43 protein-coding genes (2 of these 43 only partly in view) are annotated in these 57,671 nt (G+C 68.9%); 10 read left to right on the forward strand and 33 right to left on the reverse strand.

The features are described 5' to 3' along the window. From E5CHR_RS06065 to E5CHR_RS06080, 4 genes are all read right to left on the reverse strand, one after another. Positions 1-71, reverse strand: the 5' end (the start) of a protein-coding gene (locus tag E5CHR_RS06065; RefSeq protein ID WP_197893841.1) for a hypothetical protein. 553 nt of this gene lie to the left of the window's left edge; the window shows 71 of its 624 coding nt (coding positions 1-71); the start codon lies at positions 69-71; the stop codon falls past the left edge of the window. Between the two features lie 88 nt (positions 72-159). Further along, positions 160-603: an ATP-binding protein gene (locus tag E5CHR_RS06070; protein ID WP_162578854.1), complete on the reverse strand. Its 444-nt coding sequence runs from the start codon at positions 601-603 to the stop codon at positions 160-162. 7 nt (positions 604-610) lie between these two features. Beyond that, complete coding sequence (locus E5CHR_RS06075) at positions 611-961, reverse strand: STAS domain-containing protein (RefSeq protein WP_162578855.1); 351 nt, start codon at positions 959-961, stop codon at positions 611-613. 216 nt (positions 962-1,177) lie between these two features. Next, positions 1,178-2,197, reverse strand: a complete 1,020-nt coding sequence (locus tag E5CHR_RS06080) for a GlxA family transcriptional regulator (protein ID WP_162578856.1) — start codon at positions 2,195-2,197, stop codon at positions 1,178-1,180. Between the two features lie 44 nt (positions 2,198-2,241). Between E5CHR_RS06080 and E5CHR_RS06085 the strand changes: the two genes are divergently transcribed. Beyond that, positions 2,242-3,393: a DJ-1/PfpI family protein gene (locus tag E5CHR_RS06085; RefSeq protein ID WP_162578857.1), complete on the forward strand. Its 1,152-nt coding sequence runs from the start codon at positions 2,242-2,244 to the stop codon at positions 3,391-3,393. 106 nt (positions 3,394-3,499) lie between these two features. Here E5CHR_RS06085 and E5CHR_RS06090 read toward each other — a convergent pair whose 3' ends face one another. The 5 genes from E5CHR_RS06090 to E5CHR_RS06110 are packed head-to-tail and all read right to left on the reverse strand — an operon-like array spanning position 3,500 to position 7,427. Then, on the reverse strand, positions 3,500-4,096 hold the full coding sequence (locus tag E5CHR_RS06090; RefSeq protein WP_162578858.1) for an SRPBCC family protein: 597 nt from the start codon (positions 4,094-4,096) through the stop codon (positions 3,500-3,502). After that, the gene (locus tag E5CHR_RS06095; protein WP_162578859.1) at positions 4,081-4,827 is read right to left on the reverse strand and encodes a YceI family protein; all 747 of its coding nucleotides are present in this window, start codon (positions 4,825-4,827) and stop codon (positions 4,081-4,083) included. Before E5CHR_RS06095 ends, E5CHR_RS06090 begins: the two co-directional genes overlap by 16 nt. 9 nt (positions 4,828-4,836) lie before the next feature. Continuing rightward, positions 4,837-5,526, reverse strand: coding sequence for a YceI family protein (locus tag E5CHR_RS06100; RefSeq protein WP_232061978.1), 690 nt, complete (start codon positions 5,524-5,526; stop codon positions 4,837-4,839). After that, entirely contained in the window at positions 5,523-6,116 is a 594-nt protein-coding gene (locus E5CHR_RS06105) for a cytochrome b (protein WP_162578860.1), read from the reverse strand. Before E5CHR_RS06105 ends, E5CHR_RS06100 begins: the two co-directional genes overlap by 4 nt. Before the next feature lie 54 nt (positions 6,117-6,170). After that, complete coding sequence (locus E5CHR_RS06110) at positions 6,171-7,427, reverse strand: MFS transporter (RefSeq protein ID WP_162578861.1); 1,257 nt, start codon at positions 7,425-7,427, stop codon at positions 6,171-6,173. 96 nt (positions 7,428-7,523) lie between these two features. On the opposite strand from E5CHR_RS06110, the gene E5CHR_RS06115 reads away from it, so the two are divergent. The 3 genes from E5CHR_RS06115 (at position 7,524) to E5CHR_RS06125 (ending at position 13,831) form a co-directional block, all read left to right on the forward strand. Further along, positions 7,524-8,513, forward strand: coding sequence for a LysR family transcriptional regulator (locus E5CHR_RS06115; protein ID WP_162578862.1), 990 nt, complete (start codon positions 7,524-7,526; stop codon positions 8,511-8,513). Between the two features lie 90 nt (positions 8,514-8,603). Continuing rightward, the gene (locus E5CHR_RS06120; protein WP_162578863.1) at positions 8,604-8,801 is read left to right on the forward strand and encodes a hypothetical protein; all 198 of its coding nucleotides are present in this window, start codon (positions 8,604-8,606) and stop codon (positions 8,799-8,801) included. A gap of 302 nt (positions 8,802-9,103) precedes the next feature. Further along, entirely contained in the window at positions 9,104-13,831 is a 4,728-nt protein-coding gene (locus E5CHR_RS06125) for an autotransporter-associated beta strand repeat-containing protein (RefSeq protein WP_162578864.1), read from the forward strand. Positions 13,832-13,880: 49 nt separating this feature from the next. On the opposite strand, the gene E5CHR_RS06130 is transcribed toward E5CHR_RS06125, so the two are convergent. From E5CHR_RS06130 to glgB, 7 genes are read right to left on the reverse strand one after another with little or no spacing between them, the layout of a single operon-like run. Further along, positions 13,881-19,010, reverse strand: coding sequence for a malto-oligosyltrehalose synthase (locus tag E5CHR_RS06130; RefSeq protein WP_174255695.1), 5,130 nt, complete (start codon positions 19,008-19,010; stop codon positions 13,881-13,883). Further along, positions 19,003-20,853 (reverse strand): malto-oligosyltrehalose trehalohydrolase, encoded by a 1,851-nt coding sequence (gene treZ / locus E5CHR_RS06135; RefSeq protein ID WP_162578865.1) that lies wholly within the window; start codon positions 20,851-20,853, stop codon positions 19,003-19,005. The genes E5CHR_RS06130 and treZ overlap by 8 nt, the downstream gene beginning before the upstream one ends. Next, entirely contained in the window at positions 20,850-23,033 is a 2,184-nt protein-coding gene (gene glgX / locus E5CHR_RS06140; protein WP_162578866.1) for a glycogen debranching protein GlgX, read from the reverse strand. Before glgX ends, treZ begins: the two co-directional genes overlap by 4 nt. Next, complete coding sequence (locus tag E5CHR_RS06145) at positions 23,030-23,752, reverse strand: mechanosensitive ion channel family protein (RefSeq protein ID WP_162578867.1); 723 nt, start codon at positions 23,750-23,752, stop codon at positions 23,030-23,032. The genes glgX and E5CHR_RS06145 overlap by 4 nt, the downstream gene beginning before the upstream one ends. 45 nt (positions 23,753-23,797) lie before the next feature. Further along, positions 23,798-27,133 carry a maltose alpha-D-glucosyltransferase gene (treS, locus tag E5CHR_RS06150; protein ID WP_162578868.1) on the reverse strand — a complete coding sequence of 1,112 codons (3,336 nt, stop codon included), beginning with the start codon at positions 27,131-27,133 and terminating at the stop codon, positions 23,798-23,800. Positions 27,134-27,145: 12 nt separating this feature from the next. Then, on the reverse strand, positions 27,146-29,200 hold the full coding sequence (locus tag E5CHR_RS06155; RefSeq protein ID WP_162578869.1) for an alpha-1,4-glucan--maltose-1-phosphate maltosyltransferase: 2,055 nt from the start codon (positions 29,198-29,200) through the stop codon (positions 27,146-27,148). After that, complete coding sequence (glgB, locus tag E5CHR_RS06160; protein ID WP_443083062.1) at positions 29,193-31,085, reverse strand: 1,4-alpha-glucan branching protein GlgB; 1,893 nt, start codon at positions 31,083-31,085, stop codon at positions 29,193-29,195. Before glgB ends, E5CHR_RS06155 begins: the two co-directional genes overlap by 8 nt. 239 nt (positions 31,086-31,324) lie before the next feature. On the opposite strand from glgB, the gene E5CHR_RS06165 reads away from it, so the two are divergent. Both E5CHR_RS06165 and E5CHR_RS06170 read left to right on the forward strand, forming a co-directional pair. Further along, complete coding sequence (locus E5CHR_RS06165; RefSeq protein WP_162583589.1) at positions 31,325-32,557, forward strand: FAD-dependent oxidoreductase; 1,233 nt, start codon at positions 31,325-31,327, stop codon at positions 32,555-32,557. Between the two features lie 23 nt (positions 32,558-32,580). Then, positions 32,581-33,105, forward strand: coding sequence for a DUF4166 domain-containing protein (locus tag E5CHR_RS06170; protein WP_162578871.1), 525 nt, complete (start codon positions 32,581-32,583; stop codon positions 33,103-33,105). 42 nt (positions 33,106-33,147) lie between these two features. Here E5CHR_RS06170 and E5CHR_RS06175 read toward each other — a convergent pair whose 3' ends face one another. The 5 genes from E5CHR_RS06175 to E5CHR_RS06195 all read right to left on the reverse strand — a co-directional run bounded on the left by E5CHR_RS06175 (position 33,148) and on the right by E5CHR_RS06195 (position 40,446). Further along, positions 33,148-34,659, reverse strand: coding sequence for a CYTH and CHAD domain-containing protein (locus E5CHR_RS06175; protein WP_232061980.1), 1,512 nt, complete (start codon positions 34,657-34,659; stop codon positions 33,148-33,150). Between the two features lie 32 nt (positions 34,660-34,691). Further along, complete coding sequence (locus tag E5CHR_RS06180) at positions 34,692-34,943, reverse strand: hypothetical protein (RefSeq protein WP_162578873.1); 252 nt, start codon at positions 34,941-34,943, stop codon at positions 34,692-34,694. A 102-nt stretch (positions 34,944-35,045) separates the two neighbouring features. After that, entirely contained in the window at positions 35,046-35,417 is a 372-nt protein-coding gene (locus tag E5CHR_RS06185) for a hypothetical protein (RefSeq protein ID WP_162578874.1), read from the reverse strand. Positions 35,418-35,594: 177 nt separating this feature from the next. Next, on the reverse strand, positions 35,595-38,162 hold the full coding sequence (gene cphA / locus E5CHR_RS06190) for a cyanophycin synthetase (RefSeq protein WP_162578875.1): 2,568 nt from the start codon (positions 38,160-38,162) through the stop codon (positions 35,595-35,597). A gap of 43 nt (positions 38,163-38,205) precedes the next feature. Continuing rightward, positions 38,206-40,446, reverse strand: a complete 2,241-nt coding sequence (locus E5CHR_RS06195) for a cyanophycin synthetase (RefSeq protein ID WP_443083063.1) — start codon at positions 40,444-40,446, stop codon at positions 38,206-38,208. A 127-nt stretch (positions 40,447-40,573) separates the two neighbouring features. On the opposite strand from E5CHR_RS06195, the gene E5CHR_RS06200 reads away from it, so the two are divergent. The 3 genes from E5CHR_RS06200 to queC all read left to right on the forward strand — a co-directional run bounded on the left by E5CHR_RS06200 (position 40,574) and on the right by queC (position 44,115). Then, a complete protein-coding gene (locus E5CHR_RS06200; protein ID WP_162578877.1) occupies positions 40,574-42,844 on the forward strand; it encodes a cyanophycin metabolism-associated ABC transporter in 2,271 nt (756 codons plus the stop codon). Continuing rightward, positions 42,844-43,311, forward strand: coding sequence for a cyanophycin metabolism-associated DUF1854 family protein (locus E5CHR_RS06205; protein WP_443083064.1), 468 nt, complete (start codon positions 42,844-42,846; stop codon positions 43,309-43,311). The genes E5CHR_RS06200 and E5CHR_RS06205 overlap by 1 nt, the downstream gene beginning before the upstream one ends. Before the next feature lie 102 nt (positions 43,312-43,413). After that, positions 43,414-44,115 carry a 7-cyano-7-deazaguanine synthase QueC gene (queC, locus tag E5CHR_RS06210; protein WP_162578879.1) on the forward strand — a complete coding sequence of 234 codons (702 nt, stop codon included), beginning with the start codon at positions 43,414-43,416 and terminating at the stop codon, positions 44,113-44,115. Here the strand turns inward: queC and E5CHR_RS06215 are convergent. The 3 genes from E5CHR_RS06215 to gspF form a co-directional block, all read right to left on the reverse strand. Then, entirely contained in the window at positions 44,094-45,854 is a 1,761-nt protein-coding gene (locus E5CHR_RS06215) for an ABC transporter ATP-binding protein/permease (protein ID WP_162578880.1), read from the reverse strand. The two genes, queC and E5CHR_RS06215, sit on opposite strands and share 22 nt — an antisense overlap. Positions 45,855-45,958: 104 nt before the next feature. Continuing rightward, complete coding sequence (locus E5CHR_RS06220; protein WP_162578881.1) at positions 45,959-46,858, reverse strand: 5'-nucleotidase; 900 nt, start codon at positions 46,856-46,858, stop codon at positions 45,959-45,961. Positions 46,859-46,864: 6 nt separating this feature from the next. Next, on the reverse strand, positions 46,865-48,097 hold the full coding sequence (gspF, locus tag E5CHR_RS06225) for a type II secretion system inner membrane protein GspF (protein ID WP_162578882.1): 1,233 nt from the start codon (positions 48,095-48,097) through the stop codon (positions 46,865-46,867). A 95-nt stretch (positions 48,098-48,192) separates the two neighbouring features. Between gspF and E5CHR_RS06230 the strand changes: the two genes are divergently transcribed. Next, entirely contained in the window at positions 48,193-48,771 is a 579-nt protein-coding gene (locus tag E5CHR_RS06230) for a hypothetical protein (RefSeq protein WP_162578883.1), read from the forward strand. 16 nt (positions 48,772-48,787) lie between these two features. On the opposite strand, the gene gspE is transcribed toward E5CHR_RS06230, so the two are convergent. The 9 genes from gspE to E5CHR_RS06275 form a co-directional block, all read right to left on the reverse strand. Further along, complete coding sequence (gspE, locus tag E5CHR_RS06235; RefSeq protein WP_162578884.1) at positions 48,788-50,209, reverse strand: type II secretion system ATPase GspE; 1,422 nt, start codon at positions 50,207-50,209, stop codon at positions 48,788-48,790. Between the two features lie 13 nt (positions 50,210-50,222). Next, positions 50,223-52,529 carry a type II secretion system secretin GspD gene (gspD, locus tag E5CHR_RS06240; protein ID WP_232061981.1) on the reverse strand — a complete coding sequence of 769 codons (2,307 nt, stop codon included), beginning with the start codon at positions 52,527-52,529 and terminating at the stop codon, positions 50,223-50,225. A gap of 2 nt (positions 52,530-52,531) precedes the next feature. Then, positions 52,532-53,332 (reverse strand): type II secretion system protein N, encoded by an 801-nt coding sequence (gene gspN / locus E5CHR_RS06245; RefSeq protein WP_162578885.1) that lies wholly within the window; start codon positions 53,330-53,332, stop codon positions 52,532-52,534. A gap of 5 nt (positions 53,333-53,337) precedes the next feature. Then, the gene (gspM, locus tag E5CHR_RS06250; RefSeq protein ID WP_162578886.1) at positions 53,338-53,901 is read right to left on the reverse strand and encodes a type II secretion system protein GspM; all 564 of its coding nucleotides are present in this window, start codon (positions 53,899-53,901) and stop codon (positions 53,338-53,340) included. Continuing rightward, the gene (gene gspL, locus E5CHR_RS06255; RefSeq protein ID WP_162583591.1) at positions 53,898-55,109 is read right to left on the reverse strand and encodes a type II secretion system protein GspL; all 1,212 of its coding nucleotides are present in this window, start codon (positions 55,107-55,109) and stop codon (positions 53,898-53,900) included. The genes gspM and gspL overlap by 4 nt, the downstream gene beginning before the upstream one ends. 125 nt (positions 55,110-55,234) lie before the next feature. After that, a complete protein-coding gene (gene gspK / locus E5CHR_RS06260; protein ID WP_162578887.1) occupies positions 55,235-56,353 on the reverse strand; it encodes a type II secretion system minor pseudopilin GspK in 1,119 nt (372 codons plus the stop codon). Continuing rightward, positions 56,350-57,015: a PulJ/GspJ family protein gene (locus tag E5CHR_RS06265; protein ID WP_162578888.1), complete on the reverse strand. Its 666-nt coding sequence runs from the start codon at positions 57,013-57,015 to the stop codon at positions 56,350-56,352. Before E5CHR_RS06265 ends, gspK begins: the two co-directional genes overlap by 4 nt. Then, positions 57,015-57,410 carry a type II secretion system minor pseudopilin GspI gene (gene gspI / locus E5CHR_RS06270; RefSeq protein ID WP_162583592.1) on the reverse strand — a complete coding sequence of 132 codons (396 nt, stop codon included), beginning with the start codon at positions 57,408-57,410 and terminating at the stop codon, positions 57,015-57,017. The genes E5CHR_RS06265 and gspI overlap by 1 nt, the downstream gene beginning before the upstream one ends. A 65-nt stretch (positions 57,411-57,475) precedes the next feature. After that, positions 57,476-57,671, reverse strand: partial view of a prepilin-type N-terminal cleavage/methylation domain-containing protein gene (locus tag E5CHR_RS06275; RefSeq protein WP_162578889.1) — the final stretch only. 311 nt of this gene lie beyond the right edge of the window; 196 of the gene's 507 nt are visible here — the last part of the coding sequence; the start codon falls outside the window, past its right edge — the gene reads right to left on this strand; the stop codon is at positions 57,476-57,478.

Below are 57,671 nucleotides of genomic sequence, written 5' to 3' on the forward strand. Positions count from 1 at the left end.
GCCAGGGCCGCCTGCGCGGCCAGGGCGGTCTGCGCATCGATGGTGGGGAGGGATTTCGTTGCGGTTGCCATGGTGGTGTTTCCTCGTGGTGGTTGCTTTGAAGAAGAATGGCGCCGTGGGGACGGCGCGCGCGGGAGGGTGAATGTCGGGCCGCTTCGTTCAGGGCGGCGCCGTTGGCCGGAAGAGGAGCGTCAGGCGATTGCGGCCGTCTTCGCGGCGGTAGTGCATGCCATCGGAAAAATGGCGAACGATGGGAATGCCCCAGCCGCCGACCTGGGCGTCCTCGAGGCTGCCCGCGCGCGCCGGGTCCGGCGCCTGCAACGGATCGAAGGGGCGCCCTTCGTCCTCGACCTCCAGGGCCACGTCCTCGCCTCGCCACCCCAGTCGCAGGGAGATGCTGCAATGCGCAGCCTCGTCGCCGCTGCCGTGGGTCATGATGTTGGTCAGCGCTTCGGTCGAGCACAGGTCGAGTTGCTGCGCAACCCGGCTCGGAAGCCGCTGGCGCTGCGCCCAGTCCTGCACCCAGGCGCTCACGCGCGGGAGCTCGCGCAGCTCGGAACCGACGATCAGGGAGGCCAGGGGCTCCCTGTCGCTGCGGGACATCAGGGCCTCACTCGGCGCCCGCCTTCAGCGCGCTGAAGGCGGTGTCGACGTCGGGGTAGAGCGGGATGATCGTGTCGACCCCCGCAACCTTGAGCACATCCGCCACCAATGGCGGCGGGCCCGCCAGGGCCATCTCGCCGCCGCGCTGCTTCTGGGCTCTCGCATTGGTGATCAGGGCTCGAATGCCGATGGACGCGAGGAACGACACCTCGGACATGTCGACCACCGCGAAGAGCTTCCGGGTCGCGACCAGCGCGGAGAAGCGAATGTCGATTTCCTGCGTGCCGGCGCTGTCCAGGCGGCCGATGAGGCTGATCTTCTCGATGCCCTCAGCCAGTTGCTCCGTCCTTAGCTCCATGCCACCTCCGTAATGGATGTATCGATGAGCGCTGAACCGGCAGTTGTCCTCCCCCCTGGAGCGCTCCACTTGCGGAGTTCTCTGGACCGGAGAACGGAGTGGTAGGCGTCCCATGATCAACAAGCAGGAACTTTTGTAGGATACGCGCAAAGGTTGACAGCGTCGATAGTTATCGGTGGCAAGCACAAGCACAAGCCGATGCCTTGACTTGCTGCGTCAGGGACGCTGCACATCGGCCGGACGTCCCTCGCGATCGCGCCAGGCCTGCGGCGTCAAGCCATGTTGTCGCGCGAAGGCACGCTGCAGCGCGTCCACCGAGCGGAAGCCGCTGCGGCTCGCGATCCGCTCCTGCGGCCAGCGCGTGCGCCGCAGCAGCTGCGCGGCAGCTGCAACGCGGGTCTGCTCGACGAAGCGCGCCGGCGTGCAGCCGGTCTCGGCCACGAAAGCACGCGCGAAATGCCGCGGACTCATCTGCACGCGAGCGGCCAATGCCTCGACCGACAGCGCCTCCTGCGGATGCGTGCCGATCCACGCCAGCAGCTCGCGCAGGCGATGGCTGGCGGCGGACTGGGCCTGCAGCGTCGGGCTGAGCTGCGACTCGCCGGCGCCGCGCAGCAGGGGCAGCGCCAGCGTGCGGGCGATTTCCATCGCCACCGCGTGACCCAGGTCGTCCTCGACCAGCGCGAGTGCGAGCTCGATGCCGGTGGTGACCCCGGCCGAGGTCCACACCGGCCCGTCGTGCACGTAGATGCGCTCGCGCCGCACGCGCACCTGCGGGCGCAGCGCCTGCAGCTGGTCGCAGGCGCGCCAGTGCGTGGTGGCCTCGCGGCCGTCGAGCAGGCCGGCCGTGGCGAGCGCGAAGGCGCCGCTGCACACGCTGGCAATGCGGCGGACCCGTGGCGCAATCTCCGCGAGCCAGTCAGAGATGCGCTGCTCGACGATCGCCGCGCGCACGCCCGGCTCGTCCCCGCCGGCCACGATCAACGTATCGATTGCGTCGGGCAGTTGCCGAAGGGACCGCGTACCGGCAAAGCTCAGGCCTCCGTTCGTCGCCACGGTGCCGCCGGGCGGCGAGGCGATGTGCAGCCGGTAGTTGCCGGGCCGCATCTGCTCGGCCTTGGTGAACACGCTGGCCGGGCCCGCGACGTCGATCGCTTCGACGCCATCGAACACGACCAGCACGATGTCGCTGGCAGAAAGCGCGGCTTCTTCGTCCTTGTGAGGCTGGGCAGGCATACGTAGGCTAGGACATCGCAGTTGCCAAAAGGAAAAGGGCGGCCATGTGGAAGCGGATACGTGCGTTGATCGGGACAAGTATTGCAGCCTTGGGCCTGGCGGGCTGCGGGGCCGGCGGGCCGCAGCTGCCTGCGCAGGATGACGCCGCCACGATCGGGCGCGACAAGCAAGTCTTCGTCGAGGCCTTGAAGCCGCGCGCCGAGGGCCGGCCGGTGGTCGCCGTGCTCGCCCTGAACGAAGGCACCGAGATGACCGACCTCCTGCTGCCCTACGCGGTGCTCCAGCGCGCCGGCGTGGCCGAGGTGCGGATCGTGGCGCCGCGTGCCGGCCGCGTGAGCCTGTACCCCGCCCTGATGGAGGTTGACGGCGCACAGGACATGGCGAGCTTCGACCGCATGCATCCCTCGGGCGCCGACTACGTCATCGTGCCCGCAATGCGCACCGACGACGATCCCGCGGTGACGGGCTGGCTGCAGCGGCAGGCGCGGCAGGGGGCGCGCATGGTCGGCGTGTGCTCCGGCGCGCGGGTGCTGGGGCGGGCGGGCCTGCTCGATGGCCGGCGCTTCGCGGGCCACTGGTATGACCGCAGCACGCTGCTGCGGCGCCACCCTGGCGCCACCTACGTGCCGAACCGGCGCTACGTGGTCGATCGCGGCATTGCCACTACCACCGGGATCACCGCGTCGGTGCCGACGATGCTCGCGCTGGTGGAGGCGATCGGCGGGCGGCAGCGGGCCCAGGCCCTCGCTTCCGAGCTCGGCGTCGCCGGCTGGGAGCCGGCGCACGACAGCGCGCCCTTCAAGCTCGACGCAGGCCGGGCCTGGACGTACGTGGTCGACAAGGCGGCGTTCTGGCGCGACGAGCGCTGGCGCGTCGAGGTGCAGGAGGGTAGTGACGACATCGCCCTGGCGCTGGCCGCGGACGCCTGGACGCGCACCGGCCGCGTGAGCGTGGCGGCGTCGGCATCGGGGCCGGTGCGGCTGAAAAGCGGCTTGCTGCTCGCCGCGCAGCCTGTGGACGGCGGCGCTCCGCGCGTGCCGCTTTCGCCGGCGCTCAGGCCGGTGCAGCAGCTGGACCTCACGCTGTGCGAGATTGCCGAGCGCTATGGCCCCGCGCGGCGCGACCGGGTCATGCAGGAGATGGAGTACCCGCGCCCCGGGAACGCCTGCGAACGCGCAGCGTCGGCGCGCTCGTGAAACCTGCTTCGGCGAAAAACAGCCAGCACCGCTCGCATCGCATTGGCGGTCTTTCCGGGCACGATCGCGCGTCGAAGCGCCGTTCCACGGAAGCTGCCACGCGTTCTCAGCGTGCCGGCCCGCGTATCGACAAGTCGCGTCGCACGATCTCCTGCACCAGCGCGCGGAACTGCCGGTCCATGGTGCTGCGCACCGCAATCCGGCTGACGAAGGGCGGCACCTGGAAGCCGGGCACCAGCCGGCCCGAGTAGCTCAAGCGCACCTCGTTGCCGGGCAGGCTTTCGATCGCGTAGCGTCCCTCCATCGACTGGAGATTGCCCCCGACGGCGTGCGCCACGATGCCCCCTGGCGGCGACTCGCTCACCGCCAGCCGCACTTCGACGGGCTGCCGGAAAAACAGGAAGCCGAACTCGCCGGTCTGCTCGACCAGCACCCGATCGCCGTCGCGGCGGATCACGCGCGAGCTGCGCATGTCCGGAATGAAGTCGGCCAGGCGGTCGTAGTCGGAGATCACGTCCCACACGGTGCGCGGGTCGACCTGCATGTCGGCCGAGGCGATCACGGTGATGAGCTCGCCGCGGCCGGCGGTCTCGACACTGATCCGGTTTACGCTCGCCGCCGGCGCGCCGTGCAGCGCGCTGGCGAGCAGCAGGAGCAGCAGGAGGAAGAGGGCGGCGCCTCGCCGTCTCACTGCATCGACCATGGGCTCGCCACATCCCGCGTACTGGTTCGGCGGGCCTGGAGGCTGAAGCGCAAGCTCAGGCGATCCTGCACCTGGATCGCCCCGCCCAGGACCGAGAAAGGCACGATGCCGAACTCGGACTGGTCGAATTCCAGGGTGCCGGCGACGTTCAGCTCGCCGTTGCCGATGGACACGCGCGCCGGCAGATCGAAGCGGCGGGTCGTCCCGTGCAGTGTGATCTCGATGCCGAGCCGCGCGTCGGGCGTTGTCGGTGCCGAGCCGCTCACCCGGATCAACGCGAAAGGGAAGCGCTGCACCTCGAGCACCTTGTCGAGCATGTTGGCGCGCGTCGCTGCGATGTCGGCGTCGCTCGGCTGCGTGTCCAGCCCCGCCTGTGCGCGCAGCGCCGGCGAGTCGACCGAGAGCTCGCTGAGCGGCAGGTACAAGTCGGCGCGGCCTTCGCCGGGTGCGATCAGGCCCTGCACGTGGCGGCTGGCGACCACATGGTCGTGCCCGAGCCGCGCCAGCGAACCGCCGCGGCGCACGGTGATGACGGCGACTGAACGCGCTGGGTCGATGCGATACACCGGCTCGCCCCGCGACAGCGCCTGCTCGTAGGAAGCGCGCGGAAATCCGGTCGGCGCCACGCCGGCCGCGGCCCCTTCCCCGGGCGTCGCCGCGCGCCGCAGCGGCGCACAGGCTGCGAGCGGCGCGGCCAGCAGCACCAGGAGCAGGAGAGGTCGCCTCGGCATGGCCCTGCTTCAGGACGCCTTGCGCAGGCGTACGCGGAACTTGATCGTCACGTCCGGGCCGATGACTTCGGTCGCTGCCCACTCGCCGGTGCCGATGCCGAAGGGCAGCCGCTTGACGATGAACTCGCCCTGCATGCTCGCCGTGTCCGCCGCACCGTTCCAGGTGAAGGGCACCTGGACGGGCTGCTGCACGCCTTTCAACCTCAGCGTGCCGAGCGCGAGATAGCCGTTGCCCTGCGCGCGGCGGATCTCGGTCGCGCGGAACTCGGCCTGCGGATGGCGCGCGGCGTCGAACCACTCCGGGCCGGCGATGGCCTGGTTGATGTCCGTGTTTGCCATGTCCGCACTCGCGATGCCGATCCGCACCTCGAGGCGGCCGTCGGCAGGGCGCTCGGGGTCGAAGTCGAGCCGTAGCTCGAAGTCCTTGAAGACGCCTGGGGCCGGTGTCTTCTCGAAGGTCGCAGCGAAATCGAGCCGGCTCGCGGCCGGGTCCATCTTCCATTCCGCGGCGAAGGCGGATGGCAGTGCTGCGCAGGCGAGTACCAGGGCAGCAGGAGCCACGCGCGCCAAGCGGGCGACCCAAGTCCCCTTGCCCCCGGCTGTGGTGCGCGCTGGTCGGAGAGCGGCAGGGCGGCTCACTGGAGTACCTCCGCCTTTGGCTGCGGTGCTATTCGCCTTCGGAGCGGCCGTGCGGCTCATGAGGGCCGCCTTCTGGCCGGCAGCATCCGCATCATCACTTCGTCGTGCTGTATGAAGTGGTGCCGCAGCGCCGCGCCGATGTGCACGACCAGCAGGGCGGCCAGGGCGATGCCGAGCGAGAGATGAACGACTTCCGCGAGTTCGGATGCCGCCTTGTCGGCCGCCGCGATCGCCGGCAGTGGCCATTGCCGGAAGATGCGGAACGGCATGCCCGAGGTGGACTGGATCAGCCATCCGCTGAGCGGCAGCGCGAGCATCAGCCCATACAGCAGCGCATGGCTGGCGCGCGCTGCGGTGCGTTCCCAGGGCGGCATGTGCGGGGGCAGGGTCGGCGCCGCCGGGCTGGCGAGTCGCCACGCCAGCCGCAGCAGCCCCAGCGCGAGCACCAGCACCCCGATCGACTTGTGCCAGACGAAGAGATCGAGCTTGGCTGGCGAGAGCCGCCACGAGACCGCCAGCCAGCCCAGCGTGAACTGCACGAAGATGAGCAACGCCAGCAGCCAGTGGAAGAACTTGACGCCGCCATTCCATGCGGCGGGCGCCGGACTTGCTTGCGGGCGGGCATGGACGGGTGTGGGTTTCGGCCGCATCCTGCGCTTGTACCGGCAGTGCCCGTTGCGTACAAGGGGCCTGCAAGCGCGCCTTCAGTCCGGCCGTGCGCCCGTCTGCCGCGCTGGCCAGAGACGCACCGCCAATGCCGCGCCGGCCGAAGCGGTCGCCAGCGCCGTGACGCCCATCCAGCCCCACCCGGCCAGCAGCAGGCTGCCCAGCGCCGCGCCGACAGCCATGCCGACGAACATGCCGATGAAAAGCACGGCATTGAGCCTGCTGCGCGCGGCAGGTTCGATGCCGTAGATCAAGGTCTGGTGCGCGATCAGCGTCGCCTGGACGCCGAGGTCGAAGCCGATCGCGCAAAGCACCAGCAGGCCGAGGCGGACCTGCGGCTGCAGCAGCGGCGACAACGCCATCGCACCGAAGGAAATGACGACCAGTCCTGCGCCGAGCCGGGTGACCCATTCCGGCCCCCGGCGGTCCGCGATGCGCCCCGCCAGCGGCGCGGCGAACGCCCCGGCGGCGCCGGCCAGGCCGAAGGCGCCGGCGGCGGCAGCGCCGAGATGAAAGGGCGCGGCGTGCAGCATGACGGCCAACGTCGACCAGAAGGCGCTGAAGCCGATCGCCAGCAGCCCCTGGGCCAGTGCCGCGCGGCGCAGAGCCGGATGACGCTGCCACAGCGTGGCCAGCGAGCCCAAAAGCGCGCGGTAGGCCAACTGCGTCGTGGGCTGGAAGCGCGGCAACCGCTGCCAGGCCGCAAGTCCGATCAGCGCGATGCTCGCCGCTGCGGCGAGAAACACCGCGCGCCAGCCGAAGTGCTCCGCGACAAAGCCGCTCGCCACCCGCGACAGCAGCATGCCCAGCAACAGCCCTGTCATGACCGTGCCGACGGCGCGGCCGCGGTGCGCTTCGGGCGCCAGCGTGGCGGCGGCGGGCACGACATCCTGTGCCAGTGTCGCGGAGAGTCCGATGACCAGGCTGAGGACCAGCAGCACGCCGATGGAGGGCGCCATGCCTGCCAGCAGCAGCGCCGTGCCCAGCACACCGGCCTTGACGAGGATGATGCGGCGCCGGTCATAGCGGTCGCCCAGCGGGGCCAGCAGCCCGATGCCGAGCGCGTAGCCGAGCTGCGTGAGCGTGGGAACCAGGCCGATGGCACGGTCGGAGGCACCGATCTGCGCGCCCAGCACGCCGAGCATGGGCTGGCTGTAATAGAGCGACGCGACCGCCAGGCCAGCCGTCGCGGCCAGCAGCAGCAAAAGCGATCCAGGCAGCGTTTGTGCCTCGGCCGGGCGCCCCGGCGCCGACACGGCGCCTGCTGGGGCATGCGAACAATGAATACTAGACATAGAGCAAACCCTCGGAATTGCGTTGACGTGGAGTTTGAGGGCTGAGCGTCATTGGTGGTAGACGACAGGGCGGAACAACTGATATACGTCGGTCGCATGAACCAACACCTCGTCCCCGCAGGCAGCACCGATCGCATTGCGCTGATGCAGACCTTCGTCCGCATCGTGGAGGCCGGCAGCCTGTCCGCCGCCGCGGCACAGCTGGGCGCGACCCAGCCCACCGTAAGCCGGCGCCTCCAGGCGCTGGAGTGCTCCCTTGGCGTGCGTCTGCTGCGGCGCTCGACGCATGCGATGAAGCTCACCGAGGATGGCGAGCGCTGCTTCGAACGCGCCAAGGAACTGCTCGCGACCTGGGAGGCCTTCGAGGCCGAGCTGCGCGGCACCGGCGACGAGCCCGAGGGCAGCCTGCGCGTGATCGCGCCGCATGCCTTCGGCCAGCAGCAGCTGGTCGAGCCGCTGGCGCGCTTCCTGCGGCGCCACCCCCGCGTCACCGTCGAATGGCTGCTGCACGACGAGATGCAGGACTTCGTGGCCCATGGCGTCGATTGCGCGATCCAGGTCGGCGCGGTCCGCGACCCTTCGGTGGTGGCGGTCAAGCTGGCGGAGGTGCCGCGCATCGCAATCGCTGCGCCTTCGGTGATCGAAGGCCGGCCGCTGCCCGCCCATCCCTCCGAACTGGCAAGCCTGCCCTGGCTCGCGCTGCGCACTTACTACCGCAACGAGGTGACCCTCACGCACGTGGCGAGCGGCGAAGCCTTGCGTTTCGCGATCCGTCCGCGCCTGAGCACCGACAGCCTGCTGGCCATGCGCAACGCCGCGCTCGCGGGGCTGGGGGCGTGCGTGGTCTCGGCCTGGTTGCCGATCGACGATCTCGCCCAGGGGCGCCTGGTCCATCTGGCGCCCGAGTGGCGCGCGGCGCCCCTGCCGGTCTACCTCGTTTACCCCCAGGCACGCTTCCAGCCGGCCCGGCTGCGCCGCTTCATCGAGGCGATGCGAGAGGCCATGCCCGCGATCTTCGGGATGGACGTGCCCGCGCCGGCCGGCAAGGAGGCGCGTTCGGAGGCACGTCTGCGCCGGCCGCTATAGCCGAATCGGGGCATTCCGACAAGACCACTTTTGAAGGAGGCGCTGCGCCGTGCTGCGCGCCACACTCCCGCCCCGAGGACCCCCGCAGCGATGACGAAGAAGATCCAGCTCAATGACGAACAGTGGCGGACGCTCGAGGCGTTGCGCGAGGCCCTCTCGAAGCGGCGTCCCACTCACAGCATCAAGGTCTCGACTCGGCTGCGTTCCAACGGCCTGGTCACCACCGACCGCGAGGGGACCTCCGTGCTGACCGACCAGGGGCTCAGGCGGTTGAACCAGGGGCGCTGAAGGCCGGGGCTGATTGAACAGCACGGTTCGTCAGCGTGGACCTCGGCAAGCGGAAGCAGTCGGCGGTCGACCAGGCGCCAGTTGGCCGCGCCAGGGGCTGAAAAGGCCTGATTTCTCGCTTTTTGTCGCGCAGACCTGACTGCGCCGCAGCGCGTTTCTAGCATTCGACGGTCGCCGACTTCCGGGTTTCACCGGCCGCGGTCTGAACTTCCGGCCTCTGTGCGCGAGAAGAGGGCCACTGCTCAGGCGGCATGCCCGCCACGCGCGCCCCGCGCGTCCCTGAACGAGTCGAGACCTCTCCCATGAACAGAATGCATCGCAGCCTCTGGAACCCTGCCCTTGGGGCCTGGGTGGCCGCCCCCGAGAACGCCCGTGCGCGAGGCAAGCGCAGCGGCGTCGCAAAAGCTTCGGCGGTGATGGCCGCCCTGTGGTGCGCCGGCATGCCCGCCGCCCATGCGTGCACCGCAGGCAGCACCGCCGAGTTGGCCGCCTGCATCACGGGCAACGACACGGTCATTGATCTTGTGGGCTCGATCACGCTGAGCGGGAACCTGCCGGTGGTGGAGCGCAGCCTGACCATCAACGGCAACGGCAGAACGCTCGATGGGGCCGGGCGGTTCCGGGGCTTCTTCATCGGGTCGGGCAGCACCACCGTCAATGGGCTGACGATGCAGAACCTGCAGGCCCAGGGGGGGCAGGGTGGGGCGGGCTACGTTGGAGGCGGCGGCGGCATGGGCGCGGGTGCCGCGGTGTTCGTGGTCACCGGGGCGAGCGCCAATTTGAACGACGTGCTCGTCGTCGCCAGCCGTGCCCTCGGTGGCAGGGGGGGTGACATGCTTCCTGCCGTCGCAGATCAGGGCGGCGGCGGCGGGATGGGCGGCAATGGTGGAGGAGTGAGCCCGACAGGCAGCGGCGTGGGCAGTGGCGGCGGTGGCTTGTTCGTCGATGGCAGCAGCTCGGTCAGCGCGAACATTCCCGGCAATGGGGGCGGTCCGAACGGCGGTGCCGGTGGCAACGCAAGCAGCGGCGCCGACGGCGGCGCCTACTCCGGTGGCGGAGGGGGTGGTTTTGTTGATTTTGATGTGGCCACCAGCGGTGGACGCGGCGGTTTGGGCGGCGGTGGCGGTGGCAGCGGTGGCTGGGGCGAGGCCGCGGGAGGACGCGGAGGGTTTGGAGGAGGTGGTGGTGGCGGCAACTGGGTGGGCGGGCCAGGGGGTTTTGGCGGCGGCGGCGGCGCCGGCAGCCTCTTCAGCAGTGCCGGCGGATTTGGCGGAGGCAGTGGCGGAATTCTCAGGGGCGGCGGCAGCGGCGGAGGCGGCGCGGGCATGGGCGGCGCCATCTTCGTCATGGACGGCGGCTCGCTGACCTTGGGCGGCAGCACGCAGGTGAACGGCAACAGCGTGGCTGCCGGCGCGAGCGGCAACGGTGGAGGTGCACAAGCCGGCTCCGCCTTCGGCAGCGGCATCTTCATGCAGGGCACGAGCAGCGCGCTCGCCTTCGTGCCTGGCGCCAGCGCCACGCAGACGGTGGCCGACGCCATCGCCGACCAGACCGGCTCCGGCGGCACCGGTAGCAACGCCGGCAGCATCGGCGTCCTCAAGAGAGGCGCCGGGCGCCTGGTCCTCTCGGGCGCCAACACCTACAGCGGCGGCACCACCGTCACCGGCGGCACGCTGTCCATCTCCGCAGACCAGAACCTGGGCTCTGCAGCGGGTCTGTTGACCCTCGACGGCGGCACGCTGCAGACCACCGGGGCCATCACCACGGCGCGCGCCATCACCGTCGGCAGTGCCGGGGGCGGCTTCCAGACCGACGCCGACCTGACCTCCACCGGCTCCATCTCGGGCCCGGGCGGCGTGACCAAGACCGGCTCGGGCAACCTGATCCTCACCGGTGTCAACACCTACGGCGGCGGCACCACCATTTCGGGCGGCATGCTGCAGCTGGGCAACGGCGGCGACACCGGCTCCATTGCGGGCGACGTGGTGCTCGACAACGGCGCGCTGGCCTTCAACCGCAGCGACAACGCACTGGAGATCAAAGGCGTGATCTCCGGCAACGGCTTTCTGTACCACGCCGGCACCGGCACCGTGACGCTCAGCGGTGCCAACACCTACAGCGGCGACACCTATCTCCTTCGTGGCGGCACCTTGTCCGTCGCCGCCGACAACAACCTGGGCAATGCCTCCGGGGTCATGCGGCTCTACGGGGGAACGTTGCGCAACACCGCTGCCTTCACCACCGGCCGGGCCTTCTCCTTCGGTGGCTTCAGCGCCATCTTCCAGACGGATGCCGACCTGACCCTCACATCGGATCTGCAAAGCGTCGGGGGCGGCGGCGGCGGTGGCAGCGGCCTGATCAAGACCGGCGGCGGCACGCTTGTGCTCACCGGTGACAACAACTTCTTCACCAATGGCATCACCATTTCAGCAGGCACGCTGCAGATCGGCAATGGCGGCGCGACCGGCAGGCTGTTCGGCGACGTCTTCAACAATGCGTCGCTGGCGTTCAACCGCAGCGACAACGTCCTGGACTTCTCCGGCGAGATCCTCGGCAGCGGCAATGTGCGTCAGAGCGGAACCGGCACGACAACGCTCAGCTACGCCAACAGCTACACGGGCGGCACCTTCTTCGATGCCGGCGTGCTTTCCGTGGCCGCCGACGACAACCTGGGCGCCGCCGCAGGCACGGTGACCTTCAACGGCGGTGCGCTGCAAACCACCGCCGACCTCACGATGAACCGCGCCACCACGCTGGGCAGCCGCGGCGGCACCATCGACACCCTCGCGGGCACGACACTGACTCACCAGGGCGCTATCAGCGGGACTGGCGGCCTGGTCAAGAGTGGTGCGGGCACGCTGGCACTGACGGGCCCGAACGCCTACACAGGCGGCACCACCATCAGCGCCGGCACGCTGGCTGGCAGCGCGGGCAGCTTTGGCAGCGGCGCCATTGCCAACAACGCCGCACTGCTGATCGATCAGTCCAACGACGCCACCCTCGCCAACACCGTCACCGGCAGCGGCACTGTCACCAAGACTGGCGCCGGCACCCTGAGCCTCACCGGGGAGAACAGCTACAGCGGCGGCACCGAGCTCAAGCAGGGGCGGCTTGCCATCGGCAACAGCCATGCGCTGGGCACGGGCGAGCTCGCCATGCACGAAGGCACCACGCTGCGCTTCGCTGCGGAGGACCTGAGCGTGGCCAATCCGATTGTCTTCACCGATGCCGTCGACCCCACCATCGACACCGGCCCCTTCACCGCCACCCTCACGGGCGCAATCACCGGGCCGGGCGACCTGAGCAAGATCGGAAGCGGAACGCTTGTTCTTTCGGGCGCCAACAGCTACAGCGGCGCCACTGCCGTCAACGAAGGCACCCTGCGCGCAGGTGCTGCCAACACCTTCAGCGCTGCATCGGCGCACAGCGTTGCCTCGGGGGCCACCCTCGACCTCGCCGGCTTCAGCCAGAGCATCGCCGCCCTCGACAACGCGGGCACGGTCTCCCTCATCGGCAGCACGCCGGGCACCACGCTCACCGTCACCGGACCTTATGCCGGCAGCAATGGCCTGCTGCGCCTGGGCACCTTCCTGGGAGACAGTGCCAGCGCCAGCGACCGGCTCGTCCTCGACGGCCCCACCGCCACGGCCAGGGGGCGCACCACCGTGCAGGTCGTCAATCTCGGCGGGCTGGGGGCGCTGACCACGGGCAATGGCATCGAGCTGGTGAGTGCGCTGAACGGCGCTGCGACAACGGCCCAGAGCACCAAGGACGCCTTCGCACTGCAGGGCGGGCACGTGGATGCAGGCGCTTTCGAATACCGCTTGCAGCCCGGCGATGCCGCAGGCGCCGGTGAGAACTGGTACCTGCGCTCGACCAGCACGATCGTCATCCCGCCGCCCCCACCCCCACTGCCGCCGCCACCACCGCCGCCGTCGCCACCGGCTCCTCCGGCACCACCGGAACCGCCCGCATCCGCAGCTCCGCCGGCACCTGTCACCCCGCCTTCGCCGCCGCCGGCTCCAGCGATGGCCCCCATCCAGGTGCCCACCTACCGCGCTGAGGTCCCCTTGTTCGCAGCTCTGCCCGAGCAAATGCGCCAAGGCGATCTCGCCATGCTCGGCAACCTGCACCAGCGCATGGGCGGCGACGACATGAAGACGGTTGCCGGGGCTCAAGGCACTGTCGGAGCGTCTACCGGCGAGCGCCGCGCCTGGGGCCGCGTGCTCAGCACCGGCCGCAACATCCGGCAAGGCGGCACCGTCAGCCCTCAAAGCGACGGCCGCCTGAGCGGCCTGCAGGCCGGCACCGACCTGTGGACCGATGCGAACTGGCGCGCCGGCCTCTATGTCGGCCAGCTCGACGGCGACATGCAGGTCAAGGGCTTCGCGCGCGGCATCGCCAACCTCTCGGTGGGCAGCAACGACCTGCGCAGCCAGTACCTGGGCGGCTATGCGACCTATACCGACACCAGCAGCTTCTACGCCGACGGCGTGCTGCAGGCCGGGCGCCACCGCTACGAGGTCAAGCCCCAGGCGAGCCTACGCACCAAGGGCAAGGCCAAGAGCCTGAGTGCCTCGCTGGAACTGGGCCAGTCCTTCGCGCTGGGCGAGGGCTGGCAGATCCAGCCGCAGGCGCAACTCGTGCACCAGCGCCTGGACCTCGACGACGTGGACATCGCCGGCGCGCGCGTGCATCAGGAACGAGAAGGCGGCTGGCTCGCCCGCGTGGGCGTGCGCGTGAAGGGCGACATCGCCACGAGCGCAGGCCGGCTGCAGCCCTATGCGCGGGTGAATCTGTACCGCAGCTCGGCCGGCAGCGATGTCACCCGCTTCATCAACCCGGCGGCCAGCACCGCCATTGCCAGCAGCAGGGGCAGCACCTCGACCGAGCTGGCCGCGGGCTTCACGCTCGGACTGAGCGAATCGACCAGCCTCTACGGCGAGGTCGGCAAGCTGTGGGCGTCAGGCGGAGACACCCGCGTGAAGTCGCAGCTCGACGCTTCCGTGGGCCTGCGCGTGCGCTGGTAGCTGCTTCGTGCAGGGTGTGGGCGTGCGGGCCGGTGCAACGCCGGCGCCCTCAGGGTTTCGCCCACAACGCCGCACCGGGGAAACAAGCGAAGGCAGCCGAAACGCGGATCGCGCCTTCATGCACCGCCAAGGTCTCGCCGGTCAGCACGTTCTCGAAGCGCGTGCCCTCGGCCACATCGGGCAGGCGTACGACCGTGTCTTCCCACAACGCTCCGAGCGGCGCATCGCCCATGGCGGCGAGCGAGCTGAACAGGCGCGCGGCGATCAGCACCAGCACCTGGCCCTCATGCCGGCGCATGAAAGCCACCACGTGCGCGGCCTTCGCGCCGTCGGCCTGGAGTCCCCGGTAGTCGCCTTCACGGAACAGCGCAGGCTGCTCGCGGCGCAGCGACAGCATGCGCCAGCCGACCCACAGCTTGGCGCGTCCATCGCGTGCCGCAGCGGGCACCAGCGCCGCGATGCGGGCGGGAAGATCATCGGCGCCGACCATCCCCTCGAGCTCGTCCAGGCAGCGCGTGCGAAGTGCGTAGTCCACCGGCCGCCGGTTGTCCGGATCGACCAGGCTCAGGTCCATCAACTCGTTGCCTTGGTAGACATCCGGCACGCCAGGTGAACTGAACTTCAACAGCGTCAGCGAAAGGCTGTTGAGCGCCCCGAACCAGGCCAGCGTGCGGGCCAGCGCCTGCAGGTCGTCGACGAAGCGCGGGTCGGCCTCTCGGCCCAGCACCGCACGCACGAAGCCCTCCAGCGCCTTCTCGTAGGCCTCGTCGGGGTTGGTCCATCGGGTGTGGAGCTTGGCCTCGCGTGCCGCCTTCTGCATGTAGCCCACGATGCGCTCGGCATAGGGCTCGCGGGTGCTGTCGTCGAGCCCCTCGGCAGGCAACGTCCCCAGCAGGGTCTGGTAGAGCAGGTATTCGTCCGTGGAGGAGGGAGTGCCGGGCGGCGCGCCGCCGGCTTCCAGCCTCCGGCGGATTCCGCGCGTCATCGCGCGCCAGCGCCGCAAGGCCAGGCGCCAGGTCGCCGGCATCTCCGACAGAACGTCGATGCGGCAGCGCACATCCTCGGAACGCTTGTTGTCGTGGGTGGAACTGGCGAGCATGGTGTGCGGCCAGTGCCGCGCCCGGTCGGCGCTCGCCTCGTGGAATTGATCCACCGTCATGCCGAAGTGCGCCGGCTCGCCGCCCACCTCGTTGAGCGCACTCAAGGGAAAGTAGCGGTAGAAGGCGGTGTCTTCCACGCCCTTTGCCGTGACCGGCGCGCTGAACTGCTGGAAGCGGATCGCCAGGTTCAGCACGCGCCGCTGCAAGTCCTCGTCGGCACCGGGCACGGCGCGCCCGAGCAGCGTCTGCTGCACGAAATCGTAGATGGAAACGTCTGCTTCCTGGCTGCCGCGCCGCGCCTCGCGCGTGGCCCAGGTGATGAAGCGTTCGTCCTGCTGCGAAGGCCGTTCGATGATGTAGGTGCGGTAGACCGGCAGGCACGCCGCAACCTCGCCCAGTGCGCGCTGCAGCGCATTGAAGGTGTAGTCGCGCGTGTGGCGGTCGGCGCGCGCGATCCGCAGCAGCTCGGTGGACAGCACCGTCAGCTCCGAGGCGAGCGCGCTGCGCATGATGTCGCGTTTGCCGGCGCGCGCAAGACTTGAAAAGCTGTCGCGCACGCCGGTGAAGTTGCGCCAGATCTTCTCGAACTTCTCTGCCGCCGAGGTGTCGATGAGCACGCCGTTGGCCACATTGGCAAAGCGATAGCCGGTGGTGCCGTGCACGTGCCAGTCCCCGGGCACCTCCTCGTCCTCGGCCTTGATCTTCTCGGCCACCACGTAGAGTGGCCGCGCCGGGCGGCCGTCGTCGTCGTGCTCGGCCAGCACCAGGCCGGCGCGTCGCGCGTAGCCTTCCTGCAGTTGCCGGAAATAGCGCGTCGGGTCGTACAGGCCATCCGGATGGTCGATGCGCAGTCCGTCGACCTGGCCGGCGGCGGCGAGGTCGAGCGCGAAGGCTTGCGTGGCCTCGAACACCTCCTCGCGCTCCATGCGCAGCCCGGCCAGCGAGTTGATGTCGAAGAAGCGCCGGTAATTGATGTCGTCCGCCGCCACGCGCCAGTACGCAAGCCGCCAGGCCTGGACCTCGATCAGCGCATGCAGCTCGTCGCGCGCGCTCGGCAGGTTGAGCTCGGCCACGCGTGCGGTGATGGCGCGTGCCACGGCCGGCTGGCGAGCCGCCAGCTGCGCCAGCTGGGTCTTGAGCAGCTCCTTGTCGCGCGCCTGCTCGGCGCGCGCGGGATCGTCGCTCGCGTCGCGCCCGAGCAGGCGTCCGAAGGCAGAGGAGATGCCTGCCAACTGAGCTGCGGGTGCTGCGTCGTCGAGCTGCATCGCCGCGCCGCCCAGCACCCGCGGGTAGCTGTCGGGCGCCAGCGGAAAGCGGTGCTCGAAGTAGTACACCGCCAGGCTGCCGCTGTCTTCCTCGAAACGCAGCACCAGGTCGCCGCTCATCAGCACGTCGCCATAGTGGTCGCCCAGCACCGGCACGAGCACCTTGCCTGCGAGCTCGGGATTGAGCGGCCGCCAGTCGATGTCGAAGTGCTGCGCGTAGAGCGAGGCGGGGCCGTTCTCCAGCACGTCCATCCACCAGGCGTTGTCTGCGCCCATCACGCCCATGTGGTTGGGCACCAGGTCCAGCAGCTGGCCCATGCCGTGCACGCGCAGCGCGGCGACGAAGCGCTTGAAGCCCTCGCGTCCGCCGAGCTCGGGGTTGACCTGGTCGTGGGCGACCACGTCGTAGCCATGCATGCTGCCCGCCCTGGCACGCTGGATCGGCGAGCAGTACACATGGCTGATGCCCAGGCGGGCGAGGTAGGGGAGTACGCGAATCGCGTCGTCGAAACGGAAAGCCTTGTGGAACTGGAGCCGGTAGGTGGCACGGGGAATACGCGCCTGCATCGAGCCGCGTTGCGCGGGGTCGGCCACGCGCGCGTGCGGGCGCAGCCGGGCCAGCGTGCGGGCCAGCGAATCCATGTCGCCGCTGGAGGCCAGGGCCTGCAGGTCGGCCGGCAGCTTGCGCTGCCAATTGGGCTGCTCGTGCGTCGTACCCGGCATGTTGGCCTGCTCGGCGACGCCCAGCACATCCTCGAGCTGGACCATCATGAGCAAGGCGGGCGCCTCGGCCAGAAAGGCATGCACCGCCTCGACCATTCGCGGCGACAGGCGCGACTCGGTGCTGGCCTGCGCGACTTCTTCGGCGCTCAGATGGCCGGCATGCCGCACCGCGAGCAGCAGCTGCACGCGCTGGCGCGCGCGATCGAGCAACTGCTGCTCGAGCTGAGCTTCGTCGGGGATGAGCCCGAGCTGCAGGCGCAGCCGAAGGTCCTCGCCGCTCCACCATCCCGCCAGCGTGTGGAGATCGTGCGTGGCGACGGCAGCCAGTGCCTGTGCGGGGTAGGCTGCGGCCGGCTTGAAGGCCCCGTCCCCTTCGCGCTCGAAGAACAGCAGCCGGTACGACAGGATGTCGAAGCGCGCGAGCGCCTCGCGCATCTCGGGTGCGACGGTGCCGAGGTCCTCGCCGATCACCAGGCAGCGGTGGCGCTGGCTTTCGAGGGCGACGATGGCGAGCATCTCGTCGAGCGGGTAGTGCACGTAGCCGCCATCGCGCGCGGTGCGGCCGCCGGGGATCCAGAACAGGCGCATCAGTCCCATGACGTGGTCGATGCGCAGGGCACCGGCGTCTCGCATGTTGGCGCGCAAGGTATCGATGAAGAACCGGTAGCCTTCCGCCCGAAGGCGGTCGGGCCGCAGCGGCGGCAGTCCCCAGCCCTGGCCGCTGGGGTTGAATTCGTCGGGCGGCGCGCCGACGCTCGCCTCGGCGGCGAACAGCGCGCCCTCGCTCCAGACGTCGGAGCCGCCGCGGTCGCTGGACACCGCGAGGTCGAGGTACAGGCCGATGCCGAGGCCCAGGGCCTTGCAATGCGCGTTGGCACGCGCGAGCTGGCCGGCTGCCAGCCATTGCAGGTACTGGTGGAACTGCACCCGATCGGCAAACTCGCGCGCGAAGGCGTCGACGGCGGGGCTCGCCGGGTCCTTGTGGTCCTCGGGCCAGAGCGGCCAGCCCCAGACGGCCGGATCGGCTGCGTGGAAATGGGCCTGCAACGCCTCGAACAACGCGTGGCGCCGCAGCGATTCGCCGCCCCTCGCGACGAATTCCAGGAACGAAACTCCCATGTCGTCCAGCGCCTCGCGGCCGTCCTTCGACAGGTGACGGCTTCGAAAGTGCGTGAACAGCAGCTCCAGTACTTCGAACTTGGCTTGCGAGACGCCGGCATGGTCCACCAGCGGCACCTCGCGCAGCGCCGCGAGCCGTGTCTGGAATTCGAGAGAGCCGACCAGCCGGCGCGCTGTTTCGCAATCGGCAAAGTCGGGCGTGGCCTCGACGTCGATGTAGAGCACGTTGAGCCAGCGCCGCGAGGAAGGGCTGTACGGGCTCGCATGGGCCGGGTTGTGCGGGAAGAGCGCATGCAGCGGATTGAGGCCGACGATGTCGGCACCGCGCGGCGCCATCTGCGTGATGAGGTGGGCAAGGTCGGTGAAGTCGCCGATGCCCCAGTTGCGCCGCGAGCGCAGCGCGTAGAGCTGCAGCGCGGGGCCCCAGACGCGGCCGCCGTCGCGCAGCGCCGCCGGCCGCCAGCAGCGCTCCGGCGCGCTGACGATCAGGGTCTCGCCTTCCAGCCCTTCGATGCTCAAGTGGTGGTAGCCCATCGGCAGGCCGCGGGCGAACGGCACCCGGCGCTCGCACCAGCGCGTGCCTGCGATCTCGATGGAGGCCGTTTCGGGCAGTGCCCACGCGTCGATCTCGCCGTGCTGCTGCGCGCCGTCCTCATCCAGCAGCTGCCAGCGCAGCAGCGCCATCGAAGCGGGCATGCGCAAGGGAAGCACCCAGCCGGCGCTGGAAGCGCGCACGACCTGCACCGGCGGCATGCCGTGGGTCCAGCTCGCGCGGCGCTCGGCCTCCAGCAGCGCGTCGGCCTGCGCATCGTCGTGTGGCCGCACCCCGAACTCGGCCAGCAGCGCGAGCAGGGTCTCGCGCGGCACGGGCCGGTGCGCGCCCCAGATGTCGTGGTAGTCGAGTGCGATGCCGAAGTGGGCGCAGAGGCGGGCGATCGCCTCCGATGCGCCGTGGTGCGCTGCTTCAGCCAAGGCCGGGCTCCTGCAGCGTCACCAGCACGGCGCCGCGCGCCAGGCGCAGCGTGCCGCTGTCGTCGCGCTCGACGGCATTCGCATAGACGGCCTCTCCCGCTGGCGGTGCGACGCCATCGACCGGCGCGTCGCCGAAGTTGGCGGCGAGGTGCAGTCGAGGCCCATCTTCGCCGCGCGTCGTGTCGGCCAGCGTCCACGCAACGCGCAGCACGCCGTTCTCGGCCTGGAAGCGTCCCGGGCCGCACTGGCCCGCGAGCAGCGGCACGAGCCGCTCCTGCCGCAACGCCAGCATCTCGCCCAACTGGACGCGCCAGGCCTCGTGCAGAGGATCGTCGCACTCCTCCCAGCGCAGCTTGGACGCGGCAAAGGTGGACTCGGCATTGGGATCGGGAATGCGCGCGCGCGCCGCCTCGTCGCCGAAAGACGCGAAGCGGCCGAACTCTTCGCGCCGGCCTTGGGAGACCGCGTCCGCCAGTTCGGGCCCGAAGTCGCAGAAATACTGGAAGGGCGTGGTGGCCTCGAACTCCTCGCCCATGAACAGCATCGGCACATGGGGCGAGAACACCAGGCAGGTCCAGGCGGCGCGCACCAGGGCGATGTCGCCGATCGCCTGGATGCGTTCGCCGAAGGCGCGGTTGCCGACCTGGTCGTGCGTCTGCAGGTACGAGACGAAGGCCACCAGCGGCAGGCGGCTGGCGTCTTCGCCACGCTGTTCGCCGCCGCGAAAGGCCGAGGGCTGGCCCTGGTAGACGAAGCCCTGCGCCAATGCGCGTCCGAACTGCGCCAATGGATCGTCGGCGTAATCGGCGTAGTAGCCGTCCGTCTCGCCGGTCACCAGCACGTGGGCCGCATGGTGCAGGTCGTCATTCCACTGCGCGGTGGCGCAAGGCGGCTGCCCGAGCGTGTCGCGCGCGAGGAAGGAGGCCTGGTTGGCATCGTTCTCCAGGACCACGTGTACCTGCCTCTCGCGTCCCGGGCCACGACGCAGCGCCTGGCAGATCTCCTGCACGATGTGCAGCGCCGAGTCGTCGCGGATCGCATGAATGGCGTCCATGCGCAGGCCGTCGAAGCGGAACTCCTCGACCCAGTAGAGCGCGTTGTGGATGAAGAAGTCGCGTACCGTCCGCGCCTCCGCGCCGTCGTAGTTGATGGCCGCGCCCCAGGGCGTCTGGTGCTTCGGGTTGAAGAACTGCGGGCAGTAGGCGTGCAGGTAGTTGCCCTCCGGGCCGAAGTGGTTGTAGACCACGTCGATCAGCACCATCAGCCCGAGGCCGTGGGCCGCGTCGACCAGCGCCTTGAGGTCGTCGGGCGTGCCGTAGCTCGCATCGGGCGCGAACTGCAGCACGCCGTCGTAGCCCCAGTTGCGCTCTCCCGGGAAATCGGCCAGTGGCATGAGCTCGATGGCGGTAATGCCCAGCTGCGCCAGCGCCGGCAGACGCTGCCGGGCCGCGGCAAAGGTGCCCTCGGAGGTGAAGGTGCCGACGTGCAGTTCGTAGACGACGGCTTCCTCCCACGGGCGGCCGCGCCAGGCGCCGTGCTGCCAGGCATAGGCGGCCGGATCGACGACGCGGCTTGCACCGTGCACGTCATCTGGATTGAAGCGCGAGGCCGGGTCGGGCACGCGCAGGCCGTCGGGCAGCCGGAAGCGGTAGGCATCGCCTGGCCGTGCCTCGGGCAGGTCCAGCCGGTGCCAGCCGTCGGCGTTGCGCAGCATCGGGTGCGGCGACGGTGCGTCGCCGAGCTCCAGCACCACCTGCTCGGCGGCGGGGGCCCACAGGGCGAAGCGCACGCCCCCGCCGTCGAGCACGGTGGTGCCGAAAGGCATGGTGTGAAAGTGATTCATGTTGAAGCTTCCGCCGGTGCCTCGGCGCTCACCCGCGCGGTGCGGGTCATGAGCACGAAGGAGCGGCTCTGCAGCCGGTAGCCGGGCTGGCTCCAGGGCTGAGACAAGTTGGCGCCCGGCTGGCCCTCCTCGGGCGGCAGCGCCCCGGTCGCCGTGTCGAGCAGCAGGTACCACGGTTCGCCCGCCGCAGGCAGAACGAATTCGAGGTCCTCGTGGTGGGCGCTGAAGAGCAGCAGGAAATCGTCGTCGCGCACGGTCTCGCCTCGCGGTCCGGAATCCGTGATGCCGAGGCCGGACACCAGCATGGCCAGCGCACGGGCCTCGCCGTCGTTCCAGTCCTCGGGCGTCATCTCGCGGCCGTCGGGGCGCAGCCAGCAGACATCGTTGACGGTGCTGCCTGCCGGCGGCTCACCCGTGAAGAAGCCGCGGCGGCGAAACGAAGGATGCATGCGGCGCAGGGCAATGACGCGTTGGACAAAGGTCGTGAGCGCCTCACGCTCCTCATCCGGACTCCAGTCCAGCCAGGTCCTTTCGTTGTCCTGGCAGTAGGCGTTGTTGTTGCCGTTCTGCGTGTGGCCGCGCTCGTCGCCGGCCAACAGCATCGGCACGCCTTGCGACAGCAGCAGCGTGGCCAGCAGGTTGCGCATCTGTCGCGCCCGCAGCGTGAGCACGGCGGGCTCGGAGGTCGGGCCCTCCACGCCGCAGTTCCACGACAGGTTGTGGTTGTTGCCGTCGCGGTTGTCCTCCCCGTTGGCCTGGTTGTGCTTGTCGTTGTAGGAGACGAGGTCGTGCAGCGTGAAGCCGTCGTGCGCGGTCACGAAGTTGATGCTGGAGTTGGGATGCCGTCCGGACCATCCGTAGAGGTCCTGCGAGCCGGTCAGGCGCCGCGCGAAATCGCCGAGCTTTCCTCCATCGCCCTTCCAGTAGGCGCGCACGCCGTCGCGGTAGCGGTCGTTCCATTCGGCAAAGCCATAGGGGAAATTGCCCACGCGATAACCACCTTGGCCCAGGTCCCAGGGCTCGGCGATCAGCTTCACCCGGTTCAGGGTGGGGTCCTGGCGGATCGCATCGAAGAAGCCGCCCAGGTCCTCGACCTTGCCCGACTCCCGCGCCAGCGCGGAGGCGAGGTCGAATCGGAAACCGTCGACGTGCATCTCCTCGACCCAGTAGCGCAGGGAATCCATCACCAGCTGCAGGGCGCGCGGATGTTCCAGGTTGACCGTGTTGCCGCAGCCGGTGAAGTCGTCGTAGAAGCGGCGGTTCTCGCCGTTGATGATGTAGTAGGCGGCGTTGTCCACACCGCGCATCGAGAGCGTCGGCCCCATCTGGTTGCCTTCGCAGCTGTGGTTGTAGACCACGTCGAGAATCACCTCGATGCCGGCGGTGTGCAGCGTCTTCACCATGGTCTTGAATTCCTTGACCTTCTGCGAAGCGCTGTAGCGCATCTCGGGTGCGAAGTAGCACAGCGTGTTGTAGCCCCAGTAGTTCTGCATGCCCTTTTCCGCCAGGTGGCGGTCATTCAGATAGGCATGCACCGGCAGCAGCTCGACCGTGGTGACGCCGAGGCGCCAGAGGTAGTCGACGACCGGTGCGGAACACAGCCCGGCATAGGTGCCGCGCAGCTGCGGCGGCACGTCGGGATGCGTCATCGTGAAGCCCCGCACGTGCATCTCGTAGATCACCATGTCCTGCCACGCGATCCGCGGCGGGCGATCGTCACCCCAGGTGAACGCCGGCTCGAGCACCCGGCCCTTGGGCATGAGCGGCGCGCTGTCACGGCGGTCGAAGGACAGGTCCTGGCGCTTGCTGCCGACGGTGTAGCCGTACAGCGCGTCGCTCCAGCGCAACTGGCCTACGAGGTCCTTGGCATAGGGATCGATGAGCAGCTTGTTTGGATTGAAGCGATGCCCCTCCTCGGGCTTGTACGGACCATGCACGCGGTAGCCGTACGCCATGCCCGGGCGCGCCTCCGGCAGGTAGCAGTGCCAGATGTCGTCGGTGCGCTCGCGCATCGTGATGCGGTGCCGCTCATGACGTCCCTTGTCGTCGAAGAGACAAAGCTCCACCTTCGTCGCGTGCTGCGAGAAAAGCGAGAAGTTGACGCCTTCGCCATCCCAGTGGGCGCCGCGCGGGTAAGGACGGCCGGGCCAGACGGCGGTGATCAGGTCGTTGTTCTTCATCGGCGAAACTTGTGCTCATCGAGCCGTTCGACCGGGTCCCTGGGCTTGTCCTTGCGCTCCCGCGGCCACCACTGCTCGATGCGTTCGGCCGCCCAGTCCTTCCCGCCGAGGCCGAAGGCCAGGGCCAGGGCGAACACCACGCCTGCCAGGATGACGAGGAAGCTCTCGCGCACGATGTCGCCGCCGACCTTGATCTGGTCGAGCGCGATCAGCACGACGAAGACCATGATCGCGTACTGCGCCAGCTTGCCGAGGAAGACGGCGTCCTGCAGCTTGACGTTGCGGCCATAGGAGGTCACCGTGTCGCCGACGAAGCGCGCGAAGTACGAGCCGAAGGCCAGCACCAGCAGCGAGACGAAGACATTGGGCACGAACCACATCACCTTGCCGATGAGGTCGCTGATGTAGGTGAGCCCCATGCCGTTGAAGGCGATCAGCAGCGAGGCCAGGATCACCAGCCAGTACACCAGCACGCCGAAGACTTCGGTGGTGTCCACGCGCATGCCGCCCTGGCGCAGGAAGCCGTCGAGGCCGGCTCGTTCGGTGAGCACGTTGAAGTTGATGGCGTGCAGCGCCTTCACCACCGTGAAGCGCGCGACCTTCGCAAGGAGCCAGCCGGCGACCACCACCACCAGCGCGAAGAGCAGGCGCGGCAGGAACGCGCCGATCTGGAACAGGATGGCCCGCAAGGGCTCCAGGTGGATTCCGAAGCTTTCCATGATGCTTGTCTCCGTTGACCGAGGGGGCGTAGGCGCGGGCGTTCGTCAGGATGCGGCGTCGCGGGCCGCCAGCGCAAGGAGGCCTTGCAGCGGGACCTGGACCCATTCGACACGATTGTTCAATTCGTAGCGCAGCTCGTACAGCGCCTTTTCAAGTTCGAACAGGTCCAGCAGTTGCAGGTCGACGGGTGTCGCGGGCGCGGCCTCTTCCATGGCCTCGAGGTAGGCGGAGAGGAAGGCCTGGCGGCTGGCGGTCTCCCACTGGCGCACGGGCGTCTCGAGGCGCTGCAGCTCGTCGGCGTTCTGCGCCACGCGCTTCAGTGCCGACCAGCGCGCATAGTTGAAGGAGCGCAGCATGCCGGCCACATCGCGCAAGGCCGACCCCTTGGCCCGGCGCTCCTCGAAGCTGCGCGTGGGCTCGCCCTCGAAGTCGATGATGACGAAGTCGTTGTCGCTAACCAGGACCTGTCCGAGGTGGTAGTCGCCGTGGTAGCGGGTCTTGAGGCCGTGCCCGTTGCCGATCGCCGCGGCGGCGCGGGCCGCGAGCCGGCTTTCCTGTGCGAGCAGCGCCTGGGCGTCATCCTGCGCGGGGCCTGGCAGTTGCGGCAGGCGTTCGCGCAGCAGTGCCATCGTCGCCCCGACATCGGCACTCGCATGCTCGCGCATGGCCTGGATGTCCTCGGCCGCCAGGGGCTCGGGGTCGAAGGCCGCATCGCCGGTACGGCGTGCCAATGCCAGGTGCAGTTCCGCCGTGCGGCGGCCGAGCACTTCCATCAGCGCTGCGAACCCACCGTGGGCCTGCGCCGGAGTCGCGGCGGCGAGCGTCTCGGGCGCGGTGCGCAGCTCCTCGAGGAAGCGTTCTACATAGCCCAGCGTGTAGACCCAGCCGTCGCCCTGGTTGCGCACGTAGCGCTGCACCATGGCCAGGGTCGCGGTGCGGCCGTCGTCGCCGATGTATTCGAGCGCGCCCAGTACCGGCACGCAATGCGGGTAGCGCGCGACGCTGGTGAGAAAGCGGCCCATCTCGACCTCGGGGTTCACGCCGTCGCGCACGCGACGGTAGGCCTTGAGGAAGAGGGTCTCATTGAAGGTCACGACCGTGTTGCTGCTCTGAGCGCCTGGCCGGCCGACGGCGAGCGCGTCGAGGTCGGCCTCGACGCGGCGGAACGCGTCGGTGGGCGTGAAGTGCAGGCGCCCCCTGGCGGCCGGCACTTGCAGGCCATCGCGCACGGCCCGAATCATCGCGCGGCAGAAGGTCTCGTCGTAGAAGGCATCGGCCATCACGCCGACGTTGGCCTGCTGCCGCACCTTGGCGACGCCGGCCTGGGTCAGCCGGTTGAGGCGGTCTTCGTCCTGCTCCTCCCAGGCCAGCGCGAGCGGCACGAAATAAGTCGACGCCTCTGAAGGGCCGTCGAGCGCGACGAGGGGCAGCATCCAGCTGAAGCCGTCGCTGTCCCACACCGCATGATCCACCAGCCGGGCGCGCGCAACCGCCGCGCCCTTGGCGCCGTACCAGCGCTGGATCTCGATGAAGCGCGGAAGCGTGTCGGTCTCGAATTGCGTGAGCATGCGCTCGGCCATGCCGATGCGCCACGGCATCACGCGGTCCCGGAAGAAGCTGGTCCATCCGTCGAAGAGCACCAGCGTCGGCCGGTCCTGCAGGCCCACGCCTTCCTGGTGCCAGCTCGGCATCTCGGCGTCCTGCGCGAGCCGGAACCAATAGAAGCCGTACGAGGGCAGGGTGAGCAGATACGGCAGCTCGCCGATCGGCGGGAACGAGGTGCGTCCCAGCATCTCGACCGGAATGCTGCCCTTGTGGGCCGAGAGGTCCAGCTCCACCGGCTGCGCCGCGCGCGAGAGGTTGAAGACGGTGAGGATGGCGTCGCCCTCGTATTCACTGAGGTAGGCGAGGATCTTGCGGTTGCCGGGCCGCAGGAACACGCGCTTGCCGCGACCGAATGCCCTGCTCGTCTTGCGCACCGCGAGCATGCGCCGGGTCCAGTTCAGCAGCGAGCTGGCGTCGCGCGCCTGCGCCTCCACGTTCAGCGCCTCGTAGCCGTACATCGCATCCATGATCGGCTGGAGGTACAGGCGCTGCGGGTCGGCACGCGAGAAGCCTGCGTTGCGATCGGGGCTCCACTGCATCGGCGTGCGCACGCCGTTGCGGTCGCCGACGAAGACGTTGTCGCCCATGCCGATCTCGTCGCCGTAGTAGATGATGGGCGAGCCCGGCATCGACAGCAGCATCGCGTTCATCAGCTTCACGCGGTCCATGTCGTTTTCCATCAGCGGCGCGAGCCGGCGGCGGATGCCGACGTTGATGCGGGCGCGCAGGTCGGCCGCATACATGAGGTACATGTAGTCGCGCTCCTTGCTGGTCACCATCTCGAGCGTGAGCTCGTCGTGGTTGCGCAGGAAGATGGCCCACTGGCAGCCCTCGGGGATCTCGGGCGTCTGCTGGATGATCTCCACGATCGGGTGGCGGTCCTCCTGCGCGATCGCCATGTACATCCGCGGCATCAACGGAAAGTGGTACGCCATGTGGCATTCGTCGCCGTCGCCGAAGTATTCGCGCACGTCCTCGGGCCACATGTTGGCCTCGGCGAGGAGAAAGCGGTTCTTGTACTGCGCATCGATCGCGGCGCGCAGCTGCTTGATCACCACGTGGGTCTCGGGCAGGTTCTCGTTGCTGGTGCCGTCGCGCTCGCACAGGTAGGGAATGGCGTCGAGCCGGAAGCCGTCCACGCCCATGTCGAGCCAGAAGCGCATGGTCTTGAACACCGCCTCCAGCACCTTGGGATTGCCGAAGTTGAGGTCGGGCTGGTGGCTGAAGAAGCGATGCCAGTAGTACGCCTTGGCCACCGGGTCCCAGGCCCAGTTGGAAGTCTCGGTGTCGGTGAAGATGATGCGCGTGCCCTGGTAGAGCTGGTCGGTGTCGCTCCACACATAGAAATCGCGCTCTGGCGAGCCCGGCGGCGCGCGGCGTGCGGCCTGGAACCACGGATGGTCGCTCGAGGTGTGGTTGATGACCAGCTCGGTGATGACCCGCAGGCCACGCTTGTGGGCCTCTTCCAGCATGATCTTGAAGTCCGCCAGGGTGCCGTAGTGCGGGTGCACGTCTTCGTATTCCGCGATGTCGTAGCCGTCATCGCGAAGAGGCGACGGGTAGAAGGGCATCAGCCAGATGGTGTTGACCCCCAGGTCCTTCACGTAGTCGAGCTTGGCGGTGACACCCTTGAAGTCCCCGTAGCCGTCATCGTTCGAATCGAAGAAGGCCTTGACGTTGAGCTGGTAGATGACGGCGTCGCGATACCACTGCGGATCGTCGGTGCTGTCGATCTCGACGGTCTCGAGGAGCAGGTGCGATACCGGTGCATTCATGTCGAAAGGCCCCTACAGGAAATAGTCGAAATCGCGTTCGTCGCGCACGCGCCGCCGCACCACGAAGACATGCGCCGGCACGCTGTGCGGATCGAGCCGGATGAAATGGCGGCTGCCCTGCCAGAGGTAGCGCTGGTTGCTCAGCAGGTCGTGCATCTGGAAGGGATGCGCAGGTTCGCAATCGATGAAGTCGAGGTCGAGTTCGAGCCAGCCGGACTGCACGTTGTGCGGGTCGAGGTTGACCACGGTCACGATCACGTTGCTGCCGTCGGGGGAGCGCTTGGCGTAGGCGAGCAGCTCGCCGTTGTCGATGTCGAAGAAGCGCAGGCTGCGGTCCGAATGCAGGGCCGTGTTCTGGCGCCGGATCTGGTTGACCCGCGAGATGAGGGGCGCGAGGCTTTGCGGGTCGTCGTGGTTCCAATGGCGCAGCTGGTACTTCTCGGAGTTCAGGTATTCCTCGCTGCCCTGCTCGCGCGGCAGGTGCTCGCGCAGCTCGAAGGCCGGGCCATAGATGCCGTAGCTCGCCGCCAGCGTGGCGGCGAGCACCAGGCGGGCCATGAAGACCGGCGTTTCGCCGCCCTGCAGCCGCTCGTGGAGGATGTCGGGCGTGTTGGGCCACACGTTGGGCCGGAAGTACTCGCAGCCCGGGCCCTGCGAAAGCTCGGTGAAATACTCGGTGAGCTCCTGCTTGGTGTTGCGCCAGGTGAAGTAGGTGTAGGACTGGGAGAAGCCGAGCTTGGCGAGCCGGTGCATGACCTTGGGCCGGGTGAAGGCCTCGGCGAGGAACAGCACGTCGGGATGCGCGCGCTTGAGCTCGCCGATCGCCCATTCCCAGAAGGGGAAGGCCTTGGTGTGCGGGTTGTCGACGCGGAAGATCTTCACGCCCTCGCCGATCCAGTGCTCGAACACGCTCTTGAGCTCGGTCCACAAACCCTGCCAATCTTCGGTCTCGAAGTTGAAGGGATAGATGTCCTGGTACTTCTTGGGCGGGTTCTCGGCGTACTGCACGGTACCGTCGGGCCGCCAGCGGAACCAGGCGGGATGGGCCTTGACGTAGGGATGATCGGGCGCGCACTGGAAGGCGATGTCGAGCGCGATCTCCAGTCCGTGGCGCTGCGCCTCGGCACGCAGGCGCTGGAAGTCCTCGCGGGTGCCGAGCTCGGGCAGGATCGACTTGTGGCCGCCTTCCTCCGCTCCGATGGCCCAGGGGCTGCCGACATCATCGGCCTGTGCCGCGAGCGCGTTGTTCTTTCCCTTGCGCTGGATCCGTCCGATCGGATGGATCGGCGGAAAGTAGAGCACGTCGAAGCCCATGGCGGCGATCGCCGGCAGGCGCGCCTCCACGTCCTTGAAGGTGCCGTGCCGGTCGCCGCCGGGCGCGGTGGAGCGCGGGAAGAGCTCGTACCAGGTGCTGAAGCGCGCACGCTCCCGATCGGCCACCAGCGGCAGCTCCACGGGATGGTGCGTGGCCAGGCGGCGGTCGGGGTAGCGCTCGGCCAGGGCGCACAGCGCCTCGTCCAGGGCGAAGGCCTTGAGGGCAGTCGCGTCCATGCTGTTCTCGATGGCCGCAGCCTTCAGTTCGCGGCTCCAGCGCACAAGCGACTGGGCGTCGGCACTCTTCGCACGCTCCGCACGCTCAGCCGCGGCACCGATTTCCTGCGCACCGACCTGCGAGGCGATTCGGATGTCTTCCGGATCGACGCGGCGTGCCATGTCGTGCCGCCACGACTCGAAGGCGTCGACCCAGGCGGTGACGGTGTAGCGGTAGCGGCCGATGGCAGGCGGCGCGAATTCGGCCTCCCAGACATCGTTGCCCAGAGGCTTCATCGGCAGCTCGGCCCATTCCGCATCGGCCTCGGCGCGCCAGCGCAGCATGACGCGAAGCACGTCGTGGCCATCGGCGAAGCAATGGGCCTGCACGCGCAAGGCCTCGCCGGCCACGCGCTTGACCGCGAACCGGCCGCCGTCGACATTGGGCAGGACCGCATCGATGACAGCGCGCGCGCGGCCGTCCTCGCCGTCGGCGCGTTCGATTTTCGGGGCGGGCGATGCGGCGGCCTTAGGCATGAGGGTCGTGCTCCAGGATCAAGGTGGAGAGCGGCGGGAGCGTCAGGCACAGCGAATGCATGCGGCCGTGCGAACGGACGGGCGAGGCCTCGACTCCGCCGAAGTTGCCCCATCCCGCGCCGCCGAATTCGCTGGCGTCGCTGTTGAGGCGCTCGCGCCAGAAGCCGCCCCGCGGCACACCGAGCAGGTAGTTGGTGCGCGGCACCGGCGTCATGTTGCTGACGACCAGCACGGGCGCTCCCTCGCGCGGCTTGCGCAGGAAGGCGAAGACGCTGTGCTCGGCGTCGTCGGCCGTCACCCATTCGAAACCCGCGCCCGAGAAGTCGAGCTCGTGCAGCGCCGGCGTGGTGCGGTAGACGCCGTTGAGCTGGGCGACGAAGCGCTGCAGCCCCGCATGGCCATCGAGGGTGGAGACCCACCATTCCAGCTCGCCGTCGTGGGTCCATTCGCGGCGCTGGCCGAACTCGCCCCCCATGAAGAGCAGCTTCTTGCCCGGATGGCCCCACATGTAGCCGAACAGTGCGCGAAGGTTGGCGAACTGCTGCCAGCTGTCGCCCGGCATCTTGTTGAGCAGCGAGCCCTTGCCGTACACCACCTCGTCGTGCGAAAGCGGCAGCACGAAGTTCTCGCTGAAGGCGTAGACCAGCGAGAAGGTCAACTTGTGGTGGTGGTACCGGCGGTTGATGGGGTCCTCGTGCATGTAAGCCAGGCTGTCGTGCATCCATCCCATGTTCCACTTCATCCCGAAGCCCAGCCCGTCCATGTCGGTCGGGCGCGACACGCGAGGCCAGGCGGTGGATTCCTCCGCGACGGTGACCGTGTCCGGGTGCTGGCGGTAGACGGCGCGGTTGAGGGTCTGCAGGAACTCGATGGCCTCCAGGTTCTCGCGTCCGCCGTGGCGGTTGGGAATCCATTCGCCGTGCGCGCGCCCGTAGTCGAGGTACAGCATGGAGGCAACCGCATCGACGCGCAATCCGTCGATGTGGTATTTGTCCAGCCAGAACAGGCCCGAGGAGATCAGGAAGCTGCGCACCTCGTGGCGCCCGTAGTTGAAGATGCTCGACTTCCAGTCGGGATGGAAGCCCTGCCTCGGGTCCTCGTGCTCGTAGAGATGGGTGCCGTCGAAGTAGCCGAGGCCGTGCTCGTCGGTGGGAAAGTGAGAGGGCACCCAATCCAGCAGCACGCCGATGCCGCGCTGGTGCAGGTGGTCGACGAAATACATGAAGTCCTGCGGCGTGCCGTAGCGCGAGGTGGGCGCGAAGTAGGCGGTGGTCTGGTAGCCCCAGGAGCCGTAGAAGGGATGCTCGGTGACCGGCATCAACTCCACGTGCGTGAAGCCCATCTCGCACGCATAGTCGGCCAGCAGCGGCGCGAGCTCGCGGTAGTTGAGGAACTGGCCGTCCTTGCGGCGCCAGGACCCGAGATGAACCTCGTAGGTGGACATGGGCGCATCCAGCGCGTTGCGCGCGGCGCGCGTGGCCATCCAGTCGCTGTCGCCCCATTCGTAATTGAGCGACCAGGCGCGCGAGGCAGTGGCCGGCGGTGTCTCGCAGAAAAAGGCGAAGGGGTCGGCCTTGTCGACCTGGTAGCCGTTGTGGCGCGAGCGGATGCGGTACTTGTAGGCCTGCCCGGGCGCGACCTCGCAGACGGAGCCGGTCCAGATGCCGCTGTCCTCATGGGCTTGAAGCGGGTTGGCATCGCCGTTCCAGCCATTCCAGTCGCCCACCACCGACACCGAGGCTGCATTCGGTGCCCACACCGCGAAGCGGGCGCCACCCTCGCCGCGCAGGTGGCAGCCCAGTTGATCGTAGAGACGGGAATGGGTGCCTTCGCTGAAGAAATAGCGGTCCTGGGCACTGAAGGCGGCGGAAGAGGTGGTGGGCACTGCGGGCGTCCTTGGCATTCTGGGGCCGCGGCCGTGCGAGAACGCAGCCGGTTCGGCGTTGAACGGACGTTTGTAGGCCAGTGCGGCCTCCCGGCAATGACCGCGCCCGCGCTTCAGCTTGTCGGACAGCGACGCGTCTTGGGAAGGGTCCCACGCCTCGCTGCATGCGGATTGTCGGATGCTTTCTCGGCCGACAGGCAGATATGCTGGCGTATCTCATCTCATCTCATCTCAGCCGCATGCAGCCGCCGTCGAAGAAATTGAACATCGGAATTGCCGGCGCCGGTCCCGGCGGGCTGGCGACTTCGATTGCGTTGGCCAGGTTGGGGCACCGTGTCGAAGTTTTCGAGAAACATCCAACGCTCGAACCGCTGGGCGCGGGGCTGCTCATGCAGCCGCAAGGACTTCGAGCTCTCGAGGAACTCGGTGTGCGGCGCGAGTTCGATGAGGTGAGCGTCCCTGTCCGGCGACTGCTCGGAACCAGCCACCGTGGCTGGCGCGTGGTCGACATCGACTACGGGGATTCGCCGGCTCGCGCTGTCGGCCGCGCAGCGCTCGCCCGCATCCTCTACAACGCAGCGCAAGCCGCCGGAGTTCATTTTTCCCTGGCGTGCCAGGTCGACTCCGTGATGGAGGTCGAGGGGCGTGCGAGAGCGATGACGAGAATGGGGTCCACGGACTTCGACCTGTTTGCCATCGCCGACGGGGCAGCTTCTGGATTGAGGGAAAGTGCCGGCTTTGCGGGTCCTTCGAGGACTTACCGATGGGGCGCGCTTTGGGGGCAGTTCTGGGTGCCCGCGTGGAAGGAGCCCGAAGTGCTGCTGCAGAGGTTCCGCGGGACCTCGGAGATGATGGGCCTTCTACCCACAGCGGTTTCGGGCGGCGCTGTCCAGCTTTCCTTCTTCTGGAGTCTTCGCGCAGACCGCTACGCGGACTGGCGCTCCGGTGACCTGGCTGCATGGAGGTCGCATGTTCTGTCGCTATGGCCTGAGGCGAAGCCCGTGGTCAGCCAGATCCAGCGGCACGATGACTTGGCGTTCGCCGCGTATCGCCACACCTGGCCGCGCTCGATGGGCTCCGCTCGTTTGTGCGTCGTCGGCGACGCGGCTCACGCCATGAGCCCTCAGCTCGGACTGGGGACGACGCTGGCCATGGAGGATGCCTTGGCCCTTGCCCTTGCTCTGGAGGAACAAGGGGTGTCGGGAGTGGCGCAAGCGTATTCATCGCGACGGTTGCGACGGTCCCAGGGCCTTCAGACCTTGAGCCGACTGCTGACCCCGTGCTTCCAGGCGCAAGGAAAAGGAATTTGGCGAGACGTGGTATTCGCGGTGGGATTGCGTGTTCCTGGCGTGCCTTGGCTGATGAAGCGCAGCTTGGCTGCACCTGCGCGGACTCATCCTGGCGCAGTGACGACCTGTCCGCCTGCGCTTCAATCCGCTTCTGAGTCCAGCGGGCCGGCGCCTCTCGCGTGAGCCATTGCACGAACACAGCGTCGATGTACGAGCAGGCGATGGGCGAGAGTTTTGACCGCCTGCCGCCCGCGGTGCAGCGCTTTCACAAGCTGGCCGGCTTGCAAGAACTCCACGGCTGGGTCGACATCGAAGCACCTTCGACGCCGGCGGCAAGGCTTCTCGCCCTCTGCCTCGGCACTCCTCTTCGGGCAACGAGCGGTCCCATTCGATTCGAACTCCGAGCGGCTGCGGAGTCCGAAACATGGACCCGGCATTTTCCGAGCCAGAAAATGACTTCGCGCCTGCGACTTGAAGCGCGTCGAGTTGTCGAGCAGCTGGGTGCCGCTCGCTTGACCTTCGAGCTGTGCGAGGCAGAAGGCCGGCTCGAAATGCGCCTGATGGGGTTGCGCTTCTTTGGAGTTCCGTGCCCGCGCTGGCTTCTTCCAAAGGTCGTTGCAGAGGAGACCGGCCAAAATGACCGGCTTCACTTTCGAGTTCAGGCGTCGCTGCCGGTCATCGGCACCGTGACAAGCTATCGCGGTCACCTGATCGTCGCCGAGAAGACATAGGTGTGATCGGGGCCGAGGCTGTGTGCGCGGCGCGGACTGCTGCTAGGAAGATTTCCAGAACCGCCGCGCCTGCGCGATCTTGTCCAGTGCCGCCCGGCATTCGAGCGCTCCCTGAGGCTGTCGCGCCGAGAGCCAGCCTACCGCGAACCAGGCCCGGCCATCGTGGCCGGCCGCCTCGCGGTAGGCGTTGATGGCCACGGCCGCGTCGTTGTGCGCGCCCAGAGCATCCTGCGCGGGGTCCAGCGCTTTCAGGTACCGCGCAGCGCGGCCCTTGCCGAAGATCGGCGCGACGAACTCGCCCAGGTAGCGCAGGCGCTTGAGTCGCTTGCGGACCCGGTGCTGTGCCTCCGGCTCCAGCGTGTCGAAACGGCGTCCGTCGCGCACCACCTGGCGGTGCAGTTTCGACAGGCGCGCGCGCAAGGCTTTGCGGGCCGGCTCGGTGTGCTGCCCGGCCGGGGTCGCCCCGTCGGATGGTTCGCTGGGCGGCAGCGAGGCAGCGATCAAGCTGATGAGCGCCAGCTGGAAAGACGGGCCGCGCACCACGGCGGCCGGGTCCGGTTCCGGTTCGGCCAGCGCGGGCCAGGTCACCTGCGGGCCGCCATCGGCTTCGATCTGCGGCTGTACCGTTTGCTCCAGATGCTCGCGATCACGCTGCCGGCCCAGCGCGCGGAAGGCGTCCACCAGTGCGGGTTCCCAGGCGGGGTCGATGGCTGGCGCAAGGTCGGCCATCTCGCGCAATGCGGTGCGCAGGCGACGGATGCCGACGCGCAGTTGATGCACATGCTCGGGCTCGGGGCTGCCGGCGGCCACTTCGCTCGCATTGGGCAGGATCTGCGCGAGGCAGGCGCCGATCACGGCGCGGAACACCTGCGGCCCGTCCATGCCCTTGTCCACTGAAGGCGGCTCGGCCTTGACCGCCTCTCCGTAGTCGATGCCCTTGGCCAACCGCTCGCCGCGTGAAGCCTTGGAAACGGTGTCGAGCGAGATGCCATAGCGCATGCGCCAGCGGCGTGCGAGCTCGAGCAGCGCTTGCGGGCTGCCGCTCTTGAGCTCGATCTCGAGCTCGCACACAGGATGCGAGCGGTCGCCGGCGTGCACCTCGCCCCGGTCGAAAGCGAGCTCGACCCGGGCATCGCCGGTGCGCATCTCGCGCGTGGTGCGGCGGATGTCGGTGGCGTAGAGCGGCATCAGCCGCACTTCGGCTGGGGCCTGGCCGGCGGCGCGCAGCGCCTTGTCGATCAGCGCACCGACCGGCGTGCCGGCGTGGCGTTCCAGGCGCGGCAGCGGCACGTCGCCAACCTTGACGGTGTCGATCTCGACGTTGTGCTCGTGGCGCTCCAGCGCGTTGCCACCCGGCGCCTTGGCAGTCTGCACCCATCGCCGCCCTTCCTTGCGGATGCGAAGTACGACCCGCTGCGCCGCGAGCGCGCGGTCAGCGGTGTCGTAGTAGCGCGCCTGGAGGCGTTCCCGCGTCGATCGTCCATGCGCGACCGCGCCTTCGACAGCCGCCCGGTCGCGCGGTTCGATCTGGAACTTGAGCTCGAATTCGGTCACGTCTTGAGAGGGCGACCCCGCCGGCAGCGCGCTCAGCCCGGGAGCTCGCTGACTTGCAAGGACAGGTCGAAAAGCTTGGACTTGCTGGCGTAGTAGCGGTCGAGCCGCCATTCCTTGAGGATGTCCATCGCCAGCTGGAAGCTCTCGTAGTCGAGCTGATAAAGCGTGACCAGCTCGAAGCTGCGTTCGGATTCGAGCGCCAGGACCAGGCGGGCGAGGATCTGGGCCGACTCGTTGGCCGGGTCCGCCTCGATGAAGCGGCGGGCGACCTTGATGGCGTTCATGGGCTGGGTTCCTTCTGGTGGACCTGGAACTATAGCCAGCCCTGCTCGGCCTTTTATGACAGTCGTGTGACGGTCCAGGTCTTGGGTGCTTGCCCGACGCGCTTACTGGATCGGCGTCACGGTCTCGCGGATCAGGCCGCCGCCCAGCACGCTGCCCTCGACCGAGGTGGTGCCGGTGCCGCGCATGCGTGCCTCGCAGGCGGGGCGATCGGCCGGTGGCTGCAGGGCGCAGCGGGCCAGGGCGTTCTGTTCGTAGCTGGTGGTCGGCGCGCTCGTCAGACCGCCGCGGCGGGCTTCATAGCGCGCAGCGCCCGCTTCGCGCAGGCAGGCATTGCGGTCCTGCAGTACGCCGTCGCACGTGGCGCGCTCGCGCAGGTAGCTGGAGTCGGCACCTTGCGCCGCGCCGAGGGACGGCAGCGCGAGGCTGCCGGCAGCGAGCACGAGGGCCAGGCTCGAACGAATGGTCTTGTTCATGAAGCGCTCCTTTTCAAAGCAGGGCGGCGCGGCATGCGCCGGCCGGGACAGCCAGTGTCTGCCGTCGAGGAATCAGCCGCTGTGGGACTGGGGCGGCTCGCCGCCGGCCGGCCGCGCCGCGGGTTCATGTGGGACTTGTCCGGCACGCAGGCCGGAAGCGCGCCGGCTTTCGGCCGCTCAGGCTTCGCCGATGCGCTTGGCGAGGTGAGCGAGCGCTTCCTCGACCTGGTCGACCAGGATCAGCGACAGGTCGCCCGGTTGCAGCCGCTCGAGCGCGGTGTCGATGGCGATGAACTCGCCGCGGATCTCGTCGATGGCGCGAGTGCGGGTCGCGCCCTCCAGGCCCTGGCGCAGCAGCGCCATGACCTCGCCGTCGGCTCGGCCGCGCTGCGCCGCGTCCTGGTAGAGGATCACTTCGTCGAAGGCCTGGCCCAGGATGGCGGTCTGGTCGCGGATGTCGCAGTCGCGGCGGTCGCCGGCGCCGCTGATCACCACCGAGCGCTTGTTCGCGGGCATGGTGTCGACGGCGGCCACCAGTGCGCGCATGGCGTCGGTGTTGTGGCCGTAGTCGGCGATGACGGTGGCGCCGCGGTAGTCCATGACGTTGAAGCGGCCGGGCACGCCGGCCGCGTCGTTCTTGAAGCTCGCCAGGCCGCGGCGGATGCTGTCCCAGTCGAGCCCGATGGCCCAGGCCGCGGCAACGGCAGCCATCACGTTGTCGACCTGGAAGCCGATGCTGCCGTTGCGCGTGATCTGGACGTCGCGCAGTGGAATGCGCTCGCGCCACGAACCTTCCGCCGCCACCAGCGTGTCCTGGTCGACGTAGACGGTGCGCTTGCCCTGGGCGCGGTGCGTGGCCATGACCGGGTGCTGCCGGTCGCGGGCGAAGAAGATCACGTGGCCCGGGCAACTCGCGGCCATTGCGGCGACGTTCGGGTCGGCCGCGTTCAGCACCCCATAGCCATGAGGGGCCACGTTGCGCACGACCACACGCTTGAGCACCGCCAGGTCCTCGACGGTGGTGATGTAGTTCAGGCCCAGGTGGTCGCCGCTGCCGATGTTGGTCACCACCGCCACCTGGCAGCGGTCGAAGCCGAGCCCTTCGCGCAGCACGCCGCCGCGCGCGACCTCGAACACGGCGGCATCGACGTCCGGGTGCAGCAGGACGTTGCGCGCGCTCTTGGGGCCGCTGCAGTCGCCGCTGTCGGTCTGGCGGCCGTCGACGTACACGCCGTCGGTGTTGGTCATGCCGGTGCGCAGGCCGCTGCCGGCAAGCAGGTGGTTGATCAGGCGCGCGGTGGTGGTCTTGCCGTTGGTGCCGGTCACGGCCACGACCGGGATTCGGCCATCGTCGCCGGGCGCGAAAAGCGTATCCATCACCGCCTCGCCGACCGCACGCCCACGGCCGAAAGAGGGCGAGATGTGCATGCGCAAGCCGGGCGCCGCATTGACCTCGACCACGCCGCCGTGCTGTTCCTCCAGCGGGCGCAGCACGTTCTCGCAGACCATGTCGACGCCGCAGATGTGCAGGCCGACCATCTGGGCCGCATCGACCGCGCGCGCCGCGACTTCGGGGTGCACGGTGTCGGTCACGTCGGTGGCGGTGCCGCCGGTCGACAGGTTGGCGTTGTTGCGCAGCACCACGCGCTGGCCCAGCGCCGGCACGCTCTCGGGCGTGAGGCCCTGCGCCTCGAGGCGGCCGATGGCGATGTCGTCCAGGCGGATCTTGGTCAGCGAGGTGGCATGCCCTTCGCCGCGTCGCGGATCCTGGTTGACCAGATCGACGAGTTCGCGGATGGTATGCCGGGCGTCGCCGATGACCTGCGGCGGGTCGCGGCGCGCGGCCGCAACCAGCCTGTCGCCGACCACCAGCAGGCGGAAGTCGAAGCCCGGCAGGAATTTTTCGACCATCACCTCGCCGTAGGCTGCCGCCGAGTCGTAGGCGGCGGCGAGCTGCTCGCGCGTGCCGATGTTGACGGTGACGCCCTTGCCCTGGTTGCCGTCCTGCGGCTTCACCACCACTGGCAGGCCGACCTCTTGCGCGGCGGCCCAGCCGTCGTCGACGCTCGCGACAGGGCGACCCAGCGGCACCGGCACGCCGGCGGCGTTGAGCAACTGCTTGGTGAGCTCCTTGTCCTGCGCGATCGACTCGGCCACGCCGCTGGTGCTGTCGACTTCGGCGGCCTGGATGCGGCGCTGCTTCGAGCCCCAGCCGAATTGCACCAGGCTGCCGCTGGTCAGGCGGCGGTAGGGAATGCCGCGCGCCACGGCGGCATCGACGATGGAGCCGGTGCTCGGGCCCAGGCGCTCCGATTCGTCGAGGTCGCGCAGCTCGGTGATGGCGGCGTGGGCATCGAAGGCGGCTCCGGCTTGGGCGGCAGCGATCAACTGCTCGGCGAGTTCCAGGGCGCGCCGTCCGACGGCCTCCTCGCTGTACTGGAAGGCCACCTGGTAGATGCCGTTGTCCACGGTGCGCGCGGTATGGCCGAAGTTGACGGCGCACCCGGCCTGGCATTGCAGCGCAACGGCCGCGTTCTCCAGCACGTGGGCCAGCGCCAGCGGCTGCCCGAGCACGATGGGGTGCAGCTCGCCGATGGTGGGGAAGAGGGCCCGCAGCCGGCTCTCGAACCCGGCCAGCCGTCCGACCGCGTTCTCGTCGCCGGTGCAGGTGACGACGGCCTCGATGCAGGTGTGGCGGCTCCAGAGATTGGGCCCGCGCAGCGCGCGAATGCGTTTGACGTCCATAACGATGAGGCGAAGGGGCTGTTCCAGTCCGGACGGTGCCGGATCAGGCCATTTGTTGTTCGGGCGAAAGAAGGGTCTGCGACAGCTGCAGCGAGGCGAGCGCGGCCTGCAGGTCGGCTTCGAAGGCTTCGACGCCTGCACCGATGAGGCTCAGCGGAATGCCCAGGGCCCACGCAGCGGCGACGGCGGCCAGCAGGCTTTCGAGGTCGACGCCGGCATGGGTGGCGCGCCAGATGGTGAGGCGTCCCAGTCCGGGCAGGAATGATTCGCTGCTGCCGTTGGCCAGCACCACCCGGTCTTGTCGCACCAGCACGGCCTTGCCGCCGGCCTGCTGGTGCTTGAGCAGCGCCTCGGCCTGCGGATCGGCCGAATACAGGATCACGGCGCCGTCGCACAGCGGCGCCAGGCCGGCAACGCGCATGTCCGCCGCGTTGAGCACGGCCGTGCCTTCGGGCAGGACCACGTCGACCTGGGTGCGCAGCACCTTGACCATCTGGTCGCTGTCGGCGATGTCGAACTCGGCCAGCTTCTCGGCGCCCTCGAGGTCGGTCACGATGCCGACTTCGCAGCGGTCGTAGGCCAGGCCGTCGCGCAGGATGGTGCCCGCGCCGTTCTCGATCACCACGGCCTGGACCGCGCGGTTCATCAGCAGGCGGCGGCCGGCGTCGAAGTTGGCGCTGTCGCGCGCATCGACGCGTCGGCGCTCGAGGAACAAGCCGTCGCCGCAAGCCAGGCCGGTGTGGCGGCCGCCCAGGCTCACCAGCCAGCCGACCAGGCGCGCCAGCACCGCGGTGCCGCGCGAGCCGGCCACGCCCACCACGGGGATGCGGCCGGGCGCTTCGTCGGGAAAGAGGTGGTCGCAGATCGCGCGGCCCACCGGCCGTGGCGAGCCCACGGCGGGCTTCAGGTGCATCAGCAGGCCGGGGCCTGCGTTGACCTCGACGATGGCGCCGCCCTGCGCCGCCAGGGGGCGCGCGATGTCTTGAGCCACCAGGTCGACGCCGGCGATGTCCAGGCCCACCACCCGCGCAGCCAGCACGGCGGCATGCGCGACTTCGGGATGAACCTGGTCGGTGCAGTCGATCGCCATGTTGCCGTTGCGCTGGATGGTAATGACCCGGCCGGCCGCGGGCACGGCAGCCGCGTCCAGGCCCTGGCGCTTGAGCTCGAGCTGCAGCTTGAGGTCGGTTCGGACATCCAGCACATCGAGCGGGAATTCTTCCTCGGCGCCTCGCCGCGGGTCGCTGTTGAGCTGGCTGTCGATCAGCTGGGCGACGCTGGCCTGGCCGTCGGCCGTCACGGTGATGATCTCGCCGCGGGCGGCGGCGACGACCTGGCCGCCCACCACCAGCAGACGGTGCTCATGGCCGCGGATGAAGCGCTCGACCATCACGTCGCTGCCCTCCGGCTCGGCAACGGCGAAGGCGGCTTCGACCTCCTCGCGCGTGTTCAGCTCCAGCGAGACGCCGCGGCCATGGTTGGCATCGGAAGGCTTGACCACGACCGGCAGGCCGATGTCCTCGGCGGCTTCCCAGGCCTCCTGGGCGCTGGCGACCACCTGGCCTTCGGGCACCGGCACGCCGCAGCCGGACAGCAGCGTCTTGGTGAGCTCCTTGTCGCTGGCGATGGATTCGCCGATCGCGCTGGTGTAGTCGGTTTCCGCGGTCCAGATGCGCTGCTGATTGGCGCCGTAGCCGAGCTGCACCAGGTTGCCGCTGTTCAGGCGCATGTGCGGGATGCCGCGGTCGGCGGCGGCGCTGACGATGCAGGCCGTGCTCGGGCCGAGGTAGCAGTCCTCGACCTTGGCCTTGACGGCGTCGACCGCGTGCTGCACGTCGGCAGCATCGAAGGGGGCGTCGTTGATGGTCGCCATCAGCAGGCGGTGGCCCTCGGCCAGTGCGACGCGGGCGACCTGTTCGTCGCGCGCCCGGAACACCATCCGGTAGACGCCGTGCTGCGAGGTGCTGCGGGTCTGGCCGAAGCCGGTGGGCATGCCGGCCAGGTTGAGCAGCTCGATCACCACGTGTTCGAGCACGTGGCCGGCCCAGGTGCCTTCGGTGAGGCGCTGGATGAAGCCGCCGCGCTCGCCGACACCGCAGTGGTGTTCGACAAGCGCCGGGAGCAGGCCGGTCAGGCGCTCGGTGAAGCCTTCGATCCGGTTGGAGGGGTAGTCCTCCAGCGCGCCGAGGTCGAGCCAGACTTCCAGCACGGGCCGGTAGGTCCAGAGGTTCGGACCCCGCAGGTAGTTGACACGCAGGAGGCGGATGTCGTCGAAACGGGTCATGCAAACGTTCGTTGTGCTTTGGCCGAGCACTGCGGCGCCTTCAAGCGCGCCCATGGCCATCGGTCAGAATCGGCGCCCGGCAAGCGCCATGAAGCGGCCCCCGGCGGGCCAGACACATAGAAACACAATGCAACATCACGATCCAGTCGGCACCCCGAGGGGCGAAGAGGAGGGGGCTTCAGAAGGTCTGAAAAGCCGGCTCAGAGCTGCGGAAAACGTGCTGGCGACGGTCCCGGTTGACCTCGATGGCGAACTTCGGTTTGCTTCCGGCCTGCTCGCCCTGACCGATCGGCGCCTGCTTGCCCGCGATGCGCAGGGGGTCTGGGCCGAATGGCCGCTGGCGCACCAGGGGCTCGATTTGCTGCTGGCCGACCATGCCGGCGTCGGCACCCTGGACCTCCTGGACGGGCAGAGCCGGCTGGCGCGGTGGCGTTACACCTTGGCACACCAGGGGTCTGCACTTCGCTTGCAGAAGCTCCTCGGCCAGCAGGCTGCCGGTGTCGCGCCGGCGACAGAGGCCGAGGTCGAAGACGCGCCGCTGGCCGAGCCCGAGCTGCAGACACCGCCTTCCACCTGGGTGCTGCTGCGCCTGGGCCGTTTCGCCCGGCCCTACCGCAAGCAGCTGATCGCCGGTTTCCTGCTGACCCTGGCTTCGACGGCGGCCACGCTGGTGCCGCCGTACCTGACGATCCCGCTGATGGACGACATCCTGATCCCGTTCCAGAACGGACAGCAGATCGCCGTCGAGAAGGTCGCGCTGTTCCTGAGCCTCCTGTTGCTCGCCGCGCTCACGGGCTGGGCACTGGGTTGGGCCCGGACCTACCTGCTCGCGCTGGTCTCGGAGCGGATCGGCGCCGACCTGCGCACCACCACCTACGAACACCTGCTGACCTTGCCGCTCGATTACTTTGGCGGCAAGCGCACTGGCGACCTGATGGCGCGCATCGGCTCGGAAACCGACCGCATCAACGTCTTCCTGTCGCTGCATGCGCTCGATTTCCTGACCGACGTGCTGATGATCGCGATGACCGCCGTCATTCTCGTCTCCATCAACCCGCTGCTGGCGGTCGTCACGCTGGTGCCGCTGCCCTTCATCGCGTGGATGATCCACGTAGTGCGCGACCGGCTTCGCACCGGCTTCGAGAAGATCGACCGCGTCTGGAGCGAGGTGACCAACGTGCTGGCCGACACCATCCCTGGCATCCGCGTGGTCAAGGCCTTCGCGCAGGAGAAGCGCGAGGCCGACCGCTTCCGTGCTGCCAACCTCTACAACCTGCAGGTCAACGACAAGCTCAACAAGACCTGGTCGCTGTTCACCCCCAGCGTGTCGCTGCTGACCGAGATCGGCCTGTTGGTGGTGTGGGGCTTCGGGATCTGGCAGGTTGCGCGGGGCCGCATCACGGTGGGTGTGCTGACCGCCTTCATCGCCTACATCGGGCGCTTCTACACGCGGCTCGATTCGATGAGCCGCATCGTCTCGGTCACGCAGAAGGCGGCCGCCGGCGCCAAGCGTATCTTCGACATCCTCGACCATGTGAGCAACGTGCCCGAACCGGCCGAGCCGGTGAAGATCGAGCGCGTGCAGGGGCGCATCCAGATGCGCGGCGTGGGTTTTCGCTACGGCAGCCGTGCGGTGATCCGCGACCTTGACCTCGTGATCGAGCCGGGCGAGATGATCGGCCTGGTGGGCCACAGCGGCTCCGGCAAGAGCACGCTGGTGAACCTGATCTGCCGTTTCTACGACGTGACGGACGGCGCCATCCTGGTCGACGGTACCGACATCCGGCGCTTCGCGGTGGCCGACTACCGGCGCCATGTCGGGCTGGTGCTGCAGGAGCCCTTTCTGTTCTTCGGCACCATTGCCCAGAACATCGCCTACGGCAAGCCCGAGGCGACGCGCGACGAGATCGTGGCCGCCGCGCGCGCTGCGCATGCGCACGACTTCATCCTGCGCCTCCCCCATGGCTACGACTCGCTGGTGGGCGAGCGCGGGCAGGGACTGTCGGGCGGGGAGCGCCAGCGCATCAGCATCGCGCGGGCGCTGCTGATCGATCCGCGCGTCCTGATCCTCGACGAGGCCACATCGGCGGTAGACACCGAGACCGAAAAAGAGATCCAGAAGGCCCTGGACAACCTGGTGCAGGGCCGCACCACCATTGCGATTGCGCACCGGCTCTCGACCCTGCGCAAGGCCGACCGGCTGGTCGTCATGGACCGCGGCGAGATCGTGGAGGTCGGGCCGCATGATGAGCTGATGGAAAAGGAGGGCGCCTATTGGCGGCTCTACCAGGCGCAGTTGCGACAGGCCGACGACGAGAGCCCCGGTTCCGCGGACGAACGGGCCGGCGCCACGCTGGCATTCGCAGGGCACGCGGCGCATCCGGCGGGAGACGCATGATGAGCGCGAGTTTCAAGCTGGAACGCAATGCCTTCGGCCACCTGGTGCTGATCGAGGCCGAAGGTGTCCGTCACGTGGGCGTGGTGCCGGTGCGCGCCTTTCCGTTGAGCGCGCCGGACGAGGGCCTGTCGCTGGTCGGCAGCGAAGGCCGCGAGTTGCTGTGGATCGACCGGCTCGCCGACCTGCCCGAGCCCGCCCGCGCGCTGCTCGCCGAAGACCTCGCCGCCCGCGACTTTGCGCCCACGCTGCTGAAGCTGCACAAGGTGTCGACTTTCGGCGTGCCGAGCACGTGGACCGTGAGCACCGACCGCGGCGACGTCCAGTTCGTGCTCAAGGCCGAGGAAGACATCCGCCGGCTGGATGGCGGCGCACTGCTGATCGCAAGCGCGCATGGGTTGCAGTTCCGCATTCCGGATGTGAAGGCGCTGGACCGGGCTTCGCGCAAGCTGCTGGAACGCTTCCTGTAGGCCAGGGAAGATCATGTGGGGTGAAAAATGCCCGTGAGCAGAGCTGGCGGCGTTCAATGCATCATTGAAGACGGATCGTCCAGTCAGCACGCAACTCACGCCATGCACACCACCGCACTCGTCCTCTTCTCCGGCGGCCAGGATTCCACCACCTGCCTGGCCGAGGCGCTCTGCAAATACGAGCGCGTCGAGACCATCGGCTTCGACTACGGGCAGCGCCACATCGTCGAGCTCGATGCGCGCCGTACCGTGCTCGCGCACCTTCGTGAGCGCTTCCCGTATTGGGCGCCGAGGCTGGGCGAGGACCACCTGGTGAATGTCGACGTGCTGGGCCGGATCAGCGAGTCCTCCCTGACGCAGGACATCGCCTTCGAGATGCAGGCCAGCGGCCTGCCGAACACCTTCGTGCCGGGGCGCAACCTGCTGTTCCTCACGCTGGCCGGCGCGCTGGCCTACCGGCGCGGGCTGGAGGTGATCGTCACCGGCGTCTGCGAGACCGACTTTTCGGGCTACCCCGACTGCCGCGACGACACCATGAAGGCGATGCAGCTCGCGCTGTCCCTGGGCATGGACCGGCGCTTCGTGATCGAGACGCCGCTGATGTGGATCGACAAGGCCGCGACCTGGGCTATGGCACACCGGCTGGGCGGGCGGCCGCTCGTCGACCTGATCGTCGAGGACACCCACACCTGTTACCTGGGCGACCGCGGCCAGCGCCAGGCCTGGGGCTATGGCTGCGGCCACTGCCCGGCCTGCGAGCTGCGCGCCCGAGGCTGGGAACGCTACGCCGCCTCCAGCCGGTAGCGCGCGCCCGTGCCTTCAGCTTGGGGCACCAGGGTCCAGCGCTTGTCGTGGAAGGCTGCGGCCGAGGCGCGATGCGCGATCGACACCATGGCTCCGCCTGCCGCGCGCACGCCTTCCGCCAAACGTCCGTAGAGCGTCTCCTCGGCCTGTGCATCGAGCGCGCTGGTTGCCTCGTCGGCGAACAGCCAGGCCGGTTTCTTGAGCAGCACGCGCGCGATCGCCAGCCGCTGCTGCTCGCCGCCGGAGAGCTTCTGGCTCCAGGCATCGACGTCGTCGAGCCGGGAGGCGAGCCCCGGCAGCAATGCGTCTTCCAGGGCCAGCTTCAGCTGCGCATCGCTGTAGTCACCCGCCGGCTGCGGATAGGCCAGCGCGTCGCGCAGCTTGCCGTCAGGCACATAGGGCCGCTGCGGAATGAACATGGCGTTTTCGGGCATGGACACCTTGCCGCGCGCGAACGGCCAGATGCCGGCGAAGGAACGGAACAGCGTCGACTTGCCGCTGCCCGAGGGCCCCTGCAGCAGCACGTGCTCGCCCGGCTTGACGCTGAGGGCGGTCTTCGCAAGCAGCGGCGTGCCGTTGGGCAGTGCGATGTCGAGGTCGTGGACGTTCAGCGAGCTTGCGCTGTCGCGCACCATCGCGCCATCGGGCTTCGCATGGGCGCGCATGGCGTCATCGAAGCTGGTGAGGCGGTCGGCCGTCGCGCGCCACACGGCGACACGGTCGTAGTTGTCGATGAACCAGCTCAGCTGCGTCTGCACCTTGTCGAAGGCCGTCACGATCTGCATCAGCTGGCCCAGCGGAAAGGCGCCGCCAAAGAATCGCGGCGCGGCGATGATGAAGGGGAACACCGCGGCTGCCTGGCCGAAGGAGAGCGTGAACGACACCAGGTTCTTCTGCTGCCGGATCAGCGTCAGGTAGTTGCGCAGCACGGCGCCGAAGCGCTTCTCCAGCTGTGCATGCTCGACGTGCTCGCCGCGGTCCAGCGCGATCGCCTCGCTGTACTCGCGCACCCGCACCAGGTGGTGGCGGAAATCGGCCTCGAAGCGCTGCTGCCTGAAATTGGTGCCGATCAGCGGCCGGCCGATGTAATGGGTGACGACCGTGCCGATCACGCAGTAGGCGATGGCAAGCCAGACCATCGAGCCCGCGACTTCGTAGGTGCTGCCGCCTACCTTGAAGTCGACCACGCCGCTCAGGCCCCAGAGAATGCCGATGAAGCTCACCAGCGTGACCACCGCGTTGAGCAGCCCCATCGACAGCGTGACCGTGTAGTCGGTGAACAGTTGCAGGTCTTCCTGGATGCGCTGGTCGGGGTTGTCGGGCGATTGGTTGTCGTCGCTCCCCGCGTAGCGCGCGAGCTCGAGCCGGTAAAAGGTGCGGTCGGCGATCCAGCGTGTGAGATAGCTGCGGGTCATCCACGCGCGCCAGCGGATCTGCAGCAGTTGGGTCAGGTAGAACTTGAGAATGCCGATCGTGATGGCGCCGAAGGCGATCCAGCAGAAGAAGCCCAGCTCGCGCCAGAACACGGCCTGGTCGCGATTCTCGAGCGCGTTGTAGAAACGGCCGAACCACTGGTTGTTGAGCACCGCCATGTAGACCGTGCCGAGGTTGAGCAGGATGATCGTGAGGAGCAGGCCGCGCGCCTTCCATCGGTCTTCCGAACGGAAGTAGGGCGCGGCAAGCGCCCCGATGCGGCGCAGCGTGGCGAGCATGCTCGTGGAGCGGACGGGATCGTTCATGGGCGTGGGCTCGGGTTGGCGGCTGGAAGCAGCGCCTTCGAGCCATCGTAGCGCCAGTGCCGGCCGCTCTCTTAAGCGGTTCTGAAACGCCGCGTGCCGGCCGGTCAGTGCGGATTGCTGATGCCGCTCGACACATGCCCAGCAGGGACATGGCGCGCCGCTGCGTCGACGTGGCCGGTCTGGTCGTCGAAGAAGAAGTCGGGCTCGAATTCGCGCAGGAACTCGCCCTTGGACAAGCCACCGAGGAACATGGCTTCGTCGACGCGGATGTTCCAGTCCATCAGCGTCTGGATGGCGCGCTTATGGGCTGGGGCACCGCGCGCCGTCACAAGGGCCGTACGGATCCGCATCCCGGTGCTCGAGGCCTGCTGCAGCCGGTGCAAGGCGACGAGGAAGGGCTTGAAGGGACCGGCCCCGAGCGGAACCGCGGCCTTGCTGGTCTCGTGCGCCTGGAAGGCATCCAGGCCTTCCGCCTGGAACACTCTTTCTGCCTCGTCGGAGAAGAGGACGGCGTCGCCGTCGAACGCGATGCGCACTTCGTCCGGGTGCAGGGCACTGGCCAGCGCGCCGTCGACCCGGACATGCGCGGCGGGGAAGCCTGCCGCGAGCGCCTCGCGCACATCCGATGCATTGGCAGACAGGAAGATGTCTGCATTGAGCGGCCGGAGGTAGCGGTAAGGCGGCCGACCCTGCGTGAACACACCTCGCTGCACGCGCAGTTCCGCGGCAGCGCCGGAGTTGAAGATGCGCATGCCGGAGACCGGGTCGTTGCGCGAGAGGATCACGACCTCGACGCGCTGGATGCCGTCGTCGTTGAAGCGCAGCAGCTTGCGGATCATCGAGTACGCAATGCCGGGCGCCGCGGGCACGTCCAGGCGCTCGAGCTGCAAGCGCATGTAGGCGTCGGGGTCGCCGGCATCGAAGAGGCGGTTCTCTTCTTCGAGGTTGAACAGGGCGCGAGACGAGATCGCGACCACCAGCTTGTCGTCCAGGGAGACCGGCATCGTCGACTACTTGACGAACTGGTTGAGCTGGATGATCGGCATGAGCACCGCCAGCACGATCAGCATGACCACTGCGCCCATCGCGACGATCAGCAGCGGCTCGAGGATCGTGGCCAGGTGCATGGCGCGGCGCTGCACCTCGGCGCCCAGCTGCGTGGCCGCGCGCTGCAGCATCAGGGGCAGGGTGCCCGTCTGCTCGCCGAGCCGGGCGAACATCGAGACGATGCCGGGAAAGCGCTTCTTCTGCGCCAGCGCAGAGGCCAGCGGCGCGCCTTCGCGCACCAGCACCAATGCGTCGAGCGCATCGGCACGCATGGCGCGGTTGCCCAGGGTCTCGGAGGCGGCCTGCAGCGCCCGCAAGATGGGCACGCCGGCCGTGGCCAGCATCGCCAGGGTGCTGGCGAAGCGCGCCGCGTTGTAGCCACGCGAAAGGCGGCCCACCAGTGGCAGCTCGAGCCAGGCGGCATCGAAGCGCTCGCGGAAGGCGGCGCGGGCCAGCGCCATGCGCGCGCCGATCGCCACGAGGACAATCGCGCCGAGCATCAGCCAGCCGTAGTTGCGCACGAAGTCGCTGAGCGCCAGCATGATCACCGTGAGGATCGGCAGGGCGCGCTTGGTGCCCGCGAAGACATTGGCCACTTGCGGGACCACGTAGCTGACCAGGAAGACCACGATCACGATCGCGACCAGCGTCACGATGGCGGGGTAGAGCGCCGCGCCGACGAGCTTCTGCTGCAGGGCCTGGCGCTGCTCCAGGTCGTCGGCCAGCCGCTCGAGCACCAGCCCCAGGTTGCCGGTCTGCTCGCCGGCACTGATCACCGCGGTATAGATGGGCGAAAACTCGCGCGGGTGCTGCGACAGCGTGCGGCCGAATGGAGAGCCTGCGTTGACGTCGGCCCGCAGCGATGCAACCAGGTTTCGCTGCTCCTCGGTCTCGGCCTCGTCGGTCAGTGCGGTCAGCGCGCGTTCGAGCGGCAGGCCCGAAGACACCAGCCCCGCCAGCTGCCGGGTCCAGACCGCCAGGGTGGTTGAATTGAAGATGCGCCTGCCGCCCAGCAGGCGGCGCCAGCCGCCCGAGGCGGGCGCGCCCCCTTCGGCGCTGCCGACCACTGTCACCGACAGCGGGATCAGGGCCTGCGCGCGCAAGACGCCGCGAGCGCTGCGCGCGGTGTCGGCTTCGAGCACGCCCTTGCGGGGCTGCCCCTGTTGGTCTATGGCTTCGAATGAGTAGGCGGGCATGGGGACTGGCGGCAAAATGCGCGAGTCCGCATTGTCGACGTTTGGCGCTGCCTTTTCGTCACACGGCCTTCACAACATCGATTCGAGGAGTCTTCATGCCGCTTCGTACTTCAGCACTTGCCGTTGCCGCGCTGCTGGGCGCGCTGTCGCTGCCTGCCATGGCGCAGGACCGCACGGCCTACAACGGCTTTCTCTGCTGCAACCTGCGCACCGACGGGAGCTGGATCAGCGACAGCAATTACGCCGAAAGCGGCAAGCGCATCATCCCCGTCGGCACGCCGGCCCAGGTGACCGGCTACGGCCGCCAGCGCGTCAACGTGCTGATCGATGGCAAGAAGCAGGACATCGGCAACGACTACAGCCGCGACCTGGACCTGGGCGCCTTCGCCAGGCGCTATGTGGTCACCGAAGACCCGGCTCCCCGTATCGCGGGCTTTCCGCCCAAGATCCGCGAGGCCATCAAGTCGGCCCGCGTGACCAAGGGCATGACGCGTGAACAGGTCGCCATGGCCGTGGGCTACCCGATCAGCAGCGAGAACCCGAACCTCGACGCGCCGGTCTGGCGCATGTGGCTGGGCAGCTTCAGCGAGTTCCAGGTGCTGTTCGACAACGCCGGCCGCGTCCGCGCGGTCGAGACCGACCCGCAGACGCGCAATCTGGTTGTGCTGGAGTAAGGGCGGCGATGCGGGATCAGTCCCGCGTCACCCGCAGCAACTCGGCCCGCGATGTCACGCCGGTCTTGACCAGCCGCTCCCCGTCCTCGCGCATCGAGCGCAGCCCGCCGCGCTCGGCCGCTACGAAGAGCTGGCTTTCCGGCGCGCGGTTGTGCACCAGCGAGCGGATCGTGTCGTCCGCCACCAGCAGCTCGAAGATGCCTGTGCGGCCCTGGTAGCCGGTCTGGCCGCAGGCCTCGCAGCCCACGGGCCCGGCCTCGTCGCCGGCCGCGGTGGGCACGGCGCACACCGGGCAGAGGCGGCGCACCAGCCGTTGCGCAAGGACGCCCAGCAGCGACGAGCTCAGCAGAAATGGTTCCACCCCCATGTCGGTCAGCCGCGTCACGGCGCTGACCGAATCGTTGGTGTGCAGCGTGGCCAGTACCAGGTGGCCGGTGAGCGAGGCCTGGATCGCGATCTGCGCGGTCTCGAAGTCGCGGATCTCGCCGATCATGATGACGTCCGGGTCCTGCCGCAGGATGGCACGCAGGGCCTTGGCGAAGGTGAGGTCGATCTTGGCGTTGACCTGCGTCTGGCCGACGCCGGGCAGCTCGTACTCGATCGGGTCTTCGACCGTCATGATGTTGCTGTGGGCGGAGTCGAGGCGGCCAAGCGCAGCGTACAGGGTGGTGGTCTTGCCCGAGCCGGTCGGCCCGGTGACCAGGATGATGCCGTGCGGCTGGTTGATCAGGTGCAGGAAGCGCGCGAGCGTGTCGCCTTGCATGCCCACTGATTCCAGCGTGAGCTTGCTCTCGGACTTGTCGAGCAGGCGCAGCACGGCGCGCTCGCCGTGCGCGGATGGCAAGGTCGACACGCGCACGTCGACGGCGCGGGTTCCGATGCGCAGGCTGATGCGCCCGTCCTGCGGCAGCCGCTTCTCGGCAATGTCGAGGTCGGCCATGATCTTCAGGCGCGAGATCAGCGCTGCGTGGAGCGCGCGGTTGGGCTGCACCACCTCGCGCAGCGTGCCGTCGATGCGGAAACGCACGGACGATGTCCGCTCGTAGGGCTCGATGTGGATGTCGCTGGCACCGTCGCGCGCCGCCTGCGTGAGCAGGGCGTTGAGCATGCGGATGATGGGCGCGTCGCCAGCGCTTTCCAGCAAGTCTTCGACCGCAGGCAGCTCCTGCATCATGCGCGACAGGTCGGCGTCGCTCTGCACCTCGCTGACCACCGCGGCGGCGTTCGACTCGCCTTTTGCATACGCGGCCGAGATGCGTTGAGCCAGCTCGACGGGTGTCAGCGGCTCGAACGCCTTGACCGGGTACTTGCGCACCACTTCACTGAGTGCGCTCTTGGGCGGCGTCTGCGGCATCCAGAGCGTGAGGGCGCCGTCGTCGGATTCCTCCAGCAGCAATTGCTGGGTGCGCGCGAAGGCATAGGGCAGGGGGTAGCGCACGGTGTGGGCCTCCTCAGGGCAGTTCGCGCGCTGTCGACGGGTCGGCCGTGGGAGGCAGTGCGCCCTTGAGCGGCCCGCCAGGCGGGAGCGGCACATGCTGCGGCGGCATTGGCGGCGGAATCAGCTGGGTGCCTTCGATGCGGCGCGAGGGATCGCCTTGCCGAACGGCCGGCAGCGGCGGCAGGATCGACGATTCGCGCACTGCGTTGAGCATCGGGTTGTCGGTCGATGGCTGTTGCGCCTGCTGCAGGGCGCGCAGCGCGTCGTAGCGGTCGGCGGTGATCGCGTCGCCCGAGAGCTGGTCGCGCACGACGGTGGGCCGCAGGAACACCATCAGGTTGGTCTTCTTGCGGCTGCGCACCTCGCTCTTGAACAGGTTGCCGAGCACCGGCACGTCGCCCAGGCCGGGCACCTTTTCCTGGGAGTTCGAGTACTCGTCGGACAAAAGACCGCCCAGCACGATGATGTTGCCGTCGTCCACCAGCACGTTCGACTCGATCGAGCGCTTGGTGGTGGTGGGGCCGTTGATGTTGTTGACGGTGGACGCGACCACGCTGGAGACCTCCTGGAAGATCTGCATCTTGACCGTGCCCGTTTCGCTGATCTGCGGCCGCACCCGCAGCGTCAGGCCCACGTCCTTGCGCTCGATGGTCTGGAACGGGTTGACGGTGTTGGTGCTGCTGCCGGTGTTGGTGTACTGGCCGGTGACGAAGGGCACGTTCTGGCCGACCACGATCTTGGCCTCTTCGTTGTCCAGCGTCAGCAGGTTCGGGGTCGACAGCACGTTGCCTTCGCCGTTGCTGGACAGGAAGCGCGCCAGGAAGCCCAGCACGTATTGCCCGTTCTCGCCATAGCGATGGCCGATGCCGAAGTTGAAGCCGCTGGAAGGACGCACCGCGGCATTGCCGGTCGCCAGGCCGACTGCCAAGTCGATGATGTTGGCGCCGCCGAGGCTGGAGTTGGTGCCGATGACGCCGACGTTGCGATCGCCACTGCCGCCGATGCCGCTTTGCCACTGGATGCCGAACTCGGCCGCCTTGTCTGCGTTGACCTCGACGATCAGGCTTTCGATCAGCACCTGCGCACGGCGGCTGTCGAGCCGGTCGATCACGGCGCGCAACTGCCGGTAAAGCGGCTCGGGCGCGCTGATGATCAGTGAGTTGGTGGCCGGATCGGCCTGGATCTGCCCGCCGGTGGAGACCGGCGCGGTGGTGCTGACCGGCGTGGTGGCGGCGCTCAGGCCGCCTCCCGCGCTGGCCATCTGGTTGAGCTGCTGCTGCGGTTGCTGCTGGGCCCCCGCCGTGACGGCGCTGGCGCCCCCCGTGCCCTGGGCGCCCGCCGTGCCGGCCTGTGCGCTCGTCAGCGCGGCGCGCAGCGTGGTGGCGATCCGCACGGCGTCGGCGTTCTTCAGGTAGACCACGTAGATGTTGCCGGCCGCGCCATTGCCGGAGTCGATGGGCGCACGGTCGAGGCGGTCGATCAGCGTCCGGATGAGCTGCGAGCGTGCCGGGTTGGCGGCGCGCATGATGATCGCGTTGCTGCGCGGCTCGGCCAGCAGGGTGGTGCGGAAGGACGCATCGGTGGTGCCCGGCGCGGCCCCAGGCTGACCCGGAGCCGTGGCGGAGCCGCCCTCCGCCAAGCGCGTGAGCACCGGCACCAAGTCGGTGGCCACGGAGTGCTTGAGCGGAATGACCTCCACGTCGGAGGCGTTGGGCACATCCAGCGCCGCGATGATGCGCGCCAGCCGACGCATGTTCTCGGCGTAATCGGTGATCACCAGCGAGTTGTTGCCCGGGTTCACGTTGATCGTGTTGTTGGGCGCAATCAGCGGGCGCAGCACCGGCAGCAGATTGTTGGCCGCCTCGTAATTGAGCTTGAAGACCTGGGTGACGATCTGGTTGCCGGAGAGGCTGGCCGTGGCGGACGTCGAGGTCGTGACCGCGTTACTCTGCAGCTTGGCGTCGGCTTCGGGCACCACCTTGTAAAGCCCTTCGGACTGCACGACGGCGAAGCCCTGCAGGCGCAGCGCCGCCGCGAACTGGTTGAAGGCGGCAGCGGGCGAGATGGGGCGATCGGTCTGCAGGTTGATCGTGCCCTTGACGCGCGGGTCGACCACCACGTCGCGTCCGGTCACGACCGCCATGGTGCGCGCCACCGATTCGATCTCGGCGTTGGTGAAGTTTAGCGTGATGGGTTCGCCGCGGCGCGGCGGCGGTGCGCTTTCCTGCGCGAAGGCGACCGGCATGCAGGCGGCAGCCAGCAGGTGCACCGCGAGGGCGACGGTGCACAGGCGCATGGCGCTGAGAGATGGTGGTTTCATGGTCAACCCAGGGTGATGATCGAGCGCGCGCCCTCGCGTCGCCCGATGATGTTCAACAAGTTCGACAGCGCGTCCTCGCGCCCCGGCGCGGCGCTGGCCTCGCCGTCGAAGCGCAAAGCCCGGCCGTTCCAGCGGCCGCTGCCATTGAGCTGGAGACTGCCCTCTCGCGTGGTCAGCAGCAAGGTCGGGAAGGGCCCGCCTTCGAGCGTGAGGTGGTAGCTGCCCATCGGCTTGAGGGTCGATAGGCTGGAGGAGATGTCCATGGCGTCGAGGGTGGCGCGCCCCGCGAGCCTGAGCTGTTGGCCGCTCCACTGCATCACGAAGGCCTGCATCGACACATCGAGCACGCCTTCGGGCTTGAGCGTGTTCCAGGGCGCACCGAAGCCGCTGAGCAGCGCGGCCGGCCACCGGGAGCGGCCGTCCGCCCAGGCCAGCTGCAGCCCGCTGGGTCGGGGCTGGGCCCTGAACTGCAGCGGCTGCGGCGCGCAGCACGGGATCTGCAGGGTCGCTGCCACGCCATCCCAGCGCGGCCGAAGCGTCCACGCGACGGTGCCGGGCAGGGAGATTGCTTCGACACCGCCCGTGCCGCTGGCGAACACCACGCCGCCGGTGCCGTTCCAGATCGTGCCGCGGGCATTGACGAGCTGCAGGTGGCCGCCGCTCCAGCGCGCCAGGCCGGCGGCTAGCCAGCGCGCTGGCGCGTAGAGCGAGAGCGCCAGCAGCGCACCGAGCAGCACGCCGAGCACCGCCCAGCCACCGCCGGTGGCGGCGCTGCGTGCGGAGGAGGTGCGTCGGGTCGCCATTGAACTCAACGGGGCGGCAAGCCCATGACCAGCGAGCCATCCCAGCGCACGGCTGGGCGCTCGTTGTTCGTGGCACCGGCCGCCGGAGCAGCGCCGCCGGCGCCCGGCGTGTTCTGCGCGCTGCGCGCAAGGTGTGCTTCGCGCGGGACGGCACGCGCATTGCTGCGGGCCTGGGCCAGCCACTGGGCCAGGGTGTCGGCAGGGACGGTGCGGACCGCCACGGTGATGCCGTCGCCGGACGCGGCGGGCTGCAGCTGCGCGTTGGGCCCGAGGCTCTGGCGCACCGAGCTTTCGAGTGCGCGCACGGCATCGTCGCGGCTGGCGCGCGGCTGCGCCTGCAGGGCCTTCGCCTGGGTTTGCAGCGTGGTCATCTGCTGCAGTTGCGCATCCAGCCTGGCGTGCTCGGCGGGCGCTGCGGCGAGGATGCGCAGTGCCGGCGCGAGTGCCACCCACCACAGCAGGGCCAGCAGCACCAGGGCAGCCGCAGCGCCGATCAGACGCTGTTCGCGCGGCTCCAGCTCGGGCCACCAGGCCTGCCAGCGCGCTTCGAGGGAATCGAGCCAGTTCATCGCGGTGCCTCCGCCTGGACCAGCAGCAGGTCGCCCTCGCTGCGCGCGCTGTAGCCGCGCGCGGACAGGGTCGCTGCCACCTGGTTGGCTTCCGAGGGCTGCAGGCCCAGGCCGCGCAGGCGCAGCTGACCCGCGGTGTAGTCGATCGCGCTGGGGGCCCGTCCGGAGGGCAGGCTGGTGGCGACCGCGCCGAGCATGGGCTCGAGGTCGATCGCCGACACGCCACCCGTGGCCTGCTGCAGCGTCGCGACCTCACGCACCATCTGTACTGGCGCGTCGACCACCAGTTGCACCGACGGAAAGGTCTGCCTGAGGATGTTGTTCACGGCCGCCCGCTTGCTGTCGAGCGCGTTGCGCTCCTTCCAGGCCCAGGCGTTGAGGCCGATGAGCTGCGTCAGCACCAGCACCAGTGCACCCCAGCGCGCCAGCCGCCATTCGGGCCCGTGCCACAGCGCGCGCCAGACCGCCACCAGCTTCTTGCTGGCGCGCGCGCGGCCTGTGGAGGCGAGGTCGAACTGAGCAAGATCCCAGGGCGAGCGGCTGGCCTGCAGCCAGCGCGCGGGCGGCTTGACGATGGGTACGCGGCGGCCCAGCAGGCTTTCCGCGAGTTCAGCGACGGCCGGTTCCGCCAGCATTGCCGTACCTTCCGGCAACGTGCCGACCAGCGCAGCGCCGGCAGGATCGAGCGGCAGCGGCGTGACGCCCTCGGTGTCGCAGACCACCAGTTGGGCGGTGCCGGGCTCGCCGGTGGCGAAGATCATCGGTGCCGCGCCAGGCGGTTGCGGCGTGAACTCGGGAACGATGCGCGTGACGCGCCGGCCCGCGCTCTCGAGAGCCTGCACCACGCTGCGCAGCCACAGCCGGTTGCAGGCCGCGACCCAGACGGGCACGCCCGCGCGGGGGTCGGGTTGCAGTGCGAAGTGCAACTGCTCGGGGTCATCGAGCAGCCGGTCTTCCAGCAGGCCATTGAGCACCGAACGCAGCCGCACGCCGCTGCTCATGCTGCCCTGCGGCAAGCTGACCTGGTGCCAGGACAGCGTGGCCGCAGGCACGCACAGGATCATCTCGTCGCCGCTCGGCAGCAGGGCGGGCGGCGCGCTCCCCTGGGAGCGCAGCTTGCGGCCATCGCTGGACCACACTGCCCAGCCGTAGTCGCCGCCGGCGGGCGCAGGGGGGAGGGGAGCGGTGATGAGCAGCAGGGGCATGATCGATAAGGGTCGCCATTGTAGGAGGATAGTTCACATCCAACGCTACAAACTTGATAGCGCTTTCTGCCCGAGGCATGGGCGCTGCAATGCATTTAATCCCATAAGCGTGACCAAAGGTTTCGGCTTCATGAGTTCGGAGCGATAGGCGTGGCGCCAGCGCCACGTTCACGCCAGATGATCCGCAACTCGAGGTTGTCGCGCCGCAGCAGCGAATGCTCCTCGACCCAGGCGTTGTCGAGCCTGATGCGGCCCTGTACTTCGAAGAAGTTGGTGCCCACGCTGTGCTGCTGGGAGTTGAACTGCCCGGCGCCTTGGGCAAGCACCTTGTTGGCGTCTTCCTGGGAACGAAAGTAGCGCGTCGCGCGCTGCGCGACGACGCGCTTGGCGCTCGCCAGGTCGAGAGAGGGCACGCTGGCCGCCAGCGCCTCGGCGCTCGCAGTATTGATGTTCAGAGGCGTGCGTCCAGGCAGGATGGTGACGTAGGGCTCCAGCGCCGTGACGGTGGATGGCGACAGGCCCAACCAGACGAGCTGATAGGTGCGCTGCGGCAGCAGCGGGCCTGATGCCGAGGAGTCGGTGGTGGGCTGCGTGCCGGTTCCCGCACCTGTCCCTGCGCTTGTTCCGGTGCCCGCGCCAATTCCGGTATTCGAGCCCGCTGCAGTCCCTGCTCCAGTTCCCGTTCCGGTGCCGGTGCCGGTGCCCGCGGACGCCGCCGGCGGCAGGGCGCGCCTGAGCTGCGCGGCGAGTACCGGCACCTCCTGCACAGGAAGGCCCAGCATCTCGAACAGCTTGGTGAAGACGGCGATCTCTGCCGGCACGGGCGCCCCATTGAGCACCATGTTCATCACATTGAGCTTCGATTGCGCGTCGACGATCCGGCCCTGGAGAAAAGCCTCGGGCAAGCCCTCGAGCGCATCGCTTGCAATGTTCTTGTCGGCCGCGAGGAAGCTCGACAGCTTGGCTTCCTCCAGCGGTACGGCCCAGGGCTCGGCGAGGTGATCGGGCCCGGCGCCTCCGCCAGCCCGAGCGTCTTCGCGCAGGATCAGGCGCGACCAGTCGAGCGCGCCGACCAGCACCCAGGCCGACTGCACGCGCGCGCGCTCGGCGGCTTCGATCTCCACGGCGCGCCATTGCTGCCAGAGCGATGCCGCGGCAAAGGTGGCAACCAGCGTCACCGTGAGCATGGCGGTCAGCAAGGCCGCGCCGCGCTGCGATCGTGATGCGGGAGGAGCAGGCCGCTTCATGAAGACTTCGGGACCGAGGCGGTAGGCCGCACCCAGTCGCGCGTGAGCACGCCGGCGAGCGCGGGACCGGGAGGAAGGCTCAGGACGAGGCGGACCCCGTCCGGCAATGGCGAGCCGGCGCCGAGCGCCGCCGCACCCACCGCCGGGGCCCAGACGTCGTTGCGGAAGTAGAAGAGCTGCCAGGCTTCCAGCGGCACCAGGCCGATCTCGGTGCCACGCAGCTCGTTGCTGCTGCCGTTGTCCTGCCCCCATGCGGCTGCGCGATCCCAGGCTTGCTGCCATTCGGGGCGGCCCGTCAGGCCGGGCGACTGCCAGCGGTACCAACGCGCGACCCCGGCAGCGTCGGACCGCAGGGTCCATGCGACAACATAGACGACCGGCAGGGCGCTGTCGGTGCTGCGGCGGGTGAGGCGTAGCGTGCGGCCGTCCCAATCCATCGCGCGGATCTGCGCCAGGGCGACCGTGGCGTCGAGATCGGCCGTCCATTGCGACAACGCTGTCTGCAGCGTCAGCACGGCGTCGCTGCGCTCGCGGTTGATGGTCTGCGCGCGCGCCATGCCTTCGAGGCCTTGCCAACTGACGAGCGCGAGCAGGGCCATGACCGCGATCGCCACCAGCAGTTCGATCAGCGTGAATCCGCGGGTGGCGCGCGCCGGCTTCATCAGAAGCGCCCCACGACGGTGGATAGCCGCAGCACCGGCGCCTCGGCCGCATCGCGCACCTGGACGTCGACCCGGCGGAAGTTCGGATTCAGCGTGGGGGTGGTCGAGATCGTGACGGCAAAGCTGGTATTGGCCTGCGTGCAGACCAGGCCGGCGTCGCCGATGGCCGGCATCTGGCGCGCGAGGCGGGCCTTGATGAGTTCGTTCTCTGCGCAAACCTGTGCCAGCAACAGGTCCGATTGCCGCTGCGCATTGCGCGTGATTGCGTTCGTGGCCTGCGTGCCGGCGGCGAGCGCGATCGCGATGATGCCCAGGGCCACCAGCACCTCGACCAGGGTAAAGCCGCGGCTGAATCCTCGCTTCAGTGGACGACCTGCTCCGCCGGCTGCGCCCATGCGGCGCAGCGGAGTACCTCCGCCCTTGGCTGCGATGCTATTCGCCTTCGGAGCGGCCGTGCGGCTCATGGCATGGTCACCGCGAAGGGTCGCAGGCCGTCGGTCGCGATGCGCAGGGTGCGCGCAGGCGGGCCCTCGGACGTGAGCAGCACCTGCTGCGCCGCAATGATCGGTTCGGGCCCGAGCTGCAGGGCTGCGACGGCCGAGCCATCGCCCGCCAGAGGCCGGGCCACGATGCCGGCGGAAAGCCATGCAGTGGGC

The sequence above is a fragment of the Variovorax sp. PBS-H4 genome, from assembly GCF_901827205.1.
Taxonomy (GTDB): Bacteria; Pseudomonadota; Gammaproteobacteria; order Burkholderiales; family Burkholderiaceae_C; genus Variovorax.

What these genes read in the sequence shown, in the direction of transcription:
- E5CHR_RS06070 (WP_162578854.1), bottom strand. Translation starts at nt 603, where the DNA reads ATGTCCCGCAGCGACAGGGAGCCCCTGGCCTCCCTGATCGTCGGTTCC.
- E5CHR_RS06075 (WP_162578855.1), bottom strand. Translation starts at nt 961, where the DNA reads ATGGAGCTAAGGACGGAGCAACTGGCTGAGGGCATCGAGAAGATCAGC.
- E5CHR_RS06080 (WP_162578856.1), bottom strand. Translation starts at nt 2,197, where the DNA reads ATGCCTGCCCAGCCTCACAAGGACGAAGAAGCCGCGCTTTCTGCCAGC.
- E5CHR_RS06085 (WP_162578857.1), top strand. Translation starts at nt 2,242, where the DNA reads ATGTGGAAGCGGATACGTGCGTTGATCGGGACAAGTATTGCAGCCTTG.
- E5CHR_RS06090 (WP_162578858.1), bottom strand. Translation starts at nt 4,096, where the DNA reads ATGGTCGATGCAGTGAGACGGCGAGGCGCCGCCCTCTTCCTCCTGCTG.
- E5CHR_RS06095 (WP_162578859.1), bottom strand. Translation starts at nt 4,827, where the DNA reads ATGCCGAGGCGACCTCTCCTGCTCCTGGTGCTGCTGGCCGCGCCGCTC.
- E5CHR_RS06100 (WP_232061978.1), bottom strand. Translation starts at nt 5,526, where the DNA reads ATGAGCCGCACGGCCGCTCCGAAGGCGAATAGCACCGCAGCCAAAGGC.
- E5CHR_RS06105 (WP_162578860.1), bottom strand. Translation starts at nt 6,116, where the DNA reads ATGCGGCCGAAACCCACACCCGTCCATGCCCGCCCGCAAGCAAGTCCG.
- E5CHR_RS06110 (WP_162578861.1), bottom strand. Translation starts at nt 7,427, where the DNA reads ATGTCTAGTATTCATTGTTCGCATGCCCCAGCAGGCGCCGTGTCGGCG.
- E5CHR_RS06115 (WP_162578862.1), top strand. Translation starts at nt 7,524, where the DNA reads ATGAACCAACACCTCGTCCCCGCAGGCAGCACCGATCGCATTGCGCTG.
- E5CHR_RS06120 (WP_162578863.1), top strand. Translation starts at nt 8,604, where the DNA reads ATGACGAAGAAGATCCAGCTCAATGACGAACAGTGGCGGACGCTCGAG.
- E5CHR_RS06125 (WP_162578864.1), top strand. Translation starts at nt 9,104, where the DNA reads ATGAACAGAATGCATCGCAGCCTCTGGAACCCTGCCCTTGGGGCCTGG.
- treZ (WP_162578865.1), bottom strand. Translation starts at nt 20,853, where the DNA reads ATGAATCACTTTCACACCATGCCTTTCGGCACCACCGTGCTCGACGGC.
- glgX (WP_162578866.1), bottom strand. Translation starts at nt 23,033, where the DNA reads ATGAAGAACAACGACCTGATCACCGCCGTCTGGCCCGGCCGTCCTTAC.
- E5CHR_RS06145 (WP_162578867.1), bottom strand. Translation starts at nt 23,752, where the DNA reads ATGGAAAGCTTCGGAATCCACCTGGAGCCCTTGCGGGCCATCCTGTTC.
- treS (WP_162578868.1), bottom strand. Translation starts at nt 27,133, where the DNA reads ATGAATGCACCGGTATCGCACCTGCTCCTCGAGACCGTCGAGATCGAC.
- E5CHR_RS06155 (WP_162578869.1), bottom strand. Translation starts at nt 29,200, where the DNA reads ATGCCTAAGGCCGCCGCATCGCCCGCCCCGAAAATCGAACGCGCCGAC.
- E5CHR_RS06165 (WP_162583589.1), top strand. Translation starts at nt 31,325, where the DNA reads ATGCAGCCGCCGTCGAAGAAATTGAACATCGGAATTGCCGGCGCCGGT.
- E5CHR_RS06170 (WP_162578871.1), top strand. Translation starts at nt 32,581, where the DNA reads ATGTACGAGCAGGCGATGGGCGAGAGTTTTGACCGCCTGCCGCCCGCG.
- E5CHR_RS06180 (WP_162578873.1), bottom strand. Translation starts at nt 34,943, where the DNA reads ATGAACGCCATCAAGGTCGCCCGCCGCTTCATCGAGGCGGACCCGGCC.
- E5CHR_RS06185 (WP_162578874.1), bottom strand. Translation starts at nt 35,417, where the DNA reads ATGAACAAGACCATTCGTTCGAGCCTGGCCCTCGTGCTCGCTGCCGGC.
- cphA (WP_162578875.1), bottom strand. Translation starts at nt 38,162, where the DNA reads ATGGACGTCAAACGCATTCGCGCGCTGCGCGGGCCCAATCTCTGGAGC.
- E5CHR_RS06195 (WP_443083063.1), bottom strand. Translation starts at nt 40,446, where the DNA reads ATGACCCGTTTCGACGACATCCGCCTCCTGCGTGTCAACTACCTGCGG.
- E5CHR_RS06200 (WP_162578877.1), top strand. Translation starts at nt 40,574, where the DNA reads ATGCAACATCACGATCCAGTCGGCACCCCGAGGGGCGAAGAGGAGGGG.
- E5CHR_RS06205 (WP_443083064.1), top strand. Translation starts at nt 42,844, where the DNA reads ATGAGCGCGAGTTTCAAGCTGGAACGCAATGCCTTCGGCCACCTGGTG.
- queC (WP_162578879.1), top strand. Translation starts at nt 43,414, where the DNA reads ATGCACACCACCGCACTCGTCCTCTTCTCCGGCGGCCAGGATTCCACC.
- E5CHR_RS06215 (WP_162578880.1), bottom strand. Translation starts at nt 45,854, where the DNA reads ATGAACGATCCCGTCCGCTCCACGAGCATGCTCGCCACGCTGCGCCGC.
- E5CHR_RS06220 (WP_162578881.1), bottom strand. Translation starts at nt 46,858, where the DNA reads ATGCCGGTCTCCCTGGACGACAAGCTGGTGGTCGCGATCTCGTCTCGC.
- gspF (WP_162578882.1), bottom strand. Translation starts at nt 48,097, where the DNA reads ATGCCCGCCTACTCATTCGAAGCCATAGACCAACAGGGGCAGCCCCGC.
- E5CHR_RS06230 (WP_162578883.1), top strand. Translation starts at nt 48,193, where the DNA reads ATGCCGCTTCGTACTTCAGCACTTGCCGTTGCCGCGCTGCTGGGCGCG.
- gspD (WP_232061981.1), bottom strand. Translation starts at nt 52,529, where the DNA reads ATGAAACCACCATCTCTCAGCGCCATGCGCCTGTGCACCGTCGCCCTC.
- gspN (WP_162578885.1), bottom strand. Translation starts at nt 53,332, where the DNA reads ATGGCGACCCGACGCACCTCCTCCGCACGCAGCGCCGCCACCGGCGGT.
- gspM (WP_162578886.1), bottom strand. Translation starts at nt 53,901, where the DNA reads ATGAACTGGCTCGATTCCCTCGAAGCGCGCTGGCAGGCCTGGTGGCCC.
- gspK (WP_162578887.1), bottom strand. Translation starts at nt 56,353, where the DNA reads ATGAAGCGGCCTGCTCCTCCCGCATCACGATCGCAGCGCGGCGCGGCC.
- E5CHR_RS06265 (WP_162578888.1), bottom strand. Translation starts at nt 57,015, where the DNA reads ATGAAGCCGGCGCGCGCCACCCGCGGATTCACGCTGATCGAACTGCTG.
- gspI (WP_162583592.1), bottom strand. Translation starts at nt 57,410, where the DNA reads ATGGGCGCAGCCGGCGGAGCAGGTCGTCCACTGAAGCGAGGATTCAGC.